Consider the following 43,164-nt stretch of genomic DNA (forward strand, 5'->3'; position numbering starts at 1 on the left):
CAGAGAGCAGTAAACTAATTTATACATCCCGTTCAAGTCAATATAGAAAAACTGATGCCAAATGCTCAGATAGTAGCAGATAGATTTCATGTAATGAAGTCAGTTAATCAAGAATTAGATCTAAAAAGAAAAGCCGAGAAAAGACGGGTGGAAAACTTGAAAAATTCCACAGAAAAAAACGAAAATTAGAAGGGTTAAAAAACAGCAAGTATCCACTACTTAAAAAGAAAGAAAAACTGAATGAAGATGAGAAAAATAAATTAAAAGAAATTCAACAAACCGCACCAGAATTAATGGAAATGTATAAAAGAAAAGAGCAGCTAAGAGATCTATTTGAAAGTCCTATTACAGCCAACGATGCTTTGTGGGATCTCATCGAATGGCTGGAATTATCTGCTGATTATTTCCCGAAAAGTTGTCAAACCATAAAAAGATGGATGAGCGAAATTTTAGCTTATTTTAATTGCCGAACAACTCAAGGAGCCGTAGAAGGTATAAATCAAAAAATTAAACTCATAAAAAGAAGAGCTTACGGGCTAACTAATTTTGACAACTTTAGAAGAAGAGTTTTGTTAAATTGGCATTTTTGCTATTAATTTATCATACTCAGTCTAGAAGAGCCGTATTTTTAAACAGCAACAACCCTGAATCATGGGCATCGGTAACGCACAAATCCAGGTTTACCGTTGGTTAAATCTGTCAAAGACTTTTGATCATCTGAGAGCTGAAAATATCTGTCGGAAATCCAAGTTTCCCCTTCGCCAGACAATTCAATGCTTAACTCAAGGTCAGAATTACCATGAGCGACAACAGAACGAACAGAGCCTTCACTTTCATAAAACTCAACACGGTCTGCACTAATGATGAGCTTTCCTTCAGATGAACGAGAACTACAGCTTTCCAAATCTAAGTCCCACTTCCCCCGAAACTGAGCCGGGATGGTTTGTTGCTGAGGAGCCGCCGTTGCAATGCCAGTGGTAAGCGTCAAGATAAGTGTCAATAGTTTAATCATTTGATGGGTTCTTCAATATCTGGGCTTGTAATTGTTAATTGTAATGACCTGTAATCATAAATTCTCGACTCACATTAGGCATCATGTAGATAACAATCATCTGTAAGTTCTTTAACTTGATTTACCGTCTAACCGCTGATTTTGTTGTCCTCATCCATTTGGCGTTCATCTTATTCGCTTCCCTGGGAGGATTGTTGGTACTGAAGTATCCTCGTTGTGCGCTTCTCCATCTGCCTGCCTTGACCTGGGCTGTACTCCTAACTCTCTTCGGTTGGGTATGTCCCCTCACACCATTAGAAAACTGGCTCAGAGAACGTGGTGGAATGAGCGGTTATGATACCAGTTTTATCGAACACTATATCCTGCCTATAATTTACCCTGGAGAACTAACACGAACAATACAAATCTTCTTAGGTATGTTGCTATTAGTTATCAATCTAGGTATTTATGGGTCTCGTATCCTCAAAACTAAGGATTGAAAAGTACGTTAGTCTGTTACTATTCTAGAGTCTAGAGTCTAGAGTCAAAAACATGGCTTGATCGTAGCGTTCTTGGACAAAGTAGAGTAGTAACTTAGTTATTGAGGATCTTAGCGGTATAATGCTTTTCTAGTTGTTTTAAAAAACAACTATGGATTTTTGTTAAGTTTTGAATTAAATATTAAATGTTAGAGTTAAACTGCTGGTCAAGAGCATCAGGGTGAAAATTAAGTTTATTTTTTGTTGTTCTCATAGAACTGCAATTAGGAAGTGGCTTGGAAATCCTTAAAGATTTGGATTGAAGCTTGGCTGAAAATTGATGGAAAATTTAATTGTATAATGCCATGAAAAAAACAATATTATTTACCCTTGTTAGCTTGGTTGGCATAGCTGTAGAAACTCTGTTTGTTGAACCCACTCAAGCAGCCCTGCTTACTTATCGCTTTCAAGCAACTGTAACCGATTTTTATTTTACAGAAAGGATCAAAGAATACCCAACTACAGATTTAGCTGCTTTAAACCTGATTAATATTGGCGACATAATCAAAGGTGAATATCGTTTTGACCCCAATAACTTTGTTACTCTTCCCACAGGATTACAACTGGATAATTCGCCCGGAACGGGAGTGACTGCAAGTGTTGAAAACTACACTTTTAAGACAATTTCAGGAGCTGCGCCAGTTGGATATAATATTGCTTTTCCCGGTGATGGTAGTGACTTCTTAACTGTGGGCATCGTAGAAGTTAATAATTTAATCAAAACTGATGGAATTTAAGGCTCATACCGTTTATCTTATAGCAGTATGGAACTGAGGAATTTCAGTGCTTTTAACCTCGGTAATTTTACAATTACTTCGGCTTTATTTGAACCACAGGATGTAGAAGATGGTATTCCAGATTTTTTTATTAACTCTAAAGTCACAAAAATATCAGTGCCAGAACCATCTTTAGCTATTGGACTTTTAGTTTTTGGTATCTTCGGTAAACTATTTGGCTATAGACAAAAACTCTAGTTTTACGCTTAGAAATATTGTGGAGGTGGAGCCAATGATTGTTCTATTTAATGAAGGAAACTACCACGTCTAGCTATCAGCCTTCATAAACGGCAAACACCTCTGCAAGTCGCACGTCAACCCATTGACTCTTGCAGGGGTTATTATTTGTGTTCTGCGCTTGGAAGCTGAAATCTTTATCTGTTAGGGGTTGTAGCGGTCTATGGTTTTCTAACTGCTGCAAGGGTAAACAAAAAATTTTTTTCAAAATTCATAAAATTGACATCTTTAACTGATAGATCCTCAGTAGAACATTAGAGGTACAATTTTATGGGTTGGTTTTTCTCTGTTTTAATTATCTGTGCAAGCCTTGCTTCTCTTGCTGGGGCTGGGAATCAAAAAGGAAACTCTAGAAATAATCGATCAACTTTTCATAAATCAGTAATATACGGAAACAATAACAGCAGATCTAGTACCGCTATTTATGGTGGTGCTGTTTCCAGTAGTAGTTGTGGTGGTAGTTCTTCCAGTAGTAGTTGTGGTGGTAGTTCTTCCAGTGGTAGTTGTGGTGGTGGTGGTTACGGTGGATGTTAATCAAGATTTCACTCATTAATTAATAACAAATCAACTGAGACGTTCCCATAGCGCCTCTATTTTGCTTGATAGCAATGCAGTATTGCAGTGATGCCTTACTGATTGCAGCAGGCGCAGTATGTCAATCAATCATCCTTTACTCCTTGCTGTGAGAGGTATTCATCCAACAGCACCCTCACGACTTCAGCACATTGACCCAGGCATAAGTCAATAATCTAACAGTAAAATGACTATAGTGTAGTTTAAGTTGTTAGGGAGCTTTCTGAGTTACGAATAGGGATCTTCTAGAGAGGTTTGAATCGATGAGACGTCCTACAAACGTTACGATTATCGCCATTTTGCAGGTAATTAGCGGCATTTTTAACCTGGTCGATTGTTTCATTTGGCTGTTAATTGGAGGTGTCGGTGGTGTTATTGTTTCGGCAATTGGCGGGTCAGGGCTTGCTGCAATATTCGGTGGATTCTTTATTATCTTCGCCTCGATTAGTTTAGCACTCGGACTGATGTCTTTTGTTTTGAGTTTGAGTTTATTGCAACTTAGAGGATGGGCTTGGATTGGAACGGTAATTGTCCATATTGTCGCCTTGATGATGGAGGTGACGAAGTTGCTGGGTAGCGGTGGAGTTGCGGTGAATTATCTAACCGTTGGCTTCGCGATCGTAATTCTTTACTATCTGATGCGACCCGAGGTTAAACAGGCATTTAGAGTTTGAGTCGGCAGCAAGTGCCATGTCTAACTTGAGGTAAAATTGCAGTAGATACTTACTGATTGCAGTAACGCAGTACATCAATCATCCTTTACTCCTTTTTTCAACCCAGGCGATCGCATTATCGGGCAAATACACCGTTCTATCCTTTCCACCTTTCCCCTGTCGGATGGATAACGCCCCCGTTTCCGGGGTAAAATCCTGTAACCCTAACTTCACCACTGCTGTACTGTAGCTCTCTGCATCCATCAACTTCAGTTTTCGGGCTTCTTGTAGCACCCGCCGCAACGCCGCTATCATCTTCTTGACTGTCACCGGAGCATGACGTTCTAACAAAACGGCTTGAACCGCTGCCGTGTGTTGATACCTTAAAGCAGCCCAGTCCAGGGTATCGGCATCACATTCACCATTGGTCAGAATTGAAGCGATCGCATCGAGAGACTGTTTCATTGTTGGTCGGGAGCCAGACCCCAAACTTCTAAGGTACACCGCCGCTGGATGTAGGGTCAAGGGTAAGGGAGCGCTCAGAGCCAGTGTAGCCGTAAAGGTGGGCTGCATTTACTTATTAAAAGTACAGTTCTAAATATTCATTTTTTCACAGAAATGACACTTTTGTTTAACGCCAATAATACCCGGATTGTATTACGCTCTTGACAGTTTGTAGTATATTAATGTAGTATATATGCAACAGGGTAATACAGGACTCGAATCTGCTTACTCAGGGGATGCTGCTTAGTTGGATGAGTGCCATTTCAGAAAAAATGGCTCGAACCGATGAGGGAATAACAGGTAGAACTTGACAAACTGAATTTCGGAGGTAATTTTAATGATGTTCGCAATTCAAATTTTAACAAAAATTAACTTGAGTTTATTGTAGTTTCAATGATGTTTAAATCAGCAAAAAAATTAACAAATTAAAAATCAAAAATGGGAGTAACAGAATGGCAGATAGAAAATTAGCAACCATTCAAAAAATTGTAGATATTAAACCGATTTTAAATGCAGATACTATTGAAGTCGCAAAAATAAAAAATTGGAATGTGGTTACAAAGAAAGGTGAATATCTAGTTGGAGATTTGTGTATTTACTGTGAAATTGATTCATTTTTACCAATTAAAGATGAGTTTGAATTTTTAAGAAAAAGTAGTTATAAAAAATTACCGGATGGTTCAGAGGGATTTCGGTTACGCACTGTAAAACTTCGAGGTCAAGTCAGTCAAGGTTTGGTATTACCAACCTCTATCTTAGACTCATCGGATTCCCTAGAGATTGGTAAGGATGTTACTGATTGCTTAGGGATTAAAAAATATGCACCTCCGATACCTGCTAATTTAGCAGGTAAAGTTAAAGGTCAATATCCAAGCTTTATTCCAAAAACGGGAGGTGATCGCATTCAAAACTTAGTTGAAGATTACGATCAAATCAAAGAACAAGACTTTTACGTAACAGAAAAATTAGAAGGCTGTAGTGTCACTTATTATTATCGAGATGGTAAATTTGGGGTCTGCTCAAGAAATTTAGATTTACTAGAAGATGAAAATAACATTCTATGGCAAATAGCTCGGAAAAGTAAAGTTGAAGAAAAAATCAAACCTTTAGATCAGAATATTGCTATTCAAGGCGAACTGATTGGGCCAGGAATTCAAGGAAATATTTACAAATTAAATGAGCATCAATTTAAAGTATTTTCGATTTACTCAATTGATGAAGCTCGTTATTTTAATTTTAATGAATTGAACTCTATTTTGTATAAAACTGAATTAGACAGGAGTTTAAAACCTATTGAGACCGTCCCATTATTAGAGGGTATATACCAACTATAGCACTACGCATAAAGGTTAGGACATTTCTAAATCCTAGAATCCTCTCTTGGTGCGCGTTCCCTAGCGCCCGCAGGTGGCGCGGGTTCGCACCGCTTTCATAGTCTGCTGTTCCCTGTTCCCTGTTCCCTGTTCCCGATTCAAGTAGCGCTATACCACTAACCATAGATGATTTACTTAAAATGGCGGATGGGAAGTCAAAGATTAATCGAGAAGTGGATCGAGAAGGCTTGTTTTTGTATTCAATGACAACAGATCTAAAATTCAAAGTAATTTCAAACAAATATTTACTAAAATCAGACCTTTAAGTGTAGTTTTTTTGTGCCAGCCTTTATTCCAGGTCTTTTCTGTGATTGTTTATAAGGATTTGAAAACAAATCTGGATTGATGAGTGTGACTAAATTACTCTGTAGGTCTAGTGAGCCAAATATTGTGTTCAAAAATACAGGGGTCTTGGGTGTGAGCCATGTTGAACTCAGTCTAAAGTGCTGGGTCAATTCCTGAGTACCAAGCACAAACTACACCCTTCTCTATCATCTCAAAATCTTCCGGTTTGACTACCGCAAGACAAATACCACCCGGACATTTGGGATTATAAACTTCCTCAAACCAAGTGTGCCAAATACCATTTTGACTACCACATTCTTGACTTAATGTCATTTCTCGCCCTTGTTCCATCTGCAATTCTTCCCACTGACAACTTTCGTCAGACCAGTTACCACCTCGTTGTTGACACCAACTTTGATGTGCGCGAATCATTGCTGTCTTAGTAGATTGAGCCTCCGTCCTTTCTGCTATGCAGATAGACAGTCCAATAACACCTACCAAACATAGGATAGAACGTTGTATGGAATTGCGATTCATAGAGATTTTGTCGAAAAACTTTACTCTCTCTTTCAGTGCCTAAAATTAACAGTCAGTAAAAATCGCTGCGATCGCATTCAACCTGCACCCTCAATCCGTGATAATCTTCTAGAGTCAAGAATCTAGAGTCTAAAGTATGGCTTGTAGATTATCCATATTTAATATGAAAGGCGGTGTTGCCAAGTCAACGACTGCCTATAACCTAGCTGTGGGACTTGTGAAGTTCCATAAACAGCGAGTTCTACTCATCGATATTGATCCTCAAGGAAATTCCAGTGCGGCTTTGGGGATTTCCATTTGGGAACTTCAAACCCAACTCAAAGATGCGTTGCAGCGGAAAGTGGACATTACTGAAGTGATTGTCCCAACTGAGTCAGGGGTTGATGTTGCGCCCTCTAATTTGTTGTTAGCCGAAGAAGAAATCCCCATTTCAGGAATTCCAGGCCGAGAAGTTCTGCTCAGAAAAGCGATCGCAACTGTTGATGCTGAGTATGATTGGATTCTGATTGATTGTCCGCCTAATGTTGGGGTGTTTGCTATTAATGCGCTGATGGCTTCTGAAGCGGTGTTGGTTCCAGTCGATATGAGCTATATGGGACTGTTGGGGATTCAGGGGATTGAACGGACATTGAAACTTGTCCAAGATTTTCTTGACCATCCCATTGAGATTGCTGGAGTATTGGCGACCCGCTACGACAAACGAAATAACCTCAGCGCCGAAGTTTTGGAATCTTTGAAAGAACACTTTGGGGACAAGTTGTGCAGTTCCATCATTCCTGAAACGGTGAGAATTCGGGAAGCTCCCTCTCATCACCAATCTATTTTTGAGTTTGACCCCAATGGTGCAGGGGCTAAAGCTTACAAAGCATTATCGAAAGAGGTGTTCTCATGGCAGTGAAGAAAAGCAAGGGCTTGGGCAGTAATCCTCTCGACCGTGGGATTTTCTCCAAGACAGATTCCCAAGAAGAACCGCCAGAGGTAGAACTCAAGAGTCAAGAGTCGGGAGTTGAGATTCAACAGTCAAAAGTCAAAAGTCAGGAGTCAAGAAAACAGAAGGATTCAGAATCAAGTCAAGAGTCAACTGTTAATACTCAAGAGTCAAGAGTCAAGAGTGTAGAGTCAAGATTCTTGAACAGAGAACAAGCAGAACTGAAGGGAACCAATGTCAGACTGCCGATTGAGTTGATTGACTGGGTTGATGACTTGGTGAAGCAAGGGAGCAGGGACAAGAACAAGTCCAGAATACCCAAAGAGGTTTGGTTTCAAGCGGCTTTAGAACTGTTTCAAGCCATGCCCGTTGATTGGGATGACATCTCAGATGAGGATGAATTGAAGGATAAACTCAAGAGTCTAGAGTCTATAATCAAGAATCTATAGTCTAGAGTCAAGAATTTATTTTAAAGGATAATACAAGTTCCTCCGCTTCTCCCCAGTCACTCTGCTGATGTCCTTGCTTTGACTCCAAGCCCGAAAATGTTCGTGAGTCAATGTCCACTTCCCGTTCAACAGTGTCATATTGACTTCTAACCGTCGAGCCAGGTCTGAAGCTTTCAACGGTTGCCGAAAACATATCGATCTCGGCAATTTTTCATGGCATTAGAAACGATAGCACTAGGGCTTGAGTCTTATAAGATGTAACGCTTCTACGTTCATTTTTGGCAAAGTTTTGATATTCATATCTTCCAAACCAGATTTGAGATAATTTGTCAAATATCTGAACACTCAAACATTTGCAAAAACTTATTAATTTGCTCGAAAAATTAGACTACAGAGGGGAGAGCGATTCACAAGCTATAAGCTATACACAGCAGTGTTTTGACTCTCATATTACCTCTCATTGCACGAACCTTCTATTTGCGTCCAGTAAGCGTTTCAGCCAAGCGCGGGGTTCCCTGTACATCTGGTACGCTGGAACGCCCGACCGGGAAGCAGTATCCGGGGGATTGTCGCCCCCGGAAAGCAAAACCTAATTGGAAAGTCAAAAAACTGCATAAGTTATCAATTACCGGAGATATGTTTGGATGATGAACTTAGATGGCTAATTTATTTAAAGAGTGGAGCTATGGCTTTCAGAACAATATTTGTACTATCAGTTCAATTATTCGTTTGGCTGATGGTTAATTTATCTATGAACTTAACTGATGGAAGAATTTTTTCAGTTGCTTACGGGCAGACAAGTCAGGACTCAAAAGCTGACCGTCCAAAATTACAAGAAAATCCATTGGAAGCCGACCCAGAAAATGCAGAATCCAACCAAAATTCATTAAAAGCCAATCCCCAACACCTGAAAAAATTAAAAGATACTAAAGAATGTCCGGGCTGTAATTTAGCTGAAGCCGACCTCAGAGAATTTGATTTAAAGGATGCAAACTTAAAAGGTGCAAACTTAAAAGGTGCAAATCTACAGGGAGTTAATCTCAGAGAAGCCAACCTTGTAGAAACCAACTTTGAGGGGGCAAATCTTGAAGGTACAATTTTAGCAGAAGCCGATTTGAAGAAGGCTATTTTAGTGAAAAGCAATTTGAAAAATAGCAATCTCAAGAAGGCTCATCTTAAAAAGGTAAATCTGGATCTGGCTAACTTGAGTCAAGCTGACTTGAGCTATTCTTATCTCAAAGGCAGCACGTTGAAAGGCACAAATCTTCAAGAAGCTAATCTGAGTTACAGTAATTCAGAAGCTAGCGGGTTGGTTAGAACAAGTTTTGTCTTTGCCAATCTGAAAAATGCCAACTTAAGCTATGCTAATTTCAAGGGAACAGATATGCGGAAAGCTTATTTAGAGGGAGCAGATCTACGACAAGCAGACTTTACAAGTGATCAGGAGACAATTCAGAGCGGTAGAACTAAGACTCGCTACATTATCATCAGTGCTTTAAATGGAGCTAATTTGAAAGATGCAAATTTACAGGGTGCTAACTTTGAACGGGCAACTTTAATCAGTGTAAATTTGCAAAATGCTGATTTAAGGAATGCTAGGTTAAAATCCGCTCTATTGATATCTTCAAATCTATCAGATGCTGATTTGGGGAGCGCGAACTTGAGATATACTAATTTGGCATCATCAAATCTATCTGGTGCTAATTTGTTAAGTGCTGATTTACATAAAGCTTATTTAGTTAATGCGAATTTAACTGGAGCCAAGTTAAATAATACTCGCCTAACAAATATTAATATGACCAATGCAAACTTTACAGAGGCGAACTTAGAGCAGGCGAAAACTGATGGTAACAATATGTGTGGTGTAATTCTTCCAAATGGAGAGAAAAGTCAGCAAGGCTGTTAAAAAGTCGGGATAGTAGTCAGACGCTTATAGCCTTTAATATGTAAGCAACTCAGGCTTTTGTCAATCTCCAATTTTGTATTTATTTTTGATAATTGCATCGACTTTTCCTCAACTCGATACCTCGCACTCAATAAAAGTAAAAACGCACGAAGTTAGAAGTTTGGGTAGAACTAGCGAAACTGTCATGAAGGGAAATCTAGATAATGCCCGCTACACTCAGATGGTGCATTTGCTGCATAAGCTCTCGGTGGTGAGAAATATATTCCAGTAAAAACTGAAGTTTTGACTAAATTGCAATTCGGGAGTTCGCAAAGCATTAAAATTTCAGTTGGAAGTCTAGAAGAAATTGCAACTAAAAACACTATGCCACTTATTGCTGATACTGAACTTGGTGCATTACTTGGAACTAATTTTTCCGATTCAGAGACATTAGTTCCGGGACAAGTGCAACAGTTTCCGTTGGGTGTGTTAAGTCTCGAGGGAGCTGATACGATTGTTGGGTCTAGTGACAGCGAACTGATTAATGGAAATCAAGATGACGATTTAATTCTAGGTGGATTGGGAACAGACACCTTATTTGGAGGGCAAGATAATGATTCTTTAGATGGACAAGGAAAAGAGGATCAGTTGTTCGGTAATTTGGGTCAGGATACCCTGAATGGGGGTGAAGGCTCTGATAGTTTATTTGGCGGACAAGATAACGATCAACTTTTCGGTAATCAAGGTCAGGATACCTTATCCGGTGACAAGGGTTCAGATACATTAACGGGTGGTGAAGGTGCAGATGTTTTTGTGGCTCAGTTGAGCGGGGCTGAACCCGATTTAATTACGGATTTTCAAGATGGAATTGATTTAATTCAACTTCCGGAAAACCTTGAATTTACCGATTTGCAATTAAGGGAACAAGGAACGGAGCAAATTTTAATCACTGATGCGGCGACAGGTGAAGAATTAGTAATTTTAGAAGGTTTTTCATTATCTGAATTGACAGCAGTTGATTTTATTAGGAGCTTTGATGATATTGTAGAAAAATTAGATTCAGTTCCCGTATTTACAATTACCGACTCGGACGGTTCACCTCTGCTGGGAAACGGGGAGAATGCTTCCGTGGTAGAAGTTTATATCAGCCGTCAGGATGCCGATAATTTTCTCAACGAGTTAGCCATTCAAAATCCGGAACTAGCTTCCTCAGTCCAAGTGACGGCTGTTTCTCTAGGAGACATTTATGAAATTGGTCAGCAAAATCAAAACAACCCAGAACGCTTAACCTTTTCTTTCGTACCCGAACAACAACAGTTAAACTCTGCAAAAGCTATTTTAGAAGCCAATGGTCAAAATATTACTCAGTTTCGGGGGGTTCCCTTATTTTTAGCAAGAGCCGGCACCGATGACCGCGTGATTACAGTACAACAAGGTGATCAACAAGCGATTCCCTTCTTTTTTAATAAAGAAGACTTACAAGGAATGCTTGACCAGTTCAAAACTCAGCAACCGGACTTAATTTCTTCGGTCAAAATTGAGGTGTTACCATTAGAAGTCCTATTAGAAGCATTTCGCACCGATGATGACCAATTTCTAGACTTGATAATTTTGATTCCACCCAGAGAAACGGTAGAATTCATTCAGGAGATGAGGTTAGTGAATACTTCTGAATAAGAGGATTTTGCTAGTTCCAAATACCTCGATTGATGACTATTTTACTTGTTGTTATCTGCCGTATTATACTTCTCAAGACTGTTCTAATTGTGGCTAAAGAGTCAAGAAATCGCTATCAGTTAGAACTCATATTTGTAGTTATATAACAGTGTTAGATATAGATGATAAGGCAGCCAGAAATATTCTCAACTTAGCACTAAAAATACTATCGGGCGGACAGGAATCAACGCTCAGGGAGAGAAGAACCGAGGCTATTGATCAGGAAACTTAGATTTAGTAAGTTCACTCAAAGAACTGAGAATCCCTCGCTTGAGCGCGATGGGAGCGTCAACATACTTTTGTCCTAACCATAGCGCGTAGTGCTAAATTGCATAACTTCCACCCGGTTGCAAATAGAGGAGAGTGAACAGCAATAATTCATTCTCATACGGGGGAACTCTGCACTATGGTTTTGACACCTGACTCATCTGGATTACGTTTGATTGGTGATGCTAGTTCTGAAACTGTTTTCGTCACCTCTCAGCAAGCGACAGATTTTCCGGAAGGTATTTTTATGCTAGAAGGAGATGATACCGTTACAGGTTCGTCCTTAAATGACTTGATTTATGGGAATCAAGGAGAAGACTTGATCGATGGAGGTTTGGGGGGAAATGACACGATCTATGGAGGTCAGGGTAAAGACCTTTTGGGTAGTACATCGGGTGATAATATTTTGTTGGGTAACTTCGATAATGATTTGTTAACAGGAGGTGCCGGAAACGATCAACTATTTGGCGGTCAAGGAGATGATCTGATTGGAGGAGAGGGAGGCGGAAATGACACTTTATCAGGAGATTTAGGGAGAGATATTATCCTCGGAAGAAATACTCTATTCAGTGACACAAACCGCAAACTTTATCTGCTTCAGGCAGAACCCAACGTCTTCAATGTTAACAGTGCCGATCTAATTGGAAATTTTTTAGTGGGAGTCGATCAATTTGGCTTAACAGGAGGATTAACCGCCAATGATATAGCTTTAGAAGAAATACAGAATGTTTCGATTACAATCAACTTTGACGGCAATCAAGCTTTTCAAGATTTAATAGGTATACTCGATCCAAGCTCAAGTACACTATTTTCTGGACTTAATGGTTCAATATCTGGAACCTTAATTCGGGAAGCATCTACAGGTACAATGATTGGTGTTGTTGCTGATGTAACTCCAGAACAGCTTCAAAATAGCTTTATAACGGTTTAATCGTTCGGAAATCAATTCTGGCTCTCCTGAAAACCAGGGGAGCAATTTCTAAAACTTGACAAGCTAGAGGGAATTGTTTACGGTTGAGTTACTGTTTTAAAATCCGAGGCGAAGCGTTAGGAAAAATGGGATGAGTGTGCTATCTAGATACTGGCGTTGGGTGAAAGTTGACAGTTTTGGAAAATGTAAAATTCAAGAAGTAGAAGCTGCAAAAGCTTTTGTTCTAGAACACTTTGCTGAACTTGATCGTTCAGAATGTCATGCTCAGATTCAACGTCAACTGGTAGAATGGCATCAGAGTAAATTTTCTCATCTAGCAGAAGTTTGTCTGTGCTGTTTTATCTCTAATCAAATCCGAAATATTTGTCTAGAACTCGAAAACAAATTTGGTCAAAATCATAATTTTACTTCCGATGAAATTTTTCCTTTAGTTCTTGAATATGCTCCGAAAAGCCAAATCCCAACCCTGCATCCTGAATCTCTTTCGAGTCGCATTCTTCACAACTTCGCTCCGGAAAAAGGAACCCTCTCAACTTGGACAAATCGTGTTGTTAAAACCGATCATAAAATTAAACAATTTCTCCTCGAACATGGGATTGAACAGATAACAGATTGGTTGATTTTGAATCGGACTTCTCCGGGAAAATTGCAACGTCTATTATCGGACTTTCAACGCACTGATACCGAGATTAAAAAGGCTTTGGAACTGCTCAATTCTTATCATAGTGTTTATCGTAACCAACTTTTAAATCAACGGCAATCTGCTTCCACCAAACCCTATCCGGCTCCAACTTTAGAGCAGTTGGGTCAAATGGCAAAACTGTTATCGAACGTTTGCGAATATTCTCCCGAAGAAATCTTAGAACAATTACAAAACCTGGCTAAACTCTTGCGACAAGAGCGAATTTACCGCTTGACAAAAGGACAGGTTAAAATTCAGAACATCGAAACTTTGGTTGAGGTTGATTCCCCCGGTAAAATTGACTCTGAAACCGAAAAACAAGAAGATTTTGCTGTTGCGTATCGTCAGCAGATTGAAGCTTGCTTAACTCACGCAGTCGAGCGAGTTATTCAAGGTCGTATCACCTATTATCAGGGTCAAAAAAACACTCTAAAAGCACAACAAAAAGCCCAAATAAAGACGGATAATTTTCTCAAAGCATTGCATTTATTTCATTGTCGCGAAATATCGATGAGTCAGATCGCTTATCAACTTCAGTTCAATGACCAAACAAATGTAACTCGTTTACTTCAATTAAAAGCATTACGCAACGATATCGGACGAACAACTTTAAAATGCTTATGCGATCGCGTTTTTAAACTTGCACAAGATTATGTGAGTCCTGATCAAATTTTAGACTTAAAATCAAAAGTACAAGATATTTTAGGAGAAGAAATTTCTAAAATTGTTGATCGCCATAGTCAAGAAGTTCAAACACCTTTAGAAAAACGCAAAGAGCGAAGTCAGCTTTCAAAACTAATCTGTCAATATCTCGATGAATCCTACAATTTTCAATGCTAAAATAGACTTTGTAGGAAAAAGCGATAAATTTAATCTATATTTTCACCAATTAGGAGGAATTAAAATGACAAGTTATATCACCGATTTAACCGATGACTTAATTGAATTTGCAGAAGAAGCCGAAATCATCTCACTCAATTCAGAAAAGATTGACCAAGCTTTAGAACTCAGTCAACAGCTTAACAAATCAACTCAGCAATGGCAAATTTATTTACAGCTATTAGCATTGTTTGGCTTTGAAGATTGGTTAAAAAAACGGGAACCTGATCTAAGGATTATTGTAGAAAAAGCTTCCGTTATGCAACCTGCTTATGCTAATATTTTAGATGTGGTTTGTAACCTACAAGTTGGAGAGTTTAAAATTTGTTTGATTCCCACAAATTACTGGAGTGATTCCGAAGTAAATGTTCCTAGAGCTATCCTTGATTTACCCGAATTTATAGCCCATTTTTATGTCCTTGTGGGAATAGACGAAACTTTAGAAGTTGCGGCAATTTTAAGATTTATACGTTACGATCAACTCAACTCCTATCACGCTCAATTACAACCTCAAATTGACTGGACTTATTCCTTAGAAAAGGAATGGTTTAACCCCCTACCTGATGAGTTGCTGCTGTATTTACAATGTTTAACACCTGCAACAATTCCCTTACCTGCTATCCCCTCAACTCGCCAAGCAGAACTCTCTCAAATTCGTGACGAACTCGCTACTCAATTGCTACAATTGCAATCTCGTCCCTTATGGAATAGCCTCAGTTGGGAACAAGGAACTGTGCTATTAACCCATCCGGAATTACTCAACTGGTTGCATCATTCTAATTCAGAAAATACCCCACAACAAACGACTTATTTATCCGATTTATTACAAATTCTCACTCAACAAGCCCTTAATGTCGGACAATGGTTGCAGTCTCAAGTCAATGAACTCGCACAAGAACTATCATGGCAACCATTACCTATGGGAGTTTTTCGGCAAAACCTAACATCATCATCTCCTTTTGAAGCAAGCATTTTTAATGAAATTCGAGATAATTTTGGGGTAGAAATTCCTGAAGAAGCGGTTGGTGCCTATCAAGATATCCTCAATAAAATACGGTTATATCCACTCAGTTGGTCACTGGCAGATTCCCAGGAAGAATGGACATTATTTTTGATTGTCACTCCTATTCCCGGTCAACCCTCTTTACCTGAAATTGAGTTAAGAATTAGCGATCAAACCGGAATCTTAGCAGAAGAAAAACTCGATTCTCAACACAATAAAAGTTACTTGTTAGCACAAATAGAAGGAACCTATGATGAAAAATTCCTCGTAACTATTACGACAACAGATGGAGAAATACAAGTTTCTCGATTATTTGAATATCGCAATTCACCCAACTCAGAGATTATTAATTAACTGACAACATGAACCGCACTGCATTTAAGCTGAGAATTCGTCAAATTGCTTCTTTATGCGACTTTGAACTCTCTTGGGGACAAGGACAAATACTCACGAGTCAGCTAGAATATTCTCCAGAATTAATCGAACTTTACAAAGAGTGGAAAAACGCCTATCTTAATTATTATCAACACCTACGGGGAAGGGTAAAAAAAATTGTCACTATCACCCCTTCTTCTCAAGATTGGCGTTCTTCTCTTGTGCAAGCACAAGCCAAATTATTAGATCGATTTCATCACTGGTTATTGAGTCCTGAATTGGCTGCTATCCGCCGTCAAATTGCTCAAACTGCGATTCATTCTGAAACCGGAGGAGTCGATGTATTTTTGACTTGTACTCCGTTAGAATTAGCACGGCTTCCTTGGGAAACGTGGGAAATCGGCACAGATTTAGGTACAGTTGGAAAAATTCGGATTGCTCGTACACCGAATAATATTCTTTGTGAATCTGTACATCCACTGCGTCGAAAAATTCGAGTTTTAGCTATTCTTGGCGAAGATAACCGACTAAATTTTACGGGAGATTGGGAAGTTCTTCAACAAAAGTTGAGTAATATTGCTGAGATTCGATTAGATAAAGAGTGGAAAAAAGATGAGGAAAAAGACGAAAATATCGAAGCGATTTTGTCTAGAATGTATCAAGCAATAGCTGATAAACGAGGTTGGGATATTCTATTCTTTGCCGGACATAGTAATGAAACTGAACTCACCGGAGGCGAAATTAGTATTGCACCCAAACTTTCCATTTCTATTCGTGAAATTGAACCCGCACTCAGACAAGCCAAACAAAATGGACTTCAATTTGCTATTTTCAACTCTTGTAATGGAATTAATATTGCCGAATCCCTGATTAATTTAGGACTCAATCAAGTTGTAGTCATGCGCGAACCGATTCATAATCAAGTTGCGGGTGAATTTATTCAGCAATTTTTACAAAGCTTAAGTGAGTTTAAAGACGCCCATGAAGCGATGCAGGATGCTTGTGAGTTTTTGCAACAGCAAGAAAAGCGAATTCACTATCCTTCAGCATCTCTCATTCCATCTATTTTTCGTCATCCAGAAGCTGAGTTATTTCGCTTGAAACAACAGGGATGGAAACTTTGGCTACCCAGTTCTCTGGAAACTTTCTCTCTATTAACTGTTGTGATTTTCAGTTTGTTAATACCCGTACAAGAAAAATTACTTGAATTTAGACTCTTTGCACAAGCAATTTATCGTTTTCTGATACAGCCCGAGTTTATCTCACCCCTAGAACAAAAATCCCCCGTACTCATTGTACAAGTCGATCAGGAATCTATCAAAGCTTCCCCAGAAAAATTTCAAGAAATTTGTCCGATTAATTATAGTTATTTAACTAAACTTATTACTCGACTGTCTCAGCTAAAAGCACATACTATCGGAATTGACTATATTTTAGATCAAGACCAAAAACAGCCTGAAAATACAGATCAACTTGCTCAAGCTGTTAGAAATAGCATCCAACAAAATACTTGGTTTGTCTTTGGTGCAGTTGAAAATGAAGAACCTCAATTGGGAGTTAGCGATCGCATTGCGAGTCTCAATTGGAGTTTAGAAGGAGATATTTATTTTTTTCCCCAATATCTCGAACTTTTACCGAATCACGGTAGTTGTGTGGAAAGTTGTCCATTTTCCTATCTTTTAGCACTGATTCATCAGCTTAAGGCTGACTCGAGTTTTCCTAATTTTATGCAACCAAACTTACAAAATGAGCAGTTTTTTCGTTCGACATTGTTTCAAGCTTTAGAAACAGTTGATTTAGATAAAAAAACTCAGAAAATTTACAACCTAAAGCTTCCCTTAACCGCAAGTTTTTTTCAATGGCTGCATCCTATTATTGATTATTCCTTTCCACCAACTCAAGTTTATGAAACGATTTCTGCCCAGGCTTTACTAGCAGGTAAAGTTCCCCCCTATATTGATGAACAAGTTATTATTATTGCACCCGGAGGTCATCCAGAAGCAGGATTAAACTGTCAAGGAAAAGATAATTTTTCTCTCCCACTAGCCGTGAAATTTTGAGGGAGAGACACAGACCGTATAACTGGAGGAGAAATCCATGCTTATATGATTCATCATATATTGAGACAGCGATTTGTGGTTGCTATTCCTGATGTGTGGATGCTAGGATTAGCAGCAATCTTTGGAAAAGGGACTCTGTTATTTCTGGGAGAACATCCTCATCAGCGAAAATACTGGATTAGAGTTTTCAAAGGTGCTACAGTTGTTTATATTTTAGTTGGACTGCAAATCTATATGTCTCCAGGGATACTGATTCCCTATTTTTTTCCACTTGTCGTGTTTTGGACTTATGTAAGTAGAGGACAATCGAACGATGACTAATAAAAAGTTAATTTCAACTCTTTTAATTACGACCGGAATCTTAATGGTTTTTTCTTCCATTTTACCTTTGAAAGCACAAACTAGGTTTGCTCCAAGCGGCCAACAGCGCCAACCCGAACCCAGAGAATTACTCGATAATTTCACCGGACGTTTATTTGTCCTCGAACGCAAGAAAAAGCCGGGGGGCGGTCGAGGAGAAGTTTGTCCCATTGCGCCTCAAACTTGGGTTAATAGCAATGATGAAAACGCTACTTTAGAACCAGTAAAAATCCTTAGTTCTCAACCGCTTTTTTTCTGGAAAAGCAATGGAGAAAATGCGATAAAAATTGAAGTATTTGAAGATTCAGAAATAATCAAAGATCCGATTTGGAAAGCTGATATTCCAGACGGACAAACACATATTTTGTATCAAGGTGAACCCTTAAAAGCCGGAAAAGTTTATTACTGGAGATTGGTAGCCATCGGACCGAAGAAGCAAACCTATTTTCAAGTTTTACCAGAGCAAAACCCCATTCAGGAAGAATTAAAAACCCGAGAAAATAAACTTCAGTCTCAAGGAGCCTCTGCTGAAGAAATTTCTTTAAAAAAAGCTCACTATTTAGCCGAACAAGGATTGTGGTCAGATGCTTTGCGAGAACTTTTTTCTGTGGCGAATCCTTCCGCAGAGTTGAAAAAAAGTATTCAACAAATTATCGCTCATAATTTTTGCGAAGATTAAATTAGATAAAGATTGGCTGAACGGTAAATTATTACCAAATCAGCCAATTGAACCTACTCTGAAATATCAAAGGAAATAGACAAAGTTGCTATATCCGTCGTACTTAACTGTCCAATGGACGAAGCCGAAGTTCGCTCCCGTAAATCATCAAATAACTTACCCATAAAATATAGTCCTCTATCTTTTCCTTCTTTTTGAAGTGAAAAAGTCCCTTCATTTTGATTCAGTTCACTGGCTAGAGAGCGTAACATATTCACGGTTTTACTCATCGGATAACGGCTGACAATGATTAAAGCTTCCCCCCTTCCAATTTCAACAGCTTGTAAGGTTTCACTCTGTTGAATTTGATTCGGTAAAAGTTGCATTTCCTCATCATAAATCCCACCCGCTCCCGGAAAAGTAATGTAAAGCCAACCTTGAGAATCAACCACCATCATCAGCACATAAAGCGTACTCAATCCGTAGTTTTTTACATGAAATTGAAAGGGTTGCTTCAATTTAAGTTGAGCGATTGAGCTTTCAAAATTATCTTCACTGTTTGCTTTTTGGGTGCGGGTTCGTGCTAAAATTTGATTAGGTTGATCAACTAAACTAACAGACGCATCAACTGCTAACTGAGAAGACTGAGCATTGAGAGTTGTTTTAACTAAACGAACAACCAAAAATGCTTTTAATTTTGCCTCTAAACGATTAATTGCAGCCAAAATACTTTCACCGGGTTCACCAAAAGATTTAGGAATTGAATTGAGTTCTGAGGTGAATAAACCTAAACTTCCTATGGGAGGTAAATCCGTCAATTCCTGAGACTGTAATTGTTGCTGAATATCAGCAGTTATCCGGCTAAAAATATAGTCAACTCCACCGGGATAGGGAATATCTCCCCTCTGCATGGGAATAGCTTTTAAGCGGTTAATGTTAGAAATTGCGCGTTGAGCGGTTGTGCTGTCTGAAGCAATAGAAATATCAAGTCCGATGCGTAAGTTTAAATCTGTGGGAACTGTGCGGCTTTTTTCTCGCAATAATGTTCCCGGTTGGAGAGACGCAGGCGTTTGTTTTTGCCAACTCGCTTTTCCCACTAATCCCTGACGATTTTCTAAACGAATTTCATCCCCCGTAGACTGATTATTTTCATCTAAAATCGAAAAAACTGAACCCGACGAAAAGGCTTCTAAACTGTTTTCATCGAGTCCCCCCAACCAAAGCGTCGCTCCATTATTCTGAACGTTTGTAACTACTGCATCGGTTGGCGGTGCTGTCGTCTTTTGAAAATAAACAGGTTGATTTTCAGTCCCATCCGCAAGCGGATTCTGTCTGGATTTCCTCCTAATCGAACGACGAACTTGAGTCATTGTGCGTTCAACAGTAGACTGTTCTTGCCAAAGAGATTGAGTCATAAAATAAGTAAAAGCTCCCGCATGAAAGTCACCAAAATCAGCATCTATCGCCTCTTCATCCGCTCTGGCTGAAGCAATTACAACCCCTTTTCGCACTTTACAACGACGCCGAAAGAATTCTTCTGGAGACCATTTAAGTTGAGTTAATAAACTTTGCTGATAATCGAGTTCTTCAAAAACAAGTATTGCATTTTTTGAGACCGAACGCACTCGATGAATTCCCCTTGTACCTCCGCCAGAATAACAACTATCTAGCACCGCAGTCACATTTTCCGTTTTCAAAAGAGACATTAATAAAAACAATGTTCGTCCCATAATATCGGGGGCTGAATCGGTATCGGCTACAACAAACGTGCTATTTGCGGGATTACTTTGAGCAGGAATTGGATTATTTGGACAGTCTTGAATTGGGTTGGGGTCTATCTGTTGAGAACCATGACCTGAAAAGTGAAAAACCACCACATCACCCGGTTGAGCTTGTTTAATTAAGTGTTCTTCAAATGCAGTTAAAATATTACTTCGGGTCGGTTTTTTATCGTTTGCATCTGTTGTTAGTCGAATAATATCTTGAGGATTGAAACCAAAACGATGAATTAAAAGTTCCTGCTGTAAATCAACATCAGTGACACAACCTTTGAGATTGGGCCAAGAGCGATAATCATTAATTCCAACTAAAAGTGCGAGTTTGCGAGGGGTATCTTGAGCGAGAACTTTACCATAGCGATTGCTTTTTTGTTGAAGATTATAAGCGTTGAGTCCGAGAGTGGCTAAAGTCGTAGAACCTGTCAGTTCTAGGAAGCGACGGCGCCTAATCATAAACCTATTCCCCTATTTTAAAAGTTTAAAATTCAGTTATTATTCAGCCTCACCAATGAGTGTAAACGCCGCCCAAAATTGGGGTTGTTCGGGATATTTTTCGGCTAAAGTTAGCATCGCTTGACGCAAAGCTTGAGCTTTGTCAGGATTGGCTTGCAGGTTTTGATAAAATGCTGTCATTAATTCAGCCGTCGGTTGATCTTTAACATTCCACAGGGAAACAATTAAACTCGGTACACCCGCAGCAATAAACGCACGAGATAAACCCACAACACCATCTCCTGTAATCTCTCCACCTCCGGTACTACAAGCGCTTAAAACCACTAATTCCGCATTTAATTTCAGGTCAATAATTTCTCTAGAAGTGAGAAAGCCATCTAAGTTTAAAAGCTTTTTGGGAGGATTTGCTAAATAAGAAATTAGATCAACCCAATCGCTTTCAGTTAAGTTTTTGGTCTTCAATAAACAGTTGGAATTGTTTGTAGAATTCTCACCGATTGATGTATCGGGCGCCAAAGCAATTGCTCCGGGTATTCCCAAGCCAAAATTATCCAGTAGTCCATGAGTTGCCAGATGAATAATTCGACTGGAAGGCATTTTTCTTAATACAGCAGCTTTGGTGGCGTCATCTTTGAGTAAAGGTTCAGTCTGAAAAATCCGAGCAATTTCTCTGGCTTCTGTTTCTGCACCCGGAAGATCGCTTAACTGTTCGCTTCTGGTATCACTTAACTGAGCGGTGATCTGCTCTGCGGAAAGATTAGTTTGTGATGGCACGGTTGGCATCGTGGGATTGCCTACAATTAATATATCCTGACCTGATACTTTTTGGCGCTGTTGTTGAGTCAGTTCTAAGATTTGAATGGCAGGTGCGGTAAGAATCGTATGTTTTTGAATTAAATAGTTATTTTCTGCATCTTTTAATGCCGGAAAAGGAACTAAAAATAGCTCACCTTGCGGAATGAAAATAACTCGTTCATTTGCATCAGTGGGTAACAGTTCGGCAATGGGTTCTATTAAAAGTTGATGGAGTTGTTGTAAATTTTGTTGGGGTGTAGATGAGTCTATCGAACTCTCTTGGTTCTCTACAAATTGTAAGGCTTGACGCTCTACTCCTATCGATTGACGGCTAATTTGAACTAATCCCGAAAGAGAGGTTTTTTGTTGCCAAAGGGGTCGGAGATTGGTCTGACGAAATTCGACTTCACCTGTCGGTTTAATTACCCAAATATACAGTTCGGATTCTTTGGATTGAACTCGACCGTCAAGTTTAACTTGCTCGTAGAGAATTGAATACTGAACTAAGGTTGCATTTTGAGTTTTAGCAATTTGTTTAATTTTTGCAATATCAGGTAATCTAAATGTGGATTGATTATATCGTTCTGACAGAAGTTCAACTAAAGGTCTGGCACGTCCTCGTTCGGAAACTTCTAATGCAGTCTCTATTTTATCCTGAACAATTAGGGCTTGTTGTAATCTAGAATAGGTCGAAACTTGGGTATCAAAAATTGAAATTTTTTGCGTGTCGCTCAAGTCGGTTCGTAGTGGTTCGAGAATTTCTAGCGCCTTCCATAATGTTTGTTCTGCCTCTGCATATTTTCCTTGTTTAAGATAAGCATAAGCTATCAAGTTTAAGGCAAAACCTTCGCCAGCTTTGTCACCCGCTTCTTGATAAATTGATAAAGATTGTTGCAGTAACTCCAAGGCTTTATCATAACTAAGTCGATTAATATAAACCTCTCCTAAATTAGCCAATATCGCCGCTTCTCCAGCCCGATTTTCTAATCGCTGTTGCAAAACAAGAGCGATTTGATATGATTCTAATGCCTCCATCCATTGCCCCTGTTCTTGTTGGATGCGACCAATACTGCTTAAGGCAACTGCTTCTAGTTGTTGAATCTCTGATTGTTCAGCAAGGGCTAAAACCTGCTGATTAAAATTCAATGCTTCATCATATTTTCCCTGTTGTGTATAAATATTTCCAATGTCGTTTAAAGTCCGTCCTTCTAGAAAAGTGTTCTCAATTTCTCTGACAATCTCTAAGGCAAGTTGATGGTATTGTAAAGCTTGATCATCTTGTCCTATACTATTATAAAAAGAACCAATATTACTGAAAACATTGGTTTGGAGTTCTGGGTTATTAATGGCTTGAGCCGTTGCGATCGCGTTTTGATGAAGTTGAGCAACTTGAGCATATTCTCCCAAGCTATTATAAACACTTCCGAGATGGGTTTGAGTTTGGGCTAGTTCAGCGGGATCGGCAATCTCTTGATAAATGTTCAAAGCTTGTTTATGAGCCTCTAGTGCTTCGGTAAATTTGCCGATATTTTTGTAAGCTACTCCCAAGTTATTGAGTGCTTTTGCTTCAATTTTTCCGTCGGAAGCTTCCTGAGCAAGAGCTATTGCTTGGCGAGAATAATCAATTGCTTGATTGTATTTTTCTATCTGATTGTGCAGCTCGCCGAGATTGTTGATAATTTCGCCTTCAACAACTTTTTCATTGAGTTGTAGATTTTTATCCTCATCTTCTTCCGGTGTAATTCGAGTTTGATTGGGTTCTCGAACCGCTTCTAAAGCACTTTGAAAAGTTTTTAAAGCTACCTTGTACTCGGACTTTTCTTTAAAAATTTGTCCGATTTTGTTAAGGGAATTTCCGGATTCTATCCCGTCGCTTTTTTCTTGAGAAATATTCAAGGTCTGAGCGTATAGGGATAAGGCTACGTCATAGAATTTTAAATCATTAGCAATACTTGCCCTTTGATTTAATGTTCGGATTATAATCAAGTCCTTTTCAAGCTCCGATGCCGCTCCTAGACTAATACCAAATAATTTAAATGATCGATCATATTGTCCTAGATTGTAATAATAGTTACCCAGGTCATAAGCTTCATTCATCAAATTAGTCATTTTTTTCTTTTGACCGGGTTGAATAATTTGATTAAGCAGAAAAGAAAATCCTATAAGACCTGCCGATAAAAGAAGAGTATCTGTGAAGTCAGAGCGTAGAATTCTGCCTGCCTTTCTTGCATTTTCTATACTTTTACTTACGCTCTCACTCATTTGACTTAAGATATTATACACACTTGATTGTTCTATCTGCTCAGAAATTTTAATCAAGTCTTTTGACATCCGATTAACCAGAAAATCTTCAACCTCCGGCCATTTTTGAAAATCCCCTTGCAGTTGAGCGAGTTGAAAGTTGGAGATTGTACTATCGAGATCGCAAAATTCGTTAGAAGTTATCGGTTTTAATTCAGACTCGAAGTTCAATTCTTCATCAAGTTGGTATTGGATGGTTTGAGCTTGTGCAACTGAACTTCTGAAACCCCAACCTAATGGCAAGATAATTGAAGGAACAGAAATCAAAAAACTTCCAAAAATTACTTTAACAACATTCATAACTTTATACATGGCTTGATGATGCCTCCGATTTTGAACTAAGAGTTAAACTACTTCCCATCGGCTCTTGAAGACCTATAGAGCTATTCTTTTGCTCGGCTACAAGGGATTGATTGACGAGAGTTCCGGGATTTTCCCGAATATTCAACCTAATGGGAATGTTAATATTTAATAACGGGAGTGCTTCGAGGTTCCTGACTGCAAATTCAAAACCATTCTCGCAAAAACATTCTATCAAAGTCGGCGGCGGGATTTTTCAAAAAAAATGCGCGACGGGGTGGGTGTTGAAATTGAGTGAGTTCATAAAACGGCTGTAAGTGTTACTCAATAAGGGTTTTAAGGGATTAACAGGAGAGTTGGTAGAATCTATAAATTCGGATAAAGAAGTAATTTCAGGCGTTATTTTCAATGGGTTTAGACTGATGAAGCCAACCGTCCCACTCGAACTAGATGTTAGAATCTTTTTACTAACAGTTTGGCTGAACTTGTCCGGTAGAACCGAAACTTGCAGCGTTTCCAAGAATATTTATGATGCGAGAACCCACCCCAAAAACTCTAAAAACATATTACTACGCTTAACGATTCCTATTTATTACCCAGATTTGCGGGATTCAAAAACATGGGGGGCGCATTCCCCTCGCCGATCACGAGAATTTGGGGAAGAGTCGAACCCCCCGCCTTCCAAGCGTTGACAAAATCTCGCTGCACCTCTATCTGCTTGAGTTGGATCGCCAGATCGCCGCCGTTGTTTCTCAAAGACTCCGCCAGAAGCCTTTGAGCCTCCGCTTCCCCCCTGGCTTTGATCAGCGCCGCATCCGCCTCCTCTTGAGCCTGCTGCTTGAGATAAACCGCCGCCTTAGCATTCTGCTCCGCCACCTGCTTGCGTTCGATCGCCTGGGCATATTCGGGGGAAAACTCCAGGTTGGGAATAGCAACGCTGTGAATAATCACAAAATATTCCCCCTGAGTCAAACGAGCCTGCAACTTTTCGCGGAATTTCGCCTGCAACTCAGTGCGTTTTTGCAAAGCTTCCTCGGCGGTAAATTGAGCCGAAGCCGACTTAAAACTCTCATTAACAATACCGTCGAGAATCAGCTTAAAATTCTCTACCGAACGAAACTCCCGAACAAATGCCGGCGAACGCTCCGGATCGAGGCTGTATTCAACCTGAATGTTAGCCGTCAAAGTCTGTAAGTCGGAAGTCGCGGCGGCGGTGTTCGCCGTCAGGGGTTGGCGGGTAATGTCGAGGCGCTGCACCCCATCAACAACTGGCCTGATGATGTGAAATCCCTCCGAAAGCGGGCGCTCGTTCACCTTACCGAGAGACGAGATCACCCCCACCTCCCCCGCTTGAATAACCACGCTCGTCCCGGTGAGCAAAACCAATCCACCGATTGCCGCCACGCCGACAGCGATCAGTCCGCCAGTGTGGGTATCTAGATGGTTCGCCTTTGTCATGGTATTTTCCTCAAATCCAGTTTTACATCTATCTCCGAACTCACCGGGGTTTTTATGAAAGCTGGGAGTTCGGGGGGTTGCAAATCGGCTTAATCGAAAAGCTGACCGAAGATCCTCTGTTTTCCAATAGTGGCATCCAGGAACTCTCCCAATCTCAGATTGAGAAATTAATTAAGCTCGAAGTAGAAATTCGGGAAGCCGGAATTCACCTTAAAAATATTAAAAAACTGGTTTATATGTCCGACAATTCGATGATTGCACGATTGAGAGAATTGGAATTTAGACAAAAACAAGATGAAGATTTCCGAGAAAATATAGACTCGGATTTGTTTAGCTTGAGGGTTGTCGGGCGAATAATTAGCCAAACTATTGGAGGAATTTAAACTTGGTTCTTCTTAATGACCACTGTAATTGTTGTTGCTATATTTTCAATTGATTTGTCTATCCGATTTTCGGGCATCGATAAACTGAAAAACCTTCAGAAAATGCACCAAACAATTGAAGATGTCAATAAATAAGTTGTTGATTCATAATCTAGGAAAAGTCCCGGAAGTTGACATTGCCCCAGTAAGACAGTTGCCTACGGAACCATCGGATATCTTCAGCGTTGATTTAAAAAAAAATATAGAGGGGCGGCTGAACGGGCAACTTTAGCTAATTATTCAAACGTTCAAGAATGCCAAGCCGATTTGAGAATTTATGAAATCCAACTCAAGCGAATTTTGGTAAATTCCCTAAAGATAGCAATGGATATTTTCGTTACACTCATCAGCTAAATAGCAAAGTGCGCGAAACCGCAAACCAAACACTTCTTCATACAAAGGATTCAATTTACACAGGGGTGGAATCTGGATTGAGATACGACCAAATAAAGAAAAATTTCGTTCAAAGGGACACTGGGCAGGAATTATTCGGCAGATGAAATGAGCCAGTTCAGGATTGCGGATCTCTAATTCTCTCAAGTATTGGCGAATCGGATTGAATCTATTGAATAAGGCGGTTTGAAGATTTGCTAGAGCATTAGTGAGTTGATAGGCTGTTTTGACTGAGTTCATGGCTGAGTTCATGGCTGTATGAAAATCCTCGCTTTTCGGTTGTTGTTTTATAGCTTAAACATAATTCAAGCCAATGTAAAGGCTAAATATATATATAAAAAATTTATCTGTCATAATCTCTGCTTAACTCTCTCCAGGTGGGTTTGACCTCATGTCCAATCAGGGGTATTGATAGAGAAGCGCCAGCGCCCAATCGCAAAGGGCATCAATGGCAGATGCTTCGGAGAGATCGCTTTAAATTACTACTTAGGCTGTCCTCCCTCCTCATCTGTCACTTTTTATGCTACATCTTGAAGTGCGGAATGTGGGTTGTATCTAAACATGAGACTTATGTCTGATGGGAGAGGTTTTCAGACTACTACAACAAGATTATAGACAGTAGTTGCAATTCAGTTATAACCTATGAGCGATCAACACTCCGGAGCGGATGCCAACCGTTTTCTCCGAGACTTCAATCGACGGCAGTTTTTGAAAGGGGTTGGCTTTATTGGAGTTGGAGCGAGTACGGGTTTGGCAGATCATATTCTGCACTCCAATACATCCGTTGAAGCGGCCGAACTCAACACCTCTTCTGCTGAATTGATTCTCGCTCAAACCTCGGAGAACCGTTCGGGTGAAATTCCCCGTCGTCCTTTAGGCAAAACGGGTGTAGAAGTCTCTGCAATTGGGTTGGGGGGCGCGACTCTTGGACAGGCTAAAAGCAAAGAAGAAGCAATTCGCATTACTCACGAGGCGATTGATAATGGCATCACATTCATGGATAATGCCTGGGAATACAACAACCATCGCAGTGAAAAGTGGATGGGTGAAGCTTTACACCGACGACGGGATCAAGTCTTTCTGATGACTAAGGTTTGCACTCACGGACGCGACGCAAGCGTTGCCATGCAGCAACTCGAAGAATCATTACGTCGTCTGAAGACCGATTATATAGACTTGTGGCAGATCCATGAGGTAATTTATTACAATGACCCGGAGTTAATTTTTCGTCCCGATGGTGCCATTGAAGCCCTCGAACGAGCGATCGCAGGAGGGGAAGGTTAAATTTGTTGGATTTACCGGACACAAAGACCCGGCAATTCACTTAGAAATGTTGTCTCACAATTATCCTTTCGATACGGTACAATTGCCAATTAACTGTTTTGATGCCAACTTTATGAGTTTTCAAAACCAGGTTCTTCCCGAACTGGATCGCCAAGGAATTGCCGCGATCGGGATGAAAAGTTTAAGCGGGAACGCAGAAGCGGTAAAAAAAGGTTTGGTAACGCCTCAAGAAGCTATCCGTTATTCGATGAGTATGCCAATTGCAACATTAGTTAGCGGGATTGATTCGGTGGAAGTGCTGCGGCAAAATATAGCGATCGCTCGGAGTTTTCAACCGATGACAGCGCAAGAAATGCAGGCATTGCGAGAGCGGGTTCTTCCCTATGCCACCGATGGGCGGTTTGAGTTATTTAAGTCTTCTAAAAAATTTGATGCTGATGTTGGCAGGAAGCAACATGGTTTTCCGACTCAAGACCAATTGCCAACTTGATCTAAAAAGCTACGATTTTTCCTTCTAAATACTGTTAAAAATCAGGATATTTCAAGGGGACTAAATATTAAGAATTTGCGGATTGTCAGCCCTGTATTTACTTGGCGTAATGCTAAAGAAGCTACCATGAAGTGCCATGCTTGACTCAAAAGTTCTACATCAACTTTTCGAGTCGGAACTTTACTCCAGATGACACAAAAAGGGGTCTAAATTTCTTCAATTCAATTCCAATTTGATGAAAAAATTCCAACACCCGTCAGAATCGGTACTGTGTTAACTTCGGTGAAGAAGTGTCTGAAAGCTAGACATATAAATTCTTTTAGTAGTGTTGGCACTTCGTACCACCTTCTCTAGCATTAAGCCAAGGAAAAGCAACTGAGACAAAGCCAGAAGTCGCCTTGGAGACGCTCAAATAGTTTAATGTACGATTCGGCTCTACTTTCTAACTCAAATTACAAGGCAAATAACTGAGATTCGGATACAATGAAATTTAACTAGAATCAGCCGTAAAAGATAAGACTTATAAGGCTCTGGGATACAATGATCATACGAAGTGAAGCGGCTTCAGACATTCAGGCAATAGCCGAGGTTACGATTGCTGCTTTTGAAAACCTCGAAGTAAGCAATCAAACAGAACAGTTCATTATAGAAACACTACGAGCGGCCGAGATGCTGACAATATCGCTTGTGGCAGAAATTGATGAACGAGTAGTAGGCCATATCGCCTTCTCACCCGTGACAATTTCTGATGGTAGCCGAGATTGGTATGGTATTGGGCCTTTTTCTGTGTTGCCGGAATATCAGAGGCAGAGTATTGGGACGACACTTATGCAGCATGGCTTATCTTTACTTAGAGAGATGGGAGGACAAGGGTGCTGCCTTGTGGGTGATCCGGGCTACTACAAACGGTTCGGGTTTAAGAACATTCCTAAACTGATTCTTGACGGAGTACCACAAGAGGTCTTCCTTGCCTTGCCACTTCACAACATAATTCCACAGGGCTTTGTAGTTTTTCACGAGGGGTTTATGTCGGTCGGTGAACAAGACGTTGCTCCGACCAGTGATTAATTTTTGAGCAATTACTTCTCCTTCAATTTATTCATTATTAAACCGGGAACGATCATCGTCTAATTTTCATCAGTTCAACAAGTCTCAAGGTCAAACAACCGATTAAACTTATTACTCCAGAATCATGTACAAAACCCAAGCACCAGACACAGCCCCGGAAGCCGAACAAATACAGTTTAGTATTTGGCGGAAAATTCCCCCGGAACAAAAGACACAAGAAGTTTACTCGTTTAATCGGCGAATGAGAGCGATACTGTGGCAAAATAATCGAGAAAAAGAGGAGAAATTAGAAGGACTAAAAAACGGTAAGTATCCGTTACTCAAAAAGAAAGAAAAGTTGAATGAAGCCGAGAAAGAGAAATTGAAAAAAATTGAAAATGTCGCACCTAAGTAAATACAAATGTATGATAAAAAAGAGCAATCTCGTTCGACCCCTTCTTTTGTTAAACCCAAACTGCAACCGTTAAAAGCCGGAGAGTTGGCCAATAGACTGGGGGTTAATCCCGAGACGGTTGAGAAAGAAGCCAAACGGGGTAACGAACACTTCCTCGCTTGGAGTAAAAGTAAAGATATCGGGCGAGTCTCTTGGGAAAAACGGGGCGAACTTTATTATCCCCTACGATAGTCGGACAACTAGACTATATTATTTTTTAATGGCATTAAGGAGAATGTTTTGTCTGTTTTTTGACAGTCTCTATTTTGGCATTTATAATATCAATTATTCAACAAAATCTTTGCCGATTATCCAAGTGGGCGAAATGAGCATCGATTTCTGCCCTTACAATATCAATTGTACAACGGTTCTATAACTTAGCTCCGCTCGCACGGGTTAAAGCAAATTAGTTAGAAATGAATTGTATTCGGAATAATTCGGCAAATCAAAACCAGCCAACCGATTGAGTTAAATCCGATTAGTTGGAAAACATATACATCTAAATCAATGAAAATGTTTAAAACAAAATCCCGAACAATAGGGTTAAATTCAATTAGTTGTCCACAATCAGATCCGGGTCATGGAGGAGGCGGAACAGGCGGTGGATAAACCCCACCAATTGAGTTAAATCCGATTAGCTGGAAACTTTGTACATCTAAATTAATAAGAATGTTTAAAACAAAATCCCGAACAATAGGGTTAAATTCAATTAGTTGTCAACAATCAGATCCGGGTAGTGGAGGTAGCGGAGGCAAAGGTGGATAAACCTCACCGATTGGGTGAAATTGGTACATTTTGAAACTACTAGCTTTGAGTTTCATCAAACCAAGTATTTTACCCCGACTGATTGGATTAAATCAGACGCAACTTCTTTTCGTTTTCCCAGTATAAAAGCGATCGCAATCACCGTATCCCTCATAAGCTTATAAACTGTTTGTGCGGGGTATTGATAGAGAAACTGCTATAGTGCGACCCGTTTACTAGAAACACTTAAAACCATCGGGTAAAGGTAAGATACTTTAGAGTTCTGAAAATTGACTTAAAACTGAGTCGGACAGTCACCCATCTGACTTAGTTTAACAGCATTATGCTTCCTTAAAGATCAGCCCAGTATCTTCGCTATTTCTACGCCAATTTAAGAAGCAAAATTAACTGGATCTTGATCTCGCCGATGTTGAACCGGAATGGGAGAACCTTGGCGCTCGCCCACTAAAGCCGCCGTTTCTTCTAACGCTTCTCGCAGACGTTTAGCAGCATAGATCGACAAATCTCGTGGTACATTAATACGATCGCGCAAATATCGCAAAGCCACATCAGACCCAGAAGGCGGTATTGAAATTTCACCCGTCATCATGTAAGTTAAAGCACATCGTAGAGCTTCATCAAACAACTGGTCATCAGCGGGATTAACTTTAATAATATTACTACGGTGTTTAATCACCCGTTGTAGAGCTTCAGCGCGAGAGTTCTCCGGTTCAGGATACTTCACATCCGGTAGTCCAGTCCAAGGACCGTTATCAACTCGTCTCTGATTAATTCGGGTTTGGGGTTCACCGTTTTCGTAACAACCTCCCATTTGGGGCGGTAAGTCGTGAACATGAGTATGGAAGTCGCTCTGAGTTCCTCGGGTTCGTGGGACGGCTTTCCATTGCATCAAACCAAGCACTAAAACCCGGATTTTCTTCTCGCATGGAGTAGCCTTTGTAGTAGTAAAGACTGGCATTCATCCGTTCAACATAGGGCGTAAAAACCACATCAGCCGTGGAAAACTCCTCTAGGAAGTAGGGGCTAGGTGTGCGACTGAGAGCCTCTTCAACCTTTCCCATTACCCCAATAAATTGTTCTTTGTTACGTTGATCTTGTCTTTGCGATCGCGTTGGATAACATAACCAACCACACCAAGCCCTAAATAGAAGTCGCTCCAACTGTCGCAACGGCATAACTTTGGAGTCATTCATTCCAAAGACTAAGGGGCCAAACACCTGTTCGAGTGCCATTAATATATCATCACTTTCGGTAATCATACGACCATCAAGTTCAAGAGCAGGTAACATACCAGAAGGTACTTTACGCTTGTACCAACTCTCTTTAGTGCCATAACAGAACATGGTGACTTTTTTGATGCGGTAAGGAATCTGTTTTTCCTCTAGCCATAGCCAAACTTTCTGACAGTAGGGACACCAAGCATGATTATCGCGATAGAGAGTTACGCGCACATCAGACTCGTTTTTGCCAAATAGACGTAAACGCGCTTGAGCATTTGTTGGGCCGTTAACGGTATCAATCTCAAAGTCGGTGAGGGCTTCTAGTTCTGCCCAGGTCAGAGGATGAGTCGTCATAACTCTAAAATAAATGTATTGATATCAATAGGTTTGCTACAGTTGCATAATACAGTTTAGTCGCTGTTGTTGTCTTTCACGTTCAGGCCAATCAGTCAGTAAATCGATTACCTGTTGAGCTTGAGTCACTAATCCTTGATAAAGATATCTCTCAATCATTTTATTTGTATTCAATCGATTGAAATTGCTCAATGGATTCTGGGGTGCTTGCTCCTGCATCAATTGCAGAATTTGATCGTACCAGAGAATTTCATCATCCTGACCATATAGATATCGAATTATGTCGCCACTCTTAAGCATTAACTGGGCTTGCTCACCCGCAGAAAACTGAGAGCGTGATCGCCATTGCTCCATAATATCTCTCTGACCTGATGATACAGCTTGTTCAAAAACTCGTTTCGCTACCAGAATTTGCTCGGCGACACCGACTGTCTCAGCGAACTCAATAAAGTGCGCGATCGCTCCTCGTGGATCATCCCAACTGGAAGTAAACGGTATTAAATTGGCTCGTTGCTCTAAATCTTCAATCTGTTTGAGATAATCTACCTGCAAAGTATAGAGACGCTGGGCGATCGCAGTTTGTTGATGCTGATGGAGGAAACGTTCTAGATTATAGACCCACTCTAACGGATGCTGATCCCACTCAAGCTTAACAGTCGGCTGACGAGTGAGAAGTTCTTCGGCTTGATCTGCGAGTCCTTGGGAAAGTCGCCCCACCATTTCTATCTGTTCGGATTTCTGAAGTAATGTAATTGCCCGTATTGCTCGTTGTTCAGGAAGAGCAGGCGTTGGTGGAATATCCGGTAAAAACAAAGGTGGGCGATCGCTCCTTGGTGGATCAATATCTAGAACAGTCGGTATATAAATCGGAGACAATAGTTTGGGATCGCTACTACCAATCTCAGGTAAGATCGCTTCACTGAGAGCCAGAAGTTGTTGAGGTTCACCCTCATGAGCAGCAACAGTTGCAACCCACCAACGCCAATCTTCCTGCACTTCAAAGGGTCTGGCGTCAATTTTCATCAGCATCCGTTCTGGAATTAGTTGCTTGGCTTCATCGAAGCGTTTTTCCTTGACGGCTTCCGTAATCAAAAATTCTGCCGCCTCAGTTTTAAGATTAAGTTGTTCAATGAAATAAAGCATTTCCGGTAAGTATCCCTGAGAGCGACTGAGAGGGTAAAGAGAGCCACTCCATTGATCATCGCCCCAGATTCCGAAACCTGAACCGAACCCTTGCTTCTGGCCGATTTTTCCGGCTTCAATCAACTGTTCTAGGGCTGGGGTTGCTTCATTAGGACGGTTTTGTTGACGGGCTTCTCCTGCGATCGCCAACCACGCTTTAGCACGTAAGGCGGGTTGAGTGCTGGGTAGTTGTTTGGCAGCGCGAGTTGCAGTTGTCACACCACTAGCTTGAGCAAAAGTTATAATTCCCTCTGTGGCAATTTTGGCAAAATCTTCTTGCGTATCTGGGGTAGTTTTAAGCAATGGGTCAATTGTTGTATTGAACAGATCGAGAGCAGGTTGAACTTGTCGAGAGCGCAGGTAAGCTGAGGCAATCCGAAACAGTTGTTGACTTTGTTGAGCTAGCATTGGAATGGAACGGGCTGCTGCGATCGCTTCTGACCATTGCCCCTGACCTAAATAAGCATCAATCAATAACTCAGGAAGACCATTAGTGAAGGGACGAGACTGAGGGGACATCGTTTTCAGGGTTGCTGTCACTGCTGATAGAGTGGCATTCCCGCGAGAGGTTTGACCAATGGTAAACCAAGCGTCTGCTAAACGCCATTGAGTTTCAGCCTTGAGAGTCGGAACAGCGATTCCGATTAAAGTTTGACTCGCCTGCTGAAGTAAGGGTGTACTTTGGGATGTTTGATTTAACTGATGATAGGCGATCGCTGCGGTAATCAGGGCGCGGCTTTGAGCGTAGTTGTAGCCGGGAGGCAGAGCCAATGCCAGAGTAATCAGTTGATTGACAATGGGAATTAACTGTTTTTGATCAATTGTTGAGGTTTGTTCGATTAACTTCAGAAGTCGAGGCTGTTGGTAAAGATCTCTAATCACTGTTAAGCGATCAATTGATAATTGAGTAATACGTGGAGTTAACCCCGCTTCATTGAGGATGCTCAGTATTTTAGCGAGATGGGTCGGTAATGAAGATGTAGAACTAGACTGAAGTTGAGACGACAGCATATACCATTGAGTAAACGACCAAGTTAAGAGTTCATCCTGGCAGATTGAGAGGTTGGTAGGCTGGCTCTGTGACATTTTTATTAACTAGAATATTGACAGTTTGTGTTGGCTGACTCCCCAATGGATTAGGATTTAATATACTGTTATGGACTGGGAGTAGTACAACGATTGACTTAACAATCTTGTGACTTAACAATCTTGTTCGCTAGGCTGAGTATTATTCAGGGTAAAATTAGACAGACTTCGACTTGGAGTGACTCTTAATCATTGCATACCTTAGTGAATTAAGTAGGTAGGCATAATAAATTTCCCCTCGGATAGGGCTGAAAGCATTGCCTAGCAAGGATAGCAAAGATAGCAATGTGTAAATATTTTGCACAGGTACTTAACGCTTCATTTAACCTTAAACTGAAGTTCCCCGTTGACAAGGGCTAATGCTAGAAAAGCTGTCACGAAGTGCCAACGAACTAAAAACACTGCTGTACTCGCTTTTTAAGCACTTCTTTACAGAAGTTGACACAGTACCGATTAATACGGGTGTCGGAACTTTTTCATCAAATCGGGACTAAATTTAGGAGTTTTGAACACAGAAATGAGACTAAAAAGAGAAAAGTACCAACTCCAAAAGCTTATACAGAACTTTTCAAGTAAGCATGGCACTTCATAACAGCTTCTCTATCAATACCCCTATTTACGCCCTGTGACAATGAAAGGATTTTAAGGTGTCGCCGCATCAAGCAAGGACAAGAAAATCTTTATTTGAATTTCAACAACCCCAAAACCTCGGTGGCTGAAATTTGCCAACTTTCTATTACACTAAGAACAGGTAAAATCTCTGCATCATATTTAACTTCTGGTAATTGATTAGGTTGAAAAACCATCACCGATTTATCATCTGGGTCAATGAACCAACCTAACTTTGTCCCCTGTTTAAGAGAGAAAATAATCTTGTTGATCACACGGTTTGGAGACTGTTCGGGGGAAAGAATTTCAATGATCCAATCTGGAGGAATTTCTACTCGGTTTGAAATTTCTCCGTCTTCATCAACAGGAATGCGCGACCACTCAAATACGGCAAGATCTGGAACGAGAGAACGCCCTGCAAACGTGCATCGTAATTCTGTAAGTCCATAAATTATTTGCTGCGGTTCGCCAACTTGATTAATAAGGGTTACTAAGCGAGTTTGCAGAATGCTGTGTTTTCCTTGGGGCATTGATTTTTGATAAATTTGACCGTCAATGTACTCGCAGGCGGGTTTAGTTTCCGGCAATTGTAGAAACTCTTGTAGAGAAAAATTTGTAGTAAATTGAACTGATGTCATGGTAATCATTAATCCTTTGATTCAAATAATGTTAAAGAACAAATAATTTTGTGTTCTCGTTCTATGCAAAACTAGACACCCTTTTTAACTATTCGGTTATCCAAGTAAAGAGAAAGCCTGTTCAATTTGATTCCATAATTTTACCCTATTTTTTTACTAATCTTAGTCTCCATTTTTTACCTTGCGCCCCGTCTGATGGCTTCATTCCTTCATATTCTATAGTAGAATCTTTAGGTCTGAAACGTTTATTCTTACGAAGGTGAAAACAAATTGCGGCTTGTGAATAGTCCCATTTTCGAGCAACTTCTCCTACACTTAAAGGATAGTCTTCAACCGATTTTTTTGTTTCATTAGATATTGATGAATATTCCTTAGATTCTTTAAAATCCAAAATATTATCTGAAGATATCTCTTGCTCTCTATTGTTTGAGTTGGTCAAAGATTCTATTGGGGAATGTTGAGAGAATTTTTTATTATTTCTGTACAGAATCGCCTCATTAATGATTGATAATTCTGTAACTTGATCCTCTAAACTCTCAACTTTTTCTCTTAATTTATTCAACTCATATTCTTGTCTTTTTAACTTTTCATTAAATCGTTTTTCGAGCTGATTAAGCCATTCACTTAACTGCTCTTCTGATAATGTTTGGGGGTGTCTTTCCAGTTTTTTTACATCATATTTAATCTCATTTAATTTCTGATTTATTGACGTGGTAGATTGATGAATAATTGTTGATATTTTATCTTCTTGCCTGTACATAAGCTCAGAGATAGAAATAGGCAACTGCTCAATTACTTTTTCTAATAAAATTTTTAATAATGTTTCTGATGTATTTTGATCAAGTTTTGGAGATAAATTAGATTCGGGTTGATTTGTCGCTTTTTCAATCATTATATCTATCAGTGGTTTAACTTTAAATGATTCTACAATTCTACAATCTTTTCATCAATAAATATATTTAACTTATTTGGTATAATATCATAATCTTCTTCATTTGAAATAAAACGCTACTATCGCTGACACCATAAGTATAAATGGCTTGGGAATTGGTTAGACGTTCTCAGATTTGACTGATAAACATAGACTAAGGTTCCGCCATTATAATTCTAAATCATAGTTTTTTGTTCGTTTAGGTTTTTGCTGTAATTCTCTTTGAGATTCTAAACGTTTCTCCCGTTCTTTTTCCAACTTACTATTGAGTTCTAAAAAGAAGTTAAAATCTTCTTCTTGAATATTAGATTGACTGACTTGCCAAGATTTACTTTCTTGATTATAATTAGCACTTAACACAACACTGTTTTCTCTTTCATTATTAACCTCTAGTTTTCCTTCCACATTCCAAATATCATAATCTCCAATTTCTTTATGAATATCTTGATCTAATTGATTGACTACATATTTCACCATTCTTTGTTCAATCTTATCTTTTCTTTCAGGTTCTTGGTTGTTATGGATTTTTTAAAAAGTCGGATAATAATCTACCATTGACTGCGAAACTTTACCTTGAACTTCCCATTTATCAGTTTCAAGATTCTGTTGCAGTTTTAATAATGTTTCGTTGTTTTCACTTTCAATTTGAATAATCCTATTCTTTCTATCATACAAAACTGTTGGTTCAGTTTTATTTTCTAAATTGTTATCTAATAAAAACTTTTTACTTTTATCGTGCTTATTCAAATCAAAGGTTATCGCTTTTCCAATTAAATGAGCTTGTTCCGGTGTTAACTGTGGTGAGAGTTCTGGTGAAACTTCCGGTTTTAACTCTGGTGAAACTTCTGGTGAAATCTCAGTGGTTTTGTGTTCTGTTGGGTTTAGTGATGGGTTTAGTGATGGGAATGTTTTCATTAAAATATCATAAACTTTTTCACACCCTTCCATCCTCTGTTTCTCTTTTAATGAAATAGAATCGTTGGAATCGTTTTCACTAGATTGTCTATCCACTGGTTCTGATTTATTATCATTTTCTGGGTTTACATCTTCATTGTCTATAATTGATTTATTTAATTTTAATTTATCTTCAATTTTCTTTTTTGTCTCAAGTTCGTCGGTTTGGTGTATAAATAAATTTTGTGTTGTAGCTTCATCGTTTATAATCTGGGTTTCCTCCATTGATTCATCTTCCTTATTATCTACACTTGTCTGATCATAAAATCTCTCGTTGGGATATTCTTGTTCTTGTTCTGATTCAGGTTCGGGTTCTGATTCAATAAAATTACCGTCATTACCAACCAATTGATTGAATTCTCCGGTAAGTTGGTTGTCAACTTTAATATTTACTTTCGCCCGATAATGATTTCTAATGGATTCAGAACAAGTTGGTATTATTTCGATTAATCCAATATTCGATTTTGATTTTAATTCTAAATTATCATCTTCGGTGTTTTGTTCTGATGATTCTAAAGTAAGAGTAAAATTAGGATTTGAAACTTTTTGTGTTGATAAACTTTGTAATCTTCTGAAAATTTTAACTTGATTGGAACTCGGTACTACTTCTAAATTATATTTTTCTTCTAATTTACGAATAGCAACATCGGATTGAACATAATCCCAATGTAATAAATTGGCTTTACTATCGGGTCTAATTCGATTTGCTATTAGATGGACATGATCATGTTCTGTATTGTTATGGCGGTAGATGGCATATTGGCAACCCGCAAACCCCATCTCATCTAAATATTCTCGTCCAATTTCCTTCCATTCATCATCACTCAAGTTCCTATCATCCGGTGGAATTGATAGTGAACAATGCCATACTTTTTTATTAGCCCTAGTATTACTTGCAGCCCAATCTTCAAATTTATGGGTTAAGTCTAGATAATTTAATCCATCACTGCGATCGCCATCGGGGGTTGGGTCGAGGGGGAGTATTATCTCTCGCCCCTCCCATTTAGATCCGGACGTGCCGCTTTCGCTGCATCCGGCTCCCGATGTTCTTAGCTTTAGCGTTTGCTCATGTGTATGTAATCGTGGCAGCTTTCGTGAATAGCGAGGAGATTGTTTTTCTTCCAGTTGTTATGGTTTCCATCGACATGATGTAGATGTACTCTCTCGTCACTGAGCAGTTTTAAGCCACAGTATCCACAAGTATGGTCTTGCCGTTTTAAGGCTTGGGAGGTTGCTCCGTCGTAGAGCTTGCTGTTGCGCTTGCTCCAATAGGCGATATCTCCGTCGAACGGTGATTTGTCCCATTTGACATTGATGTGTTTGTTTTCGGAGTATTTAACCGCCGGAAACGCTTTCTGTAGCAATTCCTTGCTGCTGTAGCGATTCTGTTTGGTTTCTTTGTTGAATACCCTGTACGTTCTTTTCTGGATATGGTATTGCGAGAATCGCGAACCATCCAGTTTACAGTGGCGATGGTAGTTTCTCCAACCTCGCACTACGGGTGCTAATTTCTCAGCTTTAACCGCAGCACCATAATTCGAGTTATTGACGATGTGTTTTACTTTCTTGCGGAAGGCTTTGAAATTGTCCGCTGAAGGGACGCATCTAAACTTCCCGTTGCTCTGCACTTTGAAGTGCCAGCCGAGGAAATCAAACCCATCTGTCGTAGCGGTAATGTGAGTTTTTGTGGAACTCACATTCATTCCACGTTCTGCTAGAAACTGGCTGATTTTGTCGAGTATTTTGTCGGCGTTATCTTTGGGTTTGAGTATAATAACCATATCATCGGCATATCGAACCGATTGGTGAATGTCCTCTATCCCATTGAGTGCAATGTTGGCAAGTAGGGGACTCACCACACCCCCTTGAGGTGTTCCCTGTTCGGGGAATTCTGGGTTGACTCCTGATTTGAGGCATCGGAATATTCCGAGCTTTATGCCCTGTGGGGCGATGAGTCGTTCCATAATAGATTTGTGGTTTATCCTATCGAAGCATTTTTCGATATCGAGTTCTATGACTCGCTTTTCTATTCCGTTAGCTCGGGAACTGAGGTTAAGGAACAGGAATTTCTGAGCGTCATGTGCCGCCCGACCTGCTCTGAAGCCGTAGCTCCTAGCATGGAAGGTTGCCTCGTGTGCTGGTTCTAGTGCGTACTTGACGAGACATTGCCAAGCACGGTCTGATATGGTAGGGATTTTTAGGATTCGGGTCTTTCCGTCCTTTTTGGGGATAGGAATTTCCCTTAGTGGTTTGTGCTTCCATGTATTAATCGGTTGTTTAAGCTGTTCGCTTAACTCAAACCGTTCCTCAAATGAGAGTGAAGCCTTACCATCTACTCCTGCTGTCTTTTTACCAGCGTTTAGTTGAGTTACTTGCCGAACTGCCAGTAATCTTGCTGCGGTGGATTTCAGAATTAGCTTCATCAGAGATTTAGCTTTCCGCTTGTCTCCAACTCGAATAGCTTTGTACACGCGCTTTTGTAGGCGGAAGAGGTTTCTGCGGAATTGCTTCGACGGTAGGTTCTTCCAAGATTCACCATGGTTGTCCATGTGTCTAATCATGCTCTGCTCTGGGTTGTGTATTCTGAACACCTCAGACCAATTACGGTCTGTCCTACCCGAACTGAAGGATTTCCGCTGCTCGTCTAGCCTACTTGGGGTTCGACCTCCCCTTGACCTTCAATTCGTTTTTATTCGTTCCCTCGGTCGGATTGTTTTGTTCCGTTAGGTGTAGCCACTTCAACCGTTTGGATTCCCTAGACTCTTACCGCTATCGATTTAAAATGCGGCGGGAATTGTCTCCAACGAGGTCAGAGGTTGTGGTCTTGCGCTCTGCCTGCGAGTAGGTTGCTTTTCTAGGCTCTGTATCACCGTAGGAACTCCCTATTAGCGCCAGTGTCACCTCGCAATAGATGTCTGTTTGCGCCCTGTTCCCAGCTTCACCCTCCAGAAACCGAGTCTGGTCAGTGTGGGCAGATAAGGAGTCATCCATGAGTCTTGGAGAAGGGGCTTTCACCCTCATTCGACCGAGAGTTCAACATTCCCGTTAGGGTCTGTTGGTAACGTTATTTACGGGCTGGATACCGTGATTCCGTTACAACGAATCGCACTAAATCTCTCGCTTCAAGTAGTCTGCTGCCTTCTTTCGTGGCACAGTATCTTAAAGCATTGTAGAACGATTTCCCTTTAACGATATTCCCGATCATTAAAATCGTATAAATTCAGTATTAATTAACGATTTTAACTTGAGTTCAACGATCTTGTCATCATCTTAATAATCTATACCCATTTTGAAAATAATAAAATCTTGCACGTTTTTATTTTTGTTTCTGAGAAATAGCGGGTGAATTACAACAGGAATAAGTTTCTCAAATGAGTTCTGATACGGGTGAGAAATTAACCCGAGTGAAATACCCAACACGCACCCTCCCACAGTTCGGGAAATCTACCTCACCAAAAAATTTACTACTGAGATTTCTGATCTACTCATACTCATGTTAGGTTCGCAACTTGTGTTCATAGTGTAGATAGCGATTGCGCTAAAGCGCAGTGGCGGAGCCAATCGCCAGTTGGTAAATCTCTATGCACGATCAACCCACTACTGAGATTTCTGATCTACTAATTGTACGTTAACGCCACTAAATATCCACAAACTCAAACCACATATTCTAAACCGTTCGTTCTAGTATTTAGTCAGGTAGGTTTTTAGTATCTATGGCTATATCAGGGATCGAAACTACCTTGATTTATACTGTGAAGTTTAATGAAGTTTGGATCGAATTTTGTCACAAAACAAAGTCATAGCTTGCTTATAGTAAGTCAAAATAGCAGTTAACTTATAGTAAGTCAAAATAGCAGTTAACTTATAGTAAGTCAAAATAGCAGTTAACTTATAGTAAGTCAAAATAGCAGTTAAGATAAAAATCGTAAAATTAGAGAGAAATCTCGTAAAATTAGAGAGAAATCAGTTTAAACTGACTTCAATAGTTTAGCAAAAAAGCAGAATAGGATAGTTATGACAAACAACAAGAGATTAAGTGACAAGAGGATTGAGTTGAAGCTCGTACCTCAAAACGAACGACAACTTATAGTTCTAGAATATCTAAAAAGTATCGGTGAAGGAGAACGTAGATCGCAAATCTGGATGTGTTTGGAGAATTTGTTGCTTGCATCTGTCTTATCAGAGTCAGATATTCCCGAAACCGATCCGATATTCTTTAAGAGTTCACTGATGATTCACGCATCAAACTTACATTGGGCAGTTAGTGAATTTAAGAAGTTGCTAGAATCGCACAATATGGGGGAACTGTTTTTCATTGATGGGTGAAATCAATACGGAAAATCATCAATCTCAACCTTCAGCATAAAAAAACGGGACAACTTCATCTTCTAACCCAGTTTAACAAAAAACTATACCCACTGAAAATGGTGTAATACCTCAAGAAAACTCACCTGAAGTTGATGATAGTGATTTTAATAACTGGGTTCCAGAACAAATGAATGAGGAAATGAGTGAAAAACTCAAAATAATGAATGAATTTTGATAATCTTCTAACATTGTTGGTCTTTTAAATAAAAATAAAAATAAATAGAAATCTAAATGTGGTTATTGTTTTCACAGAATAATGATCTTGCTATTTGATCACAACTCAATTCTTAATTTTACAAAATTTGTGATTTCAGCAGAGACAGACATAAGCATCCATCTAAAATAAATTACCCATTGTCAAATCCCGAAATCTTGATTTATCAAAGGATACAGCAAAAGCATTGGTAACAATTTAACTGGGGTTGAAAATAGTGTTCATCCAGCATATAGCGATTGCGCTAAAGCGCAGTGGCGGAGCCAATCGCCAGTTGGTAAATCTCTATGCACGATCAACTCACTATTGAGATTTCTGATCTACTAACTGGCGTAGAAATAGCGAAGCTGACACGAACCGCAAAGTAGCGAGTGAAACCATTGCCAGGTCATGGTTACAGCCCCTTTTTTTCTGAAAACCAGCCCGGACTCTAGGACAACACTCAGTTAACCACGGCAGAGTATAGTCACTACTCTCCCAAACATCGCCTATATGCTCAAAAATATATGATTTGTGTAGCTTTAATTTAATTTAATAAGAAATCTCTGATTCAGCAGAAGTCAAAATCTTTAAAGCCTTTTGTGCAACAACTTCAGCTCGAAGCGAAGTGACTTTTTGATATCTTAACGTAGTCTGAATCTTTTCATGTCCCATCAACGCTCGTAACTCTTCAATAGACATTAATCCCACTCTTTCTGTAGCAAAAGTGTGTCTTAAATCGTGAAGCCTCGCACCTTTCAAAACAAAACTTTGCGCCGTCAAATCACACCAATTACTATCAACTCGGCGATCAGACAAGCGCGTCACTTCTTGAGTAAATGGATTTCGTGCAGTAAATAACGCAGTAGAACCTGTATCCCTATAATACTTAATGTATTTATCTAAAACTTGTGCTGCATCCTCACTATAAAAACACCATCGTTGTTTGTTCCCTTTACCCACCACCTGAAACTTGCGAACGATAGTATCTACTTGTTCTAAATCCAGTGCCAAAACTTCACCAATTC

The 43,164-nt window shown here is 39.8% G+C and carries 40 protein-coding genes and 2 pseudogenes; 25 read left to right on the plus strand and 17 right to left on the minus strand.

Translation table 11 applies throughout. The features are described 5' to 3' along the window. Window positions 1-54: 54 nt before the first annotated feature. Together L8106_RS34480 and L8106_RS33750 are read left to right on the plus strand one after the other, a co-directional pair. A pseudogene (locus tag L8106_RS34480) lies at window positions 55-135 on the plus strand (transposase); the annotation flags it as partial. Next, entirely contained in the window at window positions 114-596 is a 483-nt protein-coding gene (locus L8106_RS33750) for a transposase (RefSeq protein WP_083798426.1), read from the plus strand. The pseudogene L8106_RS34480 and the gene L8106_RS33750, both read left to right, overlap by 22 nt. A gap of 53 nt (window positions 597-649) precedes the next feature. On the opposite strand, the gene L8106_RS16245 is transcribed toward L8106_RS33750, so the two are convergent. Next, window positions 650-1,012: a hypothetical protein gene (locus L8106_RS16245; RefSeq protein WP_009785449.1), complete on the minus strand. Its 363-nt coding sequence runs from the start codon at window positions 1,010-1,012 to the stop codon at window positions 650-652. Between the two features lie 116 nt (window positions 1,013-1,128). Between L8106_RS16245 and L8106_RS34485 the strand changes: the two genes are divergently transcribed. The 5 genes from L8106_RS34485 to L8106_RS16260 all read left to right on the plus strand — a co-directional run bounded on the left by L8106_RS34485 (window position 1,129) and on the right by L8106_RS16260 (window position 3,790). Further along, the gene (locus L8106_RS34485; RefSeq protein WP_071941401.1) at window positions 1,129-1,491 is read left to right on the plus strand and encodes a DUF2784 domain-containing protein; all 363 of its coding nucleotides are present in this window, start codon (window positions 1,129-1,131) and stop codon (window positions 1,489-1,491) included. 344 nt (window positions 1,492-1,835) lie between these two features. Next, window positions 1,836-2,267 carry a hypothetical protein gene (locus L8106_RS16250; protein WP_009785451.1) on the plus strand — a complete coding sequence of 144 codons (432 nt, stop codon included), beginning with the start codon at window positions 1,836-1,838 and terminating at the stop codon, window positions 2,265-2,267. A gap of 27 nt (window positions 2,268-2,294) precedes the next feature. Next, on the plus strand, window positions 2,295-2,504 hold the full coding sequence (locus L8106_RS16255; RefSeq protein ID WP_009785452.1) for a hypothetical protein: 210 nt from the start codon (window positions 2,295-2,297) through the stop codon (window positions 2,502-2,504). A 309-nt stretch (window positions 2,505-2,813) separates the two neighbouring features. Beyond that, window positions 2,814-3,077, plus strand: coding sequence for a hypothetical protein (locus tag L8106_RS32300; protein ID WP_156803717.1), 264 nt, complete (start codon window positions 2,814-2,816; stop codon window positions 3,075-3,077). A gap of 302 nt (window positions 3,078-3,379) precedes the next feature. Next, entirely contained in the window at window positions 3,380-3,790 is a 411-nt protein-coding gene (locus tag L8106_RS16260; RefSeq protein WP_009785453.1) for a hypothetical protein, read from the plus strand. A gap of 78 nt (window positions 3,791-3,868) precedes the next feature. On the opposite strand, the gene L8106_RS16265 is transcribed toward L8106_RS16260, so the two are convergent. Further along, window positions 3,869-4,342, minus strand: coding sequence for a phage integrase (locus tag L8106_RS16265; RefSeq protein WP_009785454.1), 474 nt, complete (start codon window positions 4,340-4,342; stop codon window positions 3,869-3,871). A gap of 383 nt (window positions 4,343-4,725) precedes the next feature. On the opposite strand from L8106_RS16265, the gene L8106_RS16270 reads away from it, so the two are divergent. Next, a complete protein-coding gene (locus L8106_RS16270) occupies window positions 4,726-5,607 on the plus strand; it encodes an RNA ligase (ATP) (RefSeq protein ID WP_009785455.1) in 882 nt (293 codons plus the stop codon). A gap of 477 nt (window positions 5,608-6,084) precedes the next feature. Here L8106_RS16270 and L8106_RS16275 read toward each other — a convergent pair whose 3' ends face one another. After that, window positions 6,085-6,363, minus strand: coding sequence for a hypothetical protein (locus L8106_RS16275; RefSeq protein ID WP_009785456.1), 279 nt, complete (start codon window positions 6,361-6,363; stop codon window positions 6,085-6,087). Between the two features lie 241 nt (window positions 6,364-6,604). Between L8106_RS16275 and L8106_RS16280 the strand changes: the two genes are divergently transcribed. Both L8106_RS16280 and L8106_RS16285 read left to right on the plus strand, forming a co-directional pair. Further along, window positions 6,605-7,366 carry a ParA family protein gene (locus tag L8106_RS16280; protein ID WP_039896517.1) on the plus strand — a complete coding sequence of 254 codons (762 nt, stop codon included), beginning with the start codon at window positions 6,605-6,607 and terminating at the stop codon, window positions 7,364-7,366. Beyond that, a complete protein-coding gene (locus L8106_RS16285) occupies window positions 7,357-7,845 on the plus strand; it encodes a hypothetical protein (protein WP_009785458.1) in 489 nt (162 codons plus the stop codon). The genes L8106_RS16280 and L8106_RS16285 overlap by 10 nt, the downstream gene beginning before the upstream one ends. A 7-nt stretch (window positions 7,846-7,852) precedes the next feature. On the opposite strand, the gene L8106_RS16290 is transcribed toward L8106_RS16285, so the two are convergent. Next, window positions 7,853-8,038: a hypothetical protein gene (locus L8106_RS16290; RefSeq protein ID WP_039896519.1), complete on the minus strand. Its 186-nt coding sequence runs from the start codon at window positions 8,036-8,038 to the stop codon at window positions 7,853-7,855. 447 nt (window positions 8,039-8,485) lie between these two features. Here L8106_RS16290 and L8106_RS16295 point away from each other — a divergent pair, with 447 nt between their 5' ends. From L8106_RS16295 to L8106_RS16325, 8 genes are all read left to right on the plus strand, one after another. Beyond that, complete coding sequence (locus L8106_RS16295) at window positions 8,486-9,751, plus strand: pentapeptide repeat-containing protein (RefSeq protein ID WP_083798427.1); 1,266 nt, start codon at window positions 8,486-8,488, stop codon at window positions 9,749-9,751. Between the two features lie 363 nt (window positions 9,752-10,114). Beyond that, window positions 10,115-11,407, plus strand: a complete 1,293-nt coding sequence (locus tag L8106_RS32305; protein ID WP_156803718.1) for a Tic22 family protein — start codon at window positions 10,115-10,117, stop codon at window positions 11,405-11,407. 445 nt (window positions 11,408-11,852) lie between these two features. Further along, a complete protein-coding gene (locus L8106_RS16305) occupies window positions 11,853-12,644 on the plus strand; it encodes a calcium-binding protein (RefSeq protein WP_009785461.1) in 792 nt (263 codons plus the stop codon). Window positions 12,645-12,774: 130 nt separating this feature from the next. Beyond that, window positions 12,775-14,166: a hypothetical protein gene (locus L8106_RS16310; RefSeq protein WP_009785462.1), complete on the plus strand. Its 1,392-nt coding sequence runs from the start codon at window positions 12,775-12,777 to the stop codon at window positions 14,164-14,166. A 64-nt stretch (window positions 14,167-14,230) separates the two neighbouring features. Beyond that, the gene (locus tag L8106_RS16315; RefSeq protein ID WP_071941402.1) at window positions 14,231-15,562 is read left to right on the plus strand and encodes a DUF1822 family protein; all 1,332 of its coding nucleotides are present in this window, start codon (window positions 14,231-14,233) and stop codon (window positions 15,560-15,562) included. Between the two features lie 8 nt (window positions 15,563-15,570). Further along, window positions 15,571-17,643, plus strand: a complete 2,073-nt coding sequence (locus L8106_RS16320; protein ID WP_009785464.1) for a CHASE2 domain-containing protein — start codon at window positions 15,571-15,573, stop codon at window positions 17,641-17,643. A 45-nt stretch (window positions 17,644-17,688) separates the two neighbouring features. Beyond that, window positions 17,689-17,964 (plus strand): hypothetical protein, encoded by a 276-nt coding sequence (locus L8106_RS31565; RefSeq protein WP_009785465.1) that lies wholly within the window; start codon window positions 17,689-17,691, stop codon window positions 17,962-17,964. Further along, the gene (locus L8106_RS16325) at window positions 17,957-18,682 is read left to right on the plus strand and encodes a DUF928 domain-containing protein (RefSeq protein WP_009785466.1); all 726 of its coding nucleotides are present in this window, start codon (window positions 17,957-17,959) and stop codon (window positions 18,680-18,682) included. Before L8106_RS31565 ends, L8106_RS16325 begins: the two co-directional genes overlap by 8 nt. Window positions 18,683-18,735: 53 nt before the next feature. On the opposite strand, the gene L8106_RS16330 is transcribed toward L8106_RS16325, so the two are convergent. The 3 genes from L8106_RS16330 to L8106_RS16340 form a co-directional block, all read right to left on the minus strand. After that, complete coding sequence (locus L8106_RS16330) at window positions 18,736-20,892, minus strand: caspase family protein (protein WP_009785467.1); 2,157 nt, start codon at window positions 20,890-20,892, stop codon at window positions 18,736-18,738. 39 nt (window positions 20,893-20,931) lie between these two features. Then, complete coding sequence (locus tag L8106_RS16335) at window positions 20,932-24,300, minus strand: CHAT domain-containing protein (protein WP_009785468.1); 3,369 nt, start codon at window positions 24,298-24,300, stop codon at window positions 20,932-20,934. A gap of 573 nt (window positions 24,301-24,873) precedes the next feature. After that, window positions 24,874-25,746, minus strand: a complete 873-nt coding sequence (locus tag L8106_RS16340) for a prohibitin family protein (RefSeq protein ID WP_009785469.1) — start codon at window positions 25,744-25,746, stop codon at window positions 24,874-24,876. 77 nt (window positions 25,747-25,823) lie between these two features. Between L8106_RS16340 and L8106_RS33760 the strand changes: the two genes are divergently transcribed. Beyond that, window positions 25,824-26,129, plus strand: coding sequence for a hypothetical protein (locus tag L8106_RS33760; RefSeq protein WP_009785470.1), 306 nt, complete (start codon window positions 25,824-25,826; stop codon window positions 26,127-26,129). Window positions 26,130-26,480: 351 nt separating this feature from the next. Here the strand turns inward: L8106_RS33760 and L8106_RS16350 are convergent, their stop codons facing one another. Further along, window positions 26,481-26,813, minus strand: a complete 333-nt coding sequence (locus L8106_RS16350; RefSeq protein WP_009785471.1) for a Mo-dependent nitrogenase C-terminal domain-containing protein — start codon at window positions 26,811-26,813, stop codon at window positions 26,481-26,483. A 390-nt stretch (window positions 26,814-27,203) separates the two neighbouring features. Here L8106_RS16350 and L8106_RS33050 point away from each other — a divergent pair, with 390 nt between their 5' ends. The 5 genes from L8106_RS33050 (at window position 27,204) to L8106_RS16370 (ending at window position 30,028) form a co-directional block, all read left to right on the plus strand. After that, window positions 27,204-27,845 carry an aldo/keto reductase gene (locus L8106_RS33050; protein ID WP_009785472.1) on the plus strand — a complete coding sequence of 214 codons (642 nt, stop codon included), beginning with the start codon at window positions 27,204-27,206 and terminating at the stop codon, window positions 27,843-27,845. After that, window positions 27,796-28,335, plus strand: a complete 540-nt coding sequence (locus L8106_RS33055; protein WP_198012957.1) for a hypothetical protein — start codon at window positions 27,796-27,798, stop codon at window positions 28,333-28,335. Before L8106_RS33050 ends, L8106_RS33055 begins: the two co-directional genes overlap by 50 nt. Before the next feature lie 540 nt (window positions 28,336-28,875). Then, window positions 28,876-29,403, plus strand: a complete 528-nt coding sequence (locus L8106_RS16360) for a GNAT family N-acetyltransferase (RefSeq protein WP_009785474.1) — start codon at window positions 28,876-28,878, stop codon at window positions 29,401-29,403. Window positions 29,404-29,527: 124 nt separating this feature from the next. Then, window positions 29,528-29,797, plus strand: coding sequence for a hypothetical protein (locus tag L8106_RS16365; protein WP_009785475.1), 270 nt, complete (start codon window positions 29,528-29,530; stop codon window positions 29,795-29,797). A 6-nt stretch (window positions 29,798-29,803) separates the two neighbouring features. Next, window positions 29,804-30,028: a hypothetical protein gene (locus tag L8106_RS16370; RefSeq protein WP_009785476.1), complete on the plus strand. Its 225-nt coding sequence runs from the start codon at window positions 29,804-29,806 to the stop codon at window positions 30,026-30,028. A gap of 943 nt (window positions 30,029-30,971) precedes the next feature. Here L8106_RS16370 and L8106_RS34490 read toward each other — a convergent pair. The 8 genes and pseudogenes from L8106_RS34490 to L8106_RS16405 all read right to left on the minus strand — a co-directional run bounded on the left by L8106_RS34490 (window position 30,972) and on the right by L8106_RS16405 (window position 40,136). After that, the gene (locus L8106_RS34490; protein WP_009785478.1) at window positions 30,972-31,412 is read right to left on the minus strand and encodes a hypothetical protein; all 441 of its coding nucleotides are present in this window, start codon (window positions 31,410-31,412) and stop codon (window positions 30,972-30,974) included. Next, window positions 31,387-32,175, minus strand: coding sequence for a glutathione S-transferase family protein (locus tag L8106_RS16375; RefSeq protein WP_009785479.1), 789 nt, complete (start codon window positions 32,173-32,175; stop codon window positions 31,387-31,389). The genes L8106_RS34490 and L8106_RS16375 overlap by 26 nt, the downstream gene beginning before the upstream one ends. Window positions 32,176-32,211: 36 nt before the next feature. Then, window positions 32,212-34,443 carry a hypothetical protein gene (locus L8106_RS16380; RefSeq protein ID WP_156803719.1) on the minus strand — a complete coding sequence of 744 codons (2,232 nt, stop codon included), beginning with the start codon at window positions 34,441-34,443 and terminating at the stop codon, window positions 32,212-32,214. 680 nt (window positions 34,444-35,123) lie between these two features. Further along, window positions 35,124-35,690, minus strand: coding sequence for a Uma2 family endonuclease (locus tag L8106_RS16385; protein ID WP_009785481.1), 567 nt, complete (start codon window positions 35,688-35,690; stop codon window positions 35,124-35,126). A 145-nt stretch (window positions 35,691-35,835) separates the two neighbouring features. Then, window positions 35,836-36,582 carry a hypothetical protein gene (locus L8106_RS16390; protein WP_009785482.1) on the minus strand — a complete coding sequence of 249 codons (747 nt, stop codon included), beginning with the start codon at window positions 36,580-36,582 and terminating at the stop codon, window positions 35,836-35,838. A 207-nt stretch (window positions 36,583-36,789) separates the two neighbouring features. After that, on the minus strand, window positions 36,790-37,098 hold the full coding sequence (locus L8106_RS16395; RefSeq protein WP_009785483.1) for a hypothetical protein: 309 nt from the start codon (window positions 37,096-37,098) through the stop codon (window positions 36,790-36,792). Between the two features lie 51 nt (window positions 37,099-37,149). Further along, a pseudogene (locus L8106_RS29720) lies at window positions 37,150-38,448 on the minus strand (relaxase/mobilization nuclease domain-containing protein); the annotation flags it as partial. A gap of 182 nt (window positions 38,449-38,630) precedes the next feature. After that, on the minus strand, window positions 38,631-40,136 hold the full coding sequence (locus L8106_RS16405; RefSeq protein WP_039896521.1) for a reverse transcriptase domain-containing protein: 1,506 nt from the start codon (window positions 40,134-40,136) through the stop codon (window positions 38,631-38,633). A 1,492-nt stretch (window positions 40,137-41,628) separates the two neighbouring features. Here L8106_RS16405 and L8106_RS16410 point away from each other — a divergent pair. Then, window positions 41,629-41,901 carry a hypothetical protein gene (locus tag L8106_RS16410; protein WP_156803720.1) on the plus strand — a complete coding sequence of 91 codons (273 nt, stop codon included), beginning with the start codon at window positions 41,629-41,631 and terminating at the stop codon, window positions 41,899-41,901. Window positions 41,902-42,688: 787 nt separating this feature from the next. On the opposite strand, the gene L8106_RS16415 is transcribed toward L8106_RS16410, so the two are convergent. Further along, window positions 42,689-43,164 (minus strand): site-specific integrase (locus tag L8106_RS16415; RefSeq protein WP_009785487.1); only part of this gene is annotated, 476 nt, incomplete at its 5' end.

Source organism: Lyngbya sp. PCC 8106 (assembly GCF_000169095.1).
GTDB lineage: Bacteria > Cyanobacteriota > Cyanobacteriia > Cyanobacteriales > Microcoleaceae > Capilliphycus.

Coding starts and splice junctions, on each gene's coding strand:
- L8106_RS16385 (WP_009785481.1), bottom strand. CDS start 35,690: ATGACATCAGTTCAATTTACTACAAATTTTTCTCTACAAGAGTTTCTA.
- L8106_RS16285 (WP_009785458.1), top strand. CDS start 7,357: ATGGCAGTGAAGAAAAGCAAGGGCTTGGGCAGTAATCCTCTCGACCGT.
- L8106_RS16315 (WP_071941402.1), top strand. CDS start 14,231: ATGACAAGTTATATCACCGATTTAACCGATGACTTAATTGAATTTGCA.
- L8106_RS16380 (WP_156803719.1), bottom strand. CDS start 34,443: ATGTCACAGAGCCAGCCTACCAACCTCTCAATCTGCCAGGATGAACTC.
- L8106_RS16350 (WP_009785471.1), bottom strand. CDS start 26,813: ATGAACTCAGCCATGAACTCAGTCAAAACAGCCTATCAACTCACTAAT.
- L8106_RS32305 (WP_156803718.1), top strand. CDS start 10,115: ATGCCACTTATTGCTGATACTGAACTTGGTGCATTACTTGGAACTAAT.
- L8106_RS16370 (WP_009785476.1), top strand. CDS start 29,804: ATGTATGATAAAAAAGAGCAATCTCGTTCGACCCCTTCTTTTGTTAAA.
- L8106_RS32300 (WP_156803717.1), top strand. CDS start 2,814: ATGGGTTGGTTTTTCTCTGTTTTAATTATCTGTGCAAGCCTTGCTTCT.
- L8106_RS16275 (WP_009785456.1), bottom strand. CDS start 6,363: ATGATTCGCGCACATCAAAGTTGGTGTCAACAACGAGGTGGTAACTGG.
- L8106_RS33055 (WP_198012957.1), top strand. CDS start 27,796: ATGGTGCCATTGAAGCCCTCGAACGAGCGATCGCAGGAGGGGAAGGTT.
- L8106_RS31565 (WP_009785465.1), top strand. CDS start 17,689: ATGATTCATCATATATTGAGACAGCGATTTGTGGTTGCTATTCCTGAT.
- L8106_RS16365 (WP_009785475.1), top strand. CDS start 29,528: ATGTACAAAACCCAAGCACCAGACACAGCCCCGGAAGCCGAACAAATA.
- L8106_RS16340 (WP_009785469.1), bottom strand. CDS start 25,746: ATGACAAAGGCGAACCATCTAGATACCCACACTGGCGGACTGATCGCT.
- L8106_RS33050 (WP_009785472.1), top strand. CDS start 27,204: ATGAGCGATCAACACTCCGGAGCGGATGCCAACCGTTTTCTCCGAGAC.
- L8106_RS16290 (WP_039896519.1), bottom strand. CDS start 8,038: ATGTTTTCGGCAACCGTTGAAAGCTTCAGACCTGGCTCGACGGTTAGA.
- L8106_RS16375 (WP_009785479.1), bottom strand. CDS start 32,175: ATGACGACTCATCCTCTGACCTGGGCAGAACTAGAAGCCCTCACCGAC.
- L8106_RS16310 (WP_009785462.1), top strand. CDS start 12,775: ATGAGTGTGCTATCTAGATACTGGCGTTGGGTGAAAGTTGACAGTTTT.
- L8106_RS16390 (WP_009785482.1), bottom strand. CDS start 36,582: ATGATTGAAAAAGCGACAAATCAACCCGAATCTAATTTATCTCCAAAA.
- L8106_RS16320 (WP_009785464.1), top strand. CDS start 15,571: ATGAACCGCACTGCATTTAAGCTGAGAATTCGTCAAATTGCTTCTTTA.
- L8106_RS16255 (WP_009785452.1), top strand. CDS start 2,295: ATGGAACTGAGGAATTTCAGTGCTTTTAACCTCGGTAATTTTACAATT.
- L8106_RS16325 (WP_009785466.1), top strand. CDS start 17,957: ATGACTAATAAAAAGTTAATTTCAACTCTTTTAATTACGACCGGAATC.
- L8106_RS16395 (WP_009785483.1), bottom strand. CDS start 37,098: ATGGTGAAATATGTAGTCAATCAATTAGATCAAGATATTCATAAAGAA.
- L8106_RS16250 (WP_009785451.1), top strand. CDS start 1,836: ATGAAAAAAACAATATTATTTACCCTTGTTAGCTTGGTTGGCATAGCT.
- L8106_RS16265 (WP_009785454.1), bottom strand. CDS start 4,342: ATGCAGCCCACCTTTACGGCTACACTGGCTCTGAGCGCTCCCTTACCC.
- L8106_RS34490 (WP_009785478.1), bottom strand. CDS start 31,412: ATGGGAGGTTGTTACGAAAACGGTGAACCCCAAACCCGAATTAATCAG.
- L8106_RS16330 (WP_009785467.1), bottom strand. CDS start 20,892: ATGATTAGGCGCCGTCGCTTCCTAGAACTGACAGGTTCTACGACTTTA.
- L8106_RS16280 (WP_039896517.1), top strand. CDS start 6,605: ATGGCTTGTAGATTATCCATATTTAATATGAAAGGCGGTGTTGCCAAG.
- L8106_RS16245 (WP_009785449.1), bottom strand. CDS start 1,012: ATGATTAAACTATTGACACTTATCTTGACGCTTACCACTGGCATTGCA.
- L8106_RS16335 (WP_009785468.1), bottom strand. CDS start 24,300: ATGTATAAAGTTATGAATGTTGTTAAAGTAATTTTTGGAAGTTTTTTG.
- L8106_RS16270 (WP_009785455.1), top strand. CDS start 4,726: ATGGCAGATAGAAAATTAGCAACCATTCAAAAAATTGTAGATATTAAA.
- L8106_RS16405 (WP_039896521.1), bottom strand. CDS start 40,136: ATGATTAGACACATGGACAACCATGGTGAATCTTGGAAGAACCTACCG.
- L8106_RS16260 (WP_009785453.1), top strand. CDS start 3,380: ATGAGACGTCCTACAAACGTTACGATTATCGCCATTTTGCAGGTAATT.
- L8106_RS16305 (WP_009785461.1), top strand. CDS start 11,853: ATGGTTTTGACACCTGACTCATCTGGATTACGTTTGATTGGTGATGCT.
- L8106_RS16360 (WP_009785474.1), top strand. CDS start 28,876: ATGATCATACGAAGTGAAGCGGCTTCAGACATTCAGGCAATAGCCGAG.